Source organism: Lebetimonas sp. JS032 (assembly GCF_000523315.1).
In the GTDB taxonomy this organism is placed as follows: domain Bacteria; phylum Campylobacterota; class Campylobacteria; order Campylobacterales; family Nautiliaceae; genus Lebetimonas.
Map to the genome: position 1 here is coordinate 900428 of NZ_ATHS01000001.1, position 57671 is coordinate 958098.

Here is a 57671-nt window from a genome sequence, read left to right on the forward strand (position 1 = left end):
ATTATAAAATTATAAAAAAAGTCTTCAGAATTGATGAAAATCTGATTTTAATGCAGTTTGACAAAGACAGGTTTTATTTTGATCTGACAAAAGGAAACAGCGATATTTATATAAATATTGATTATCCTCTGGTTAAAAAGTTTAAAGCGCCTTTTGATATAGTATTGGAAAAAAAATTTACAAAAGCCAAAATACTTGGTGTAAAATGTAATGAGAGAATATTAACAGTTACAGCAAAAAATAATAATAATTTTAAAAAAGAGATTGTAAAAATAAGATTTGAATTTACCGGCCGTTATACAAATGCAATAATTTTAAATGAATTTGATGAAGTTATAGAATCACTAAGACATATCAGCGAAAGCCAATCAAGCAGAATTGTAAAACCAGGGGTTAAACTTGAAGAACTGCCACCGAGGGAGATAAAAGAAAAAGAGTTTGAAATTGATGATTTGGAAAATTATACAAAAAAACTTTTTGAAAAAAAATATGAAAAAAAAGTGAATGAAACCAAAAAAGTCATATTAAACAGAATTAATAAAAAGATAAAAGAGATTGAAAAAAAAATAAAAAAACTGCCGGATATTGAAGAACTGGATAAAAAAAGCCAAACCTATAGAAAATATGCGGATGTCGCTATGGCAAATTTACACTTGATTAAACCTTTTGAAAAAGAGCTTAAAACATATGATTTTGAAGGGAATGAAACAACTGTGCCTCTGCCGGAGCTTAAAAATATAAACCAGATAGGAAATTATTATTACAGACTTTCGAAAAAAGCTAAAAAAAAGGCTGAAAATATTGATATAGAAAAAGGTTTTTTAACTTCACAGCTTCAATTTTTGCAAAATTATAAAAAACTTGTGGAAAATGCAAAAGATTTAAGCTCACTGAAAAAATACCAGCCTAACAGAAAAGAAAAAAAAGAGGACGAAAACATAGCAAAATTTATGTTTGACGATTATCTGATAATGGTTGGTAAAAATGAAAAAGGCAATATTAAACTTCTTAAAATTTCAAATGCAAACGATATCTGGATGCATATAAAAAACTATCCGGGCGCCCATGTGATTATTAAAAACAATAAATTAAAAATTGATGAAAAAATATTAAATGAAGGGGCAAAACTTGCCGTAGCTTTTTCTAATAAAGATGAGGGAATTGTCGATTATACTAAAAGAAAATTTGTAAAAATTAAAGACAAGGCAAATGTTGAATATGGAAAATATTCTTCTATAAAGGTGAAATTATGAGTTTAATTGGCCAGATTACATTAATTAACCAAAACCAGCATGTCCCTTCAATCATCGCATCTGATATAATGGCAAGAGAAGTTGTTTCTAAAGAGTTGCAAAAATTGGCCTCTGCGGAAAAAGAGAGAAAAGTAGAAGAGGTGAGACCTGTGGAAGAAATTGAAAAAATAGTGCCTGATGAGGGTGAAAAAGAAGAGGTTAAAAAAGAAGCCACAAGGCATATTGATATAAAAGCATAGGTGAAAATAGTGAAAATGGTGAGTAGCGAGTGGTGAGTTGTGAAAATGGAGAATTAAATTAAAGGTATAAAGTGAAAGAAAGAATTATAACGGCGGTTGGAATTTTAGCGGTTTTGGCAATAGTGGCGGTAATTGATAATTATTATTTAACCGGGTTTTTATTTGCAGTTATTACAATAATAGGATTTTATGAAGCGAGCAGGTTATTTAATGTTGATTTAGACGAAAAAATTTATCTGATACTTGGAATATCGCTTCTTTTTTCTTTTATAAATCCTTTTTTTGCAGGAATTTTCGGTGTTATTATAATAGCTTCTTATGTGGCGTATTTACAAAAAGAAATTAATCTGGTGGCGCCTTTTGTTTATCCGTTTTTGCCTTTAATGTTTTTTTACTCTCTTTATTTCAGATACGGAATGAATACAGTTATATGGCTTATAGTAATTGTGGCACTGACGGACAGTTTTGCATATTTTGTAGGTAAAAATTTTGCAAAAAAATTTTTTAAAAACGGATTTTGCCATACATCACCCAATAAATCCTGGGAGGGAGTAATAGGCGGAGTTATCGGCGGCGCTCTGGCAGGTGGAATAATCGGAGGTTTTTATTATCCTGTTTTAATAGCTTTTGGGGTTTCTTTTGTTGTCAGTATTGTAAGTGTATTTGGAGATTTGTTTGAAAGTTATCTAAAAAGAAGGGCGGGGGTAAAAGACAGCGGAAATATACTGCCGGGTCACGGAGGTGTGCTTGACAGAATAGACAGTTATCTGTTTGCCGCTCCTGTGATGCTTGTAATGTTGGGAATATAATGATAGTTTTGGGTTCAACCGGGAGTATCGGCGTAAATACATTAAAAGTTGCCGAAAGATTTAATATTCCTGTTGAAATGCTGGTTGCGGGAAATAATTATAAACTTTTAAACAAACAGATTAAAAAATTTAAGCCCGAATTTGTAGTGGTAAAAGATAAAGCCACAGCAGAAAAAGTAGATTTTAAAAATATTTTATACGGTGAAAATGCTATTTTGGATATGCTGGAAAAATGTAAAAGTAATTTGGTTGTAAACGCTATTGTTGGTGAATCCGGGCTTAAACCCACTTTAAAAGCGGGGGAGCTAAATAAAAAAATTGCTTTAGCCAATAAAGAATCGCTTGTAATTGCCGGTAAATTTATAGATATAAATAAGATAACCCCTATTGACAGTGAACATTTCGGAATCTGGTATTTATTGAATGGAAACTTAGAAAGTGAAAAATTTAGGAAACTTTATATTACGGCAAGCGGCGGAGCTTTAAGGGATTGGCCGATAGGGAAAATAAAAGAAGCAAAACTTAAAGATGTGTTAAAACATCCAAATTGGTCTATGGGTAAAAAAATTACTATTGATTCTGCCACAATGGTAAATAAACTTTTTGAACTTCTTGAAGCCAAATGGCTTTTTAATACCAGTAATATTGACGCTTTTATAGAAACAAAATCCGTTATTCACGCATTGGTGGAATGGATGGATGGCAGTACAACCGCCCATATTTCAAAAACAGATATGAAGCTTCCTATTTCTTTTGCCATATTAAATGAGGTAAAAGAAGAAATTTTAGAGCATGTAAATTTGTTGGATGTCGGAAATTTGGAATTTAGAAAAATAGATTCCGGTCGTTATCCTGTCTGGGAAATTAAAGAAATTTTGCTGAATAATTCAGATTTGGGAATCGTTATAAATACGGCAAACGAATTTGCAATAGATAAATTTTTAAAAGAAGAGATAGGCTTTTTGGATATCAGTAAAATTATTTTAAAAGCAATTGAAAAATTTGAAAATATAAAAACAAATAATATTGATGAAATATTCGAAATTAAAAAAGAGGTAAGGGAATGGTGTGAGAGTAATTCTTTTTGATTTGGACGGGACGCTTATAAATTCAACAGAGGCTATTTTGGAAGGATTTAAGGTTACTTTTGAAAAATACAATAAGCCTTATCCTGGTGACGAAAATGTAAAAAAACTTATAGGCCTTCCGCTTGAGATTATGTTTTTTAAACTTGGAATAGATGAAAATGTGGATGAATATGTAAATACGTATAAAATGCATTACAGAAAAATTTCTACTAAAAAAACAAAACTTTTACCGTTTACAAAAGAAGCTCTAAACAAGGCAAAAGAATTTGCAAGACTTGGAATTGTAACTACAAAAACGGCAAAATATTCAAAAGAACTGCTGGATTATTTTAATCTTACAAAATTTTTTGAAGTATTAATCGGAAGAGAGGATGTAATTAATCCGAAACCTCATCCTGAGCCAATTTTAAAAGCACTTTATTTAATGAATGCCCATAAAGAAAATGGATGGATGATAGGTGATACCTGTATGGATATTTTAAGTGCCAAAGAAGCCGGAATTAAAGCTGTTGGTGTAAAGTGGGAATATGAAGAAAATTTGAAAAACTGCGCCGAAATTATAGAAGAAAATGTTTTGGAAGCTGTGGAATTTATAGAAAAATTTTAAAATTTTTTCCAAAATTCTCGGCTTAGAAGCATTAAAACAGTAAAAAATTCCAATCTTCCTATAATCATGCCTATTGCCAAAATAAATTTTTGAGGCTGGGTAAAAAAAGCAAAATTATCCGCCGGCCCCACATGTCCGAACCCCGGACCTATATTACCGACACATGCTATTGTGGCGCTTAAAGAAGTCATTGTGTCATATCCGTTTGCAAATAAATATAAAGCAATTACCGCTACCGTAAGAATATATAAAAATATAAATGCACTGACGTTGTTTACAGTGTCGCAGGAGAGTTTGTTATTGTCTATTTTTACGGAGCATACAACATTGGGATGAAGTATTTTTCTTATTTGATGTTTTAAATTTTTAAACATAACAACAAATCGTATTGTTTTAATACCCCCGGCGGTTGAACCTGTATTTCCCCCGATTAGCATTGCAAGAAACACAATTGCTATTGCCGCCTGCCCCCATGTGGAATAATCCAGTGTTGCAAAACCTGTGGTTGTAAGAATAGATGAAATAGTGAAAAACGAGTGTGTGAGAGAGAAGAAAAATGAATCGTGTGATGTGAAATAATGAACCAATGTTAATACTGTCGCCAATACAAAAAATATCAGTGTATACCACATTACCTCTTCGGATTTATAACCTGAAAAATCTTTATTAAGCAGTTTTATATGGGCTAAAAAGTTCATTCCGGAAAGAAACATAAAAAATGTAGTAGTCCACAAAATAAAATAATTGTTGTTCCAATATCCCAAAGATGAACTTTTGGTTGAAAATCCTCCTGTTGAGAGGGTGGCGAATGCGTGGTTTATGGCATCAAAAAAGCTCATTCCCTCTATTTTAAGTAAAATCATATCAATCAGTGTTAAAAGTGCGTAAACGCCCCATAATTTTAGAGCCGTATGTTTTAGCTTTGGGGTTATTTTTTCTGCCGTTATGCCGGTGGATTCGGATTGAAAAAGAGCAAGGGAACCGGTAGGATTTATAAATGAAAGCAGTCCGACGCCCAAAACAATAATACCCATACCGCCTATCCAGTGCATAGTGCTTCTTAGCATTAATATATATTTTGGCAATGCCTCTATATTTGAATATATTGTGGCCCCTGTTGTTGTAAAACCGCTTATTGCCTCAAAAAATCCGTCTATAAAACTGACGTGAGTTCCCATCATTAACGGTATTGCCCCCAGGGTGCCAAGCATCAGCCAAACTAAATTTACACTTAATATTGCTTCTTTGATTTTCATTTTCATTTTATGATTTCTTAAAAAATATAAAATAGCTCCGAAAATTACAAAAGATAAAAATAAAAAAATTAAAAATTTTTTATCATGCTCATGATATATAAAACCTGTAATCATGGGTATTAAAAAAAATACGATGACTATCATTCCTACAAGAGAGAGGAATTTGAGAATATTTTTTAAAGAGTTTCTATCCATTTTTTGTTTCCTGAAAAATTAAATTCCATTACAATATCGCCTGATTTTATTTCAAAACTTTCTTTTAATATATAAATTTTGTCTTCTCTTATTATTAAAATTTTTGCTTTTTCTTTAGGGGGTGTAATAATTTTTTCGTTATAAATCTGTTTAATGAAGATTTTTCCTTTTGCGCCCAGGAAAAATCTTTCATAAACCAGCAGTCTTGAATCTATTTCTTCCAAAATGGCATAAAAAGCCGCTATTTTAGGCCCTCTTATCGTTGAAAGCCTGAGAGAGTGCATTAATGAGTAATAATTTAAATTATTATTTATGGTTATTATTTTTTTAATTCCGAGTTTTCTTGCCTGAAGGGATTTTATAATGTTTGATTCGTCTTTTACGGAAGCCGTTATTGCAATATCGCTGTATTGAACCCCTTCGTTTAAAAGCATTTCCTCATCTTCGTAAGATGAATTTATTATACTGACTTTTTCTCCCAAAATTTCAGAGGCTTTTAGGGCCAGTTCTTCGTCTTTTTCCAAGATTTTTATATTCATTTCAAAATTTGAAAGTATTTTCGCTATTTCTATTCCCAGTTCATTTGCCCCGTATATTAATGTATTTTGAATATTTTCAGGAGAAACAGTGTCAATTAAATTTAAGTATTTTTTAATTTTTTCTTTATTTCCGAAGATATATAACAAATCATTTTCTTTGATTTCATCATTTTCATCCAAAAAAATAAATTCATTATTTCTTTCTGCGCCTATTATTTTAACGTTATCCTCTTCTATTTCACTGATTTTTGTTATTTGAGGGTTTTTTACGCTAAAAGAAATAAGTACGCATTGGCTGAAAGGGAATTCTTTTATATTGTTTGCTTTTGGAAATTCAAGTAATTTTGCAACCGCCGCGGCTGAAAGTTTATAAGGGAAAACCACCCTGTTTATATCAAGTTTTTTTTGAAAATTTGTTGCAATATAAGAAGTGTTTGTAAGTCTTACAATAATGTTTTCTGTTTCTAAGATATCTGTGAGAACTATTGTTGAAATTAAGTTTATTTCATCATTGTTTGTTACGGCTATATAAAAATCTATTTTGTCTTCTATATGTAAAAAAGTGTTTGCTTCTCTCATGTCTCCCTGAATGGTCATAACATCAATAGATTCTTTTATTGAATTGAGAGCTTTTTCGTTTTTATCAACTATAATTATATTATGGTTTGTTGAAAGTATTTTTGCTAAATTGTAGCCGACTTTTCCCGCTCCGGCAATTAAAATATTCATACTTTTCCTTGATATGAGGTTTCTAAAAATTTATTATACAATAAATTATTACAAAAAGTAACATAATTGTAAATTTGCTAAATGTTTAAATTTAATTACGTAAAAAAAGATAGATTTTATGCTATATTAAGAATACTTTAAGAAAAATTGTATAAAATACAAACAAAAAGGATAACAATGCTACAAATCAGATGGCACTCACGTGCGGGACAAGGTGCGGTAACTGGAGCAAAGGCTCTTGCGGATGTAATGGCAAGAACTGGAAAATATGTTCAGGCTTATTCTGTTTACGGTGCGGAAAAAAGAGGGGCACCTATGAGCGCATATGATAAAATTTCAGACATACCTATTTTAGACCATTCAAAAATGATTGTTCCTGATTATGTTTTGGTGATAGATCCGTCTTTGGCCTTTCAAAAAGAAATTGTGGAAAACACAAAAGACGATACTGTTTTTATTGTTACTACCCATATGGACAAAGATGATTTATTAAATATTGCAAAACATCTTCAGGGTAAAAAAGTCTATACAGTGGACGCAATTAAAATTTCACAAGAAGAGATAGGAAGAGCAATTCCAAATACGCCTATGCTCGGTGCTTTTATTAAAATCAGCGGTATTATCGGGTTTGAAGATTTTTTAAGTTCAATGAAAGATATTCTTTCTAAATTCCCTCAAAAAATAATAGACGGTAACTTAAAGGCTATGAAAAGAGCCGCCGAAGAAGTAAAATAAGGAGAAATTATGGCAACACCAAAAGAAATGATGACTACCTGGGACAAAATTCAACCAGGAGCGGTACTTCCAAGTTTTGAAGACCCAGAAAAAAAAATAAGAAGCAAATTCAATTCATACAATTATAAAGTGGCTGACTGGAGGGTTGAAAAACCTGTATTTAACAGAGATTTATGTATAGACTGTGATTTTTGCTGGGTAAGCTGCCCGGACAGCTGCTTTCAGGTAGAAGAGGTAGTTAGCAAAAGAGGGAAAAAACAGGCTAAAATTGTTGGAATTAATTATAATTTATGCAAAGGATGCGGAGTTTGTGTGGAAGTGTGCCCCACTCCTATAAAATCTCTTTTAATGTTTCCTGAATTTACACAAACGCAAGAAGCTCTTCAAGAGTGGCCTAAAAAAGATTAAAGGAATAGTTATGGCAGAAAAATATGAATTAAAAGCTAAGGAAGTTTGGGATGGAAATACGGCCGCAAGCCATGCACTAAGACAGGCTCAGGTCGATGTTGTAGCAGCCTATCCGATTACCCCTTCAACTCCGATTGTTCAAAATTACGGAAGTTTTTTGGCAGACGGATATGTAGACGGTGAATTTGTAATGGTTGAAAGTGAGCATTCGGCAATGAGTGCATGTGTGGGTGCTGCGGCTGCCGGTGGTAGAGTTGCAACAGCAACTTCTAGCCAAGGTTATGCATTAATGGCAGAAGTCTTATATCAAGCAAGTGGTATGAGACTTCCAATTGTTATGACTGTTGTAAATAGAGCATTAGCATCTCCGCTTAATATTCACGGAGACCATGGTGATTTATATTTAGGAAGAGATGCTGGGTGGATTCATCTGATTGCAAATAACCCTCAGGAAGCTTATGATATGACGTTATGTGCTTTTAAAATAGCGGAGGATAAAAGAGTGAGACTTCCTGTTACAACAAACCAGGACGGATTTTTGGTGTCCCATACCGCCCAGGTGGTTGAACCGCTTCAAGACGAAGTTGCTTATAATTTTATAGGTGATTATATTCCCGTAAATCCAATGCTTGATACAAAAAATCCTGTAACACACGGTGCACAGACGGAAGAAGAGTGGCATTTTGAACATAAAGCCACCCAGCATAAGGCTTTGATGGAATCACCGAAAGTTATAGACGAAGTGTTCGAGGCTTTTGAAAAACTGACAGGCAGAAAATACCAAAGGGTTGAAAGTTATAAAATAGAAGATGCGGAAGTGGCTCTTATTGTAATGGGCAGTGCATACGAAACCGCAATGGTTGCTGTGGACATGGCCAGGGAAGAAGGAATTAAAGCCGGTCTTGTTATGCCAAGAACCTTCAGACCTTTCCCTTATAATGAAATTGCCCAAAAACTTAAAAATGTAAAAGCTGTTGCTGCACTTGATAGAAACTGTCCTATGGGAGCGATGGGGGCTTTGTTTAATGAAGTGGCCGGTGCGCTCAATGCAAACGGAGTAAATGCAGTTATGACCAATTATATTTACGGGCTTGGCGGAAGAGACACAACAGCCAGTCATATTTTAGAAGTAATTAGAGAAACTGATAAAAATGCAAAAGCTGGAAAAAGAGTTACAGACTTACAAGGTTTTATTAACCTTAGAGGTCCTGAGCTTAGTTTTAATTAAGGAGTTTTTATGAAAAATATTGGTAATTTAAAAGAGTTTGCTTGTACTCCTGACAGATTTCAAGGCGGGCACAGATTATGTCCCGGATGTGCCCACAGTATGATAGTTAGAGAAGTTGTTAATGCAACTGATGACGATTTGGTTGTTTCAACCGCCACAGGATGTCTTGAAGTATGCAGTGCGATTTATCCGTATACATCATGGGATGTTTCCTGGCTTCATATCGGTTTTGAAAATGCGGCTGCCGGAATAAGCGGGGCAGAAGCTATGTATAAAGCTCTCAGCAAAAAAAACAGATCATATAATCCTGACAGAAACGTAAAATTTGTTGCATTCGGAGGAGACGGCGGGACATATGATATAGGCTTTCAGTCATTAAGCGGTGCTACTGAGAGAGGCCATGATTTCCTTTATGTATGTTTGGATAATGAAAATTATGCAAACACAGGTGGACAGAGAAGTTCATCCACTCCGCTCGGGGCGCATACTTCAACAACCCCTAAAGGGATTTAACAATGATAATGGCCGCACACGGCTGTCCTTATGTTGCAACTGCTGTTCCCGGAAGCAAACACTGGAAAGATTTGGCTAACAAAGCCGCCAAAGCTCTTGCCACTGTGGGACCTACATTTATAAATGCGCTTAGCCCATGTACGACTGAATGGAAATTTAAACCGGAAGACACGGTGGAAATTGCAGATTTGGCTGTTGAAACCTGTGCTTTCCCTTTGTATGAAATTGAAGACGGATACAGGTTAAAAATTACTTACAGACCAAAACAAAAACTTCCTGTTGAAGAATATTTGGGCAAACAGGGAAGATTCGCCCATCTATTCAAACCTGAAAACAGGTGGGTTATTGAAGAAATTCAAAAAAACGTGGATCAGTATTGGGATTATTTACAAAGAAGAGAAGAATCCGGAGTTTAAGTTAAAAACAAAATTCTTTTCTTTTTTCTTCTCTTTTTTTATAAAAAGTGACAGGCACAATGTATATATAAAAATGTTTTATTTAATATTTAATTTTTATTAAAATCAAATCCATTTTTTTCTTTTAAGCCAGATATAAATCCCGACAGCAATGCTTATATTTATAATCCATGTGGCAAAATATCCGTATTTCCAGTTAAGTTCCGGCATATATTTAAAATTCATTCCGTAATTTCCAACAATAAAAGTTAACGGTAAAAATATAAGTGATATGGCGGCGAGGCGCTGCATGGCTTTGTTCATACGGGTTGAGAGAATACCCATATGAAGGTTAAGGAGATAGCCGGTTCTCTCAAGCAGGGTTTTTGATTCGTTGATTAAATATTTTAAATGTTCCGTTAGGTCTATAAATTCATATTTAAGCATATGCTTATGAGTCTCATCGAGTTTATTGTGAATTTTATTTATAATGTCTCTTTCGTGAATGGAAACTTTTGTAATTCTGTTTAGAGTTCTTCTTGCATAATAAACATCTTTTTGAAGTTCGTCTTCTTCAACTTCTTCGTGAAAAATAGAATCTTCCAAATCTTCCAGGGTTTCGTCTATTACGTCAACCAATAAAATTGTGTTGTCTATCAAAATATCTATAGTGATATAAATTAAATATTCAAAAGAATTAGATTTTTTATATTTTTTTTCAAATTTTTTTGCAAGTTCCGTAACTATTTCTTTTTCCTCTGCTAAAATGAAAAGCTTGTTTTTTGTTTTTATTATTACCACATTGGAATCATCATAAAGTAAATTTTCTTCTTCATCGAATCTGATATATTTCATAATTATAAGTTTAAATTTTTCTGTCTCTTCATAGGTTATTGACTGGTCTTCGTTTTGCATATCTTCAATAAAACTGTTGGGAAAATGGTTTTCTAAAAGCCAGTTTAATATTTTTTCATTATCGATGGTGGAAAAAATAATTTGTACATCGTTTGTTATGACAATATCATCCATTTTAAGGAGTTTTTCTGTGTAAATATACATGGCCTCTCCTTTGGGAGGCTGCAGATGGAATATAAATATAAACAGCGGAAAATGTAATGATTATATTCCATCTATAGCCTTAATTTCATTTTGAAATGAACGGTTACATTTTCCTTCTTTAACTGGTATTATACCAATATTTTTTTAAATGGAGTTAAATTCTATTGTAATTTTTACTCCTTTGTTTATATCAGATTCAACATTTATTTTTGCACTGTGCAGGTTTAATATTGATTTTACAATGGCAAGACCAAGTCCGAATCCTTTGATTTTTTTGTTTCTGCTTTCATCCACCCTGTAAAATTCATCAAAAATAAACGGTATCTTTTCTTTTGGTATACCTATTCCGTCGTCTTCTATAATGAGTTTTATTTTGTTTTTTATTTTCTTTAATTTTAAATTTATATGTTTTGCATGATATTTTATGGAATTTTCAATTAAATTGGAAATTGCCATTTTAAGAAGTGTTTTATCCCCGTTTATAAGAAAATCGTCTTCGCTTATTTCTAAATTTATAGAAATTCTTTTTGAATATTTTTCATATAGTTCCAATATAATATCTTCCAAATCTGTTTGTTTGAAATCTTTTTTTGTGAAATCTTTTTTGGTTAAAAACAGCAGTTTTTCTGTAATATCATTTATATAATTAATTTCATTTAATATAGATTTTAAAAGTTTTTCGCTGCATTCTTCCTTTTTTAAAGCAAGTTCAATTTCCCCTTTCATAATAGTCAGAGGTGTTTTTAGCTCATGTGAGACGTTTGAATTGAAAAATTTTAATCTTTTGATTGTGTTTTCAATATTTTTTGCAATGGCATCTATAAATTTATATCCTATGAGCAAAACTATAAGATAAATAAAAAATGATATTGCAAGAGATATCGTTCTTACTATTTCTATTTTGTCGCTGTTTCCTGAAATAATTGTTTTAACGCTTATTATTTTATTGTTTTTAACATAATTAAAAATAAGCATTTTTTCTATTCCGCTCGGTGTTTTTATTGTTTTTACTTCAAAACCCTCATATTTTTTTAAATTTTCGGCGGATTTGGAAAGTGTCGTTATTTTTACAAACAGAGGATAAATTTTGTATTTGTGTTGAAGTTCTATTAAATTATTTATATTATATTTTTTAGAATTTGCAATTTCACTGGCTATTATAACAAGCCTGTCTTTTAAATGCATATTAAAAGATTTGGTAAGTGCAAAAATTAAAGCCCCCTCAAAAAGGGCTATTATTATTAAAACAACTGCTGCAAATTTTATAAACAGATCGTTTCTAAGATTATTCATCACTTAATTTAAAACCCATTCCCCTGAATGTTTTTATAAGTTTTTTTTCATAGTCTTTGTCTATTTTTTTTCTTAAATGCGAAATATAGACATTAATAACATTTGAATTAATCTCTTCATCCATTTCCCACAAATTATTGGCAATCATTTCAGGAGTTACAATTTTTCCCTTGTTTATCATTAAATATTTTAAAAGCTCAAACTGTTTTGCGGTAAGTTCTATGTTTTTCCCCCCTCTTCTTACTTCTTTTGTGTCGGGGTTCAGTTCCAGATCACCCACTTTTAAAATATTTTCTTTTATATTTTTGCTTCTCCTGAAAAGCGCTTTAATTCTTGCAACAAGTTCTTCAAAATCAAAAGGTTTTGTCAAATAATCATCTGCCACACTGAGACCTTCGAGTTTATCCTCCAAATCGCTTTTTGCCGTAAGAATTAGCGCCGGCGTTAAAATGTCTTTTTCCCTCAGTTTTTTTATAAGCTCAATCCCACTCATTTTAGGCAGCATCCAGTCAACAATTAAAACATCGTATTTATTGTTTTGTGCAAGGTAATAACCTTCTTCTCCGTCTTTTGCCCAGTCTACCCTGAAATTTTCTTTTTTTAAATATTCTTTTATGTTTTCCCCAATTTTTTCATCGTCTTCAATTAACAGTATCTTCATTTTTTACCTCCTTATTTGATATGATACAATTATACATTATTTTGTTTAAAAAATCTTTAAGTTTTTTAATATTTGAAGGAAAAAAATATGATTTTAGCAATTGAAAGCAGCTGTGACGACAGCAGCATAGCTGTTGTTGAAATAGAAAGTAAAAAACTTCTGTTTCATAAAAAAATATCACAGGAACTTGAGCATTCTGTTTACGGCGGCGTTGTACCCGAACTTGCAAGCAGACTTCATGCCGAGGCCCTTCCTAAAATTTTAAATGAATGTAAAAAATTTTTTCCAAAACTTAAAGCCGTGGCGGTAACAAATGCGCCGGGGCTCAGTGTCACGCTTCAAGAAGGGGTAATGATGGCTAAAGCCCTCTCAATTGCTCTTGATTTGCCGATAATTCCCGTTAATCATTTAACAGGTCATATATATTCTGTATTTATTGAAAAAGAAGAAGTTAAGCCCATGATGGTTTTACTGGTAAGCGGCGGTCACACAAAAATAATTAATTTCAACGGGATTGATGATATTTGTGAAATAGGCACAACTTTGGACGACAGTTTTGGGGAAAGTTTTGATAAATGTGCAAAAATGTTAGGACTACCTTATCCGGGAGGGCCTGAAATAGAAAAAATTGCAAAAAAAGGAAAGATTTGCATAGATTTACCGCTCCCTCTTAAAAATTCTTCAAAAATAGAATTCAGTTATTCCGGTCTTAAAAATGCCGTCCGTTTGGTTATTGAATCAAATAAATATAAAAAAGAAGATATTGCCGCCTCTTTTCAGGCAAAAGCAATAGAGCATCTGGTTTTTATGGCAAAAAGAGCAATTAAAAAACAGAGGCCTAAAAATTTTGCAATTGTGGGAGGGGCTAGTGCCAATCAGTCTTTAAGGAAAGAATTTGAAAAACTCTCACTTATATATAATTTCAAACTTTTTTATCCGGATATGAAATATACTTCTGATAATGCGGCAATGATTGCAAGGGCTGCAGTTGAATTATATAAAAATAATAAATTCAGTGATTATAAAGATATTAAAATTTTGCCAAGGATAGGGTTTAAGAAATGCTAAATGCCGGATGTAAGAGATATAAAAAATGAATCAAGATTATAATCTTGATTCGTAACGTCTGAGCATCCAAAGTTTTCTAAGAATTTTTTTACGGGTCGCAATTTTTTCTTTTTTGCGAGCTTCACTAGGAGGTTCGTAAAATCTTCTTTTTCTGAGTTCCACAACAATCAAGTTACGATCAACTTGTCTTTTGAATTTTCTGTAAGCAGATTCGAAATCTTCTCCCGGATGAACTACGATTCCTGGCACTGCTCTCACCACCTTTCGTTTGTTTTTAGGACGCAATTATATCAAAATAATAAATATTTATAAAGAGGCAGTAAAATAAAGGCGAGTAAAATTCCGAGTCCCACGGCAGAAATTGCCAAATCTTCCCTGAGTTTTGCCTCTATTGCCAAAACGGAAGCCATAACCATAGGAGGCATTGCACTTTCTGTAAAGGCTACCTGAAATGCGGGATTTTTGATATCAAAAAAGAAATAAATAATAAAATAGATACTAAGAGGAACTAAAAACATTTTTATAAAAAGAACCAATGAGGCCAGTTTTATATTTTTTTTAACATCCGAAAAGCTGAATCTCATTCCTATTGCCAATATTACTAAAAAGATTAAAGAATTCCCGACGGGTTTTAAAAATTCCAGATTTAAATGAAAGTTTCTTAAGAACAGAGCTGATAAAAGGGCCAAAAAAGGAGGGAATTTAAATGTGTCTGTTACCATGTTTTTTATATCTATTTTTTTTTCGCTTCCATATGCCACAAACAGACTTCCAAAAACAATTAAACCGAAAAACATTATCTGATCAAAAAAAATAGCCCAGATTAGATTTTTTTCCCCAAACAGGCTTACCACCATTGGAAAGCCCAAAAAAGATGTGTTTCCGAGAGTCGTGGTTAAAAGGACGGCGGCAGATGTTTTTTGGTCAAATTTCATTATTTTTGAAATTATAAATCCGAATGTCATGCCAAGTAAAAGACTGATAAACGAAATTAAAAAAATTTCTAAAATTTCATTCGAATATTTTAAATAATAAATTTTATAAATAACAAGTGCCGGAAAAGAGATAAAAATAACAATATCTATCAAAGGTTTGGAATAGTCGTTTTTAAATATTTTAAAAAGATATCCCGCAATAAATATAATTAATACCGAAATTATCAAACTCAGCCTTTTTCTACAAAGATAAAAATATTACAGCTCAGAGCTTCATTTTACTAAAGCATCACTCAAATTTTGCTAAAAATTGCAAACAGCTACGCAGCCCTTACGGGTTAGATGCAATTTTTTAACGCAAAATTTTTGTTAAATTCCGCAACGCTGTAATATTTTTACTTTTTCGTTATTTAGTCAGTATTTTAATGGAATTATAGCTTATTTAAAAATGATATAATTTCATAAAAAAGGGGCTTTATGGCTAAATTTATTTTTGTAACCGGAGGAGTGCTCAGTTCTCTCGGAAAAGGTATTACATCAGCTTCCATTGCGACGCTTCTTCAACACAGCGGATTGAAAGTCACTATGGTAAAAATAGACCCTTATATTAATGTTGACCCGGGAACAATGAGCCCGTTTGAGCACGGAGAGGTTTTTGTAACCGAAGACGGAGCCGAAACGGATTTGGATGTGGGAAATTATGAAAGATTTTTAAATATAAATTTAGGTAAAAAAAATAATTTTACAACAGGGCAGGTTTATTTAAGCGTAATAAAAAAGGAAAGAAGAGGGGATTATTTAGGGAAAACGGTTCAGATTATTCCACATATTACGGATGAAATAAAAAAAAGAATAAAAGACGTCAGTAACGATGCCGACATTGTTGTGGTAGAACTCGGAGGAACCGTGGGAGATATAGAAGGGCTTCCTTTTTTAGAGGCGGTAAGGCAACTTAAACAGGAAGTCGGTAAAAATAATGCTATGTTTGTGCATGTTACTCTGATTCCCTATATGAAGGCTGCGGGCGAGCTTAAAACAAAACCGACCCAGCACAGTGTGCAGGAACTAAGACGTATAGGTATTACGCCTCATATGATAGTCTGCAGGACAGAAAAGCCTCTTCCTAAAAGTCTTAAAGACAAACTTGCCACTTCCACCGACATAGACAGGGAAGCCGTTATTGAAGCGGTGGATGCCCCTACCATTTATCAGGTCCCTCTGAATTTTTTTAATCAGGATATTTTAAAGCCGATTTCAGAACAGCTTGATCTTGGTGAACTGCATCCGGATATGAGTGAATGGAATTATCTTGTTAAAAAAATTATTTCTCCCCAAAAGTCGGTAAAAATAGCTTTTGTCGGAAAATACCTTAAATTAAAAGAGAGCTATAAATCGTTAATAGAAGCCTTAATTCACAGCGGCGCCCATCTTGATATGAGAGTGGAAATTGAATGGATAGACAGTGAAAATCTTGAAAAAATCAGTGATGAAGAACTTGGAAATATTTTTGCGGAAGTAAGTGGAATTTTAGTCCCGGGAGGTTTTGGTGAAAGAGGGGTTGAAGGTAAACTGATAGCCATAAAATACGCCAGGGTTAATAAAATTCCTTATCTCGGGATATGTTTAGGGATGCAGCTTGCTGTAATAGAATTTGCAAGAAATGTTTTAGGTTTAAAATACGCCAATTCTCAGGAATTCGAACCGGATACAAGCGAGCCGGTTGTGTATCTTATAGATGAATTTATAGATGCAAACGGACAAAAACAGATAAGAACACACAAATCCCCTTTGGGCGGCACTATGAGACTTGGAGGGTATGAATGTATTATAAAAAAAGATACAAAGCTTTATGAAGCCTACAAAGTGGATAAAGTGATTGAAAGACACCGTCACAGATATGAAGTAAACAATGCGTATGAAAAAGCATTGGAAGAAAATGGAATGATTGTAAGCGGTAAAAGTAAAGAAGGGCTTATCGAAGCGGTTGAGCTTAAAAATCACCCCTGGTTTGTAGGAGTTCAGTTTCATCCGGAATTTACAAATAAATTAAAATCTCCGAATAAAGTAATTATGAGCTTTGTTGAGAATGCATATAAATGCAGAATATAAATGAAAAATTAAAAGTGAAAAATGAGTTTAGCTCATCTGGCTGCTTGAAAAGCGGCCATGATGAAAAATTATATAAAGAGTTAATAAAAGAAATTCTCTCAAGTAGAATTGAAGAGATAGAATCAATCAACATTCCCCATTTTTCCCTTTTATCAGATATCTATAAAGCAGCTGATAGAATAGTAAAAGCAATTCAAACACAAGAAAAAATTGTAGTTGTAGGTGATTACGATGTTGACGGGACAAGCAGTTCGGCAATAATGAAACTTTTTTTTGAAAAAATCGGGGTTGATGTAGAAATAATTATTCCAAACAGGTTTGTTCACGGATACGGACTGAGCCCAAAAATTCTAAAAGAAATAAAAGCCGATTTGATAATTACAGTGGATAACGGGATAACCTCGTTTGAAGCAGCCAAAATCTGTAAAGAGGTTGGAACTGATTTAATAATTACGGACCACCACACGCCAATAATTAATGGTGAAAGAGGTGAAAATGGTGAAAATGGTGAGTTTAAGCTGCCGGAGGCTTATGCCGTAATTAATCCGAAAATTTCACCTGATTTTCCTTTTAAAGAAATATGCGGGGCTGAGGTTGCATGGTATCTGTGCGCCTCTATAAAACAGAGAATGAATTTAAAAATAGATTTAAGGGAGTTTCTGGATATTCTCTCTATTGCAATAATTGCCGATGTAATGCCTTTAACACATATGAACAGAACACTTGTGAATATGGGCTTAAAAAGGCTAAATATGGCATTAAGGCCGTTTAGCAGAATTTTGGTGCGTGAATTTAAAGAGATAAACTCTGAAACTATTTCCTTTCAGATAGCCCCGAGAATTAATGCGGCCGGCAGGATGGAGAGTGCATATGCGGCATATAATTTTTTGGTGAGTAAAAGCGAAGAGGAGGCATTCAAATATTATTTAGAACTTGACAGGCTTAACAATTTAAGAAAAGAAACAGAAAAAGAAATTATTGAATCTATTGAAGTGGAAGATGAAGATTTTATTCTTTTCTACGGTGATTTTCATGAAGGTGTTGTGGGGATTATTGCAAGCAGGCTTGTTCAAAAGTATAAAAAACCTGCAATTGTTTTTTCAAAAAAGGGTAAATTTCTTAAAGGCAGCGGAAGAAGTCTCGGAAATATCGATATTTTTGAATTGGTTAATGAATGTTCTGAAATTTTAGATGGCTTCGGGGGGCATAAAATGGCCTGTGGGCTTACAATAAGAAAAGAAAATTTTGAAAAGTTAAAAAAAGCCTTAAATGAAAAAATAAAAAAATACAGTGAGGATGATTTTTTTATAGAAGACTTTGTTTTGGGCGAACTTCCTTTTTGTGAAATAGATTTGGAACTGCTGGATATTATAAAAGGTTATGAGCCTTTCGGAGAAGCCAATCCGAAACCTAAATTTATCTCTCATGCCAAAATTGAGCATATTCAAAATTTAAAAGATAATCATTATAAACTGATTTTAAGTCAAAACGATATTTATCTGCCTGCAATTATTTTTAGATTTGACGGAGAATTTGATGACAATATAACATTTAAATTCAATTTAAGTGAAAATAATTATTACGGCAGGGAAGTCCAGCTGATAATTGAGGAGATATTATGAAAAACCATCCGATATTTAAAACGCTGAATAATGAAGAATATGAAGAGATAAAAGATTTTTTTAAGGAAAAAAGATATAAAAAGGATGAAATCCTTGTAAAAGAGGGCGAATATTCAGGTAAAGCCTTTATTCTAAAAGAGGGCGAAGTCAGTGTAATAAAAGAGACAATATATAAAAATGATTATATTATAACTGATATAAAGGCAGGAGGGGAAGAATTTTTTGGAGAGGTCAATTTAATAGACAGGGGATTTGTGAGCTCAACTATAAAAGCAAAAACCGATATTTTGGTTTTTGAAATAGAGCATAACGATTTTATAGAAATAATTGACACATATCCTACAATTGGGGTAAAAATGCTTTGGATAATTTCATATAACCTGGCAAAACATTTAAGAAAGGCGGACAGGGATATTGTAACTTTATATAATGCTTTTGTGGAAGTGGTGGAAAATGACTAAAAAAGCTCTGGGGTTTAAAGAACTTTTAGCAATCGGAATAGGCGGGATGATAGGGGGCGGAATTTTTACCATTCTTGGAATTTCCGTTTCAATTGCAGGATTTTTAGCTCCTTTTTCAATAGCTCTTGGAGGTGTTTTGGCTTTTTTTGCCGGATATGCATATGTAAAACTTGGAGTTTATTATAAGGATGAAGGTGCAACATACGCTTTTTTTAAAAGAACATTTGCAAATTCGCATTTTGCGGCGGCAATAATAGGCTGGTATACGGTTTTTGGATATATTTCAACCATTGCTTTATATGCTTATACATTTTCATCTTATTCGATAAGTCTAATGAGTTTCGGAGAAAATGAAATAATCAGAAAAATAATTGCTATTTTAATAGTATGGACTTTTGCCGCAATTAATCTCTGGAGTGTCAGGGGAATGGGGGAGGTTGAAGATGTTATTGTGTATTTAAAGCTGTTTATTTTATTTATTATTTCATTTATTCTTTTTTATTTTTCAAAATATGATTTCCATTCGTTTATAAGAGTTTTAAGCAGTGATTTTAAAAACACCCCGTTTTTGAATATATTAATGGTCTCATCCGTTACATTTGTGGCATATGAAGGTTTTCAGCTTATAATCAACGGTGTAAAAGATATGGAAGAGCCGGATAAAAATATTCCAAGGGCGATATATTCGGCAATTTTTATAGTAAGTATGATTTATTTTATTATTGCTTTAGCCAGTGTTTTATCAATTGATAAGAATGAATTAATAAGAAATAAAGAAGCGGCTCTGGCTGTGGGAATGAAATCGATTGTAGGTGAATGGGGAGGGGCTCTGGTTATTTTTAGCGCAATTTTGGCTACAACAAGTGCCATTAATTCCACTCTTTTCGGCTCTTCCCGTCAGCTTGCAAGAATTGCGGACGATGGATATATGCCAAAGATTTTAAGTTTCAGGAAAGGTACAATTCCAAGTTATTCTATTGTTACTATGGCATTTGTTGCGAGTTTACTCATTATTATAGGAAATTTAAGATTAATATTGGAATTTGGAAGTATTACATTTTTATTAGTCTCTTTTTTAATGTCTCTGGCTAATTTTAAAATAAAGGATAAGACAAATTCATCGCTCATTGTTACGTTAATTTCGATGGCCGGTTTATTTATAGGCGGTGTTTTTATATTTTATTATGAATATAAAATAAATAAAATAGAGCTTGTTTTTGTATTTTCTTTATATGTAATTATAGGAATTTTGGCATTTTTTTATGCAAGGAAAAAGGTTGAAAAAGATAAAAACAGTTGACGGCAGTTTTACATTAAAAAACGATAAATTTAACGAATGCTATCATTCAAGCGAGGGGGCTGTTAAAGAAAGCCTTTATAAACACATATATCCGGCTTTCAATGTTATTCAAAAAAAAGAAATTAATATATTAGATATCTGTTTTGGACTTGGATATAACACATTTTTAAGTGTTTTAAACAGACCCCAACATTCAAAATTAAATATTTTCTCCCCAGAAATGGATGAAGATTTAATTAAGAATTTAAAAGATTTTCCATATCCTAAAGAGTTTGACAGCATAAGACACATTATAAATAAAATAAGCGATAATTTTTATTATGAAGACGAATTTGTAAAAATTGAAGTGTTTATAGGAGATGCAAGGGAATATATTAAAAAATTAAGTAGTATTGATATTGTTTTTCAGGATGCCTTTTCTCCAAAAGTAAATAAAGAGCTGTGGAGTATAGAATATTTTACACAGATTAAGAATATATTAAATAAATTTGGTATAATAACTTCGTATAGCGTTGCAACACCCGTGAGGTGTGCACTGTATAAACTCGGATTTAAATTATATACACATAATACAGATGAAATAAGAAAAGGCACAATTGCGGCTTTAGTTGATCTGCCTTTTGAAAGAGTGGATTTTGAAGAGAAATTAAAAAGAGTAAATTGTTATTATTATACTGATTAAAAAAGCCTTGATTTTACGGGGGGGGGTGATATAATTGTATAAAAAACTCTTAAAGAGGATAAATGAGAAAAATTTTAATATTTTTTGTAATTGTTTTTGTTAATGCCCAGCTTCTAAAACCGATACCTGAACATATTGAATATAATAAACAAAAAGCCCTGCTTGGCAAAAAACTTTTTTTTGACCCCCGTCTTTCAATAGACAATACCATTTCTTGCGCAAGCTGTCATAATGTTTTTAAAGGAGGGGATGACAACAGACAGTTTAGTATAGGTGTACATCATCAAATAGATAAACCAATGAATTCCCCTACTGTTTTTAATGCAGTGTTTAATATAGCGTTTTTTTGGAACGGAAGGGCACCAACCTTAAAGGCTCAGGCCGAAGAGGCTAATCAAAATCCAAAAGAAATGGGAATGAACAGGGAACTTTTAGAGAAAAAGTTAAATAAAATTAGTGAATATAAAAAATTATTTAAAAAAGTATACGGGGTAGATTATATAAACTATGATTTAGTTTTTGATGCCATAGCGGAATTTGAAAAAGCACTGATTACTCCTAACTCTAAATTTGATTTATATTTAAAAGGAAAAGTAAAACTAAATAAAAAAGAAAAAGAAGGGTTTATGCTTTTTAAACGATACGGATGTATAACATGTCATAACGGAATTAATTTTGGAGGAAATTCTTATCAAAAAATAGGGGTGGTTGTGAAAGTTTATAAAATACCGAGAGATTTAGATAGATTTTATGTAACCCATAATCCAGATGATAAATATGTTTATAAAGTCCCTACTCTTAGAAATATAGCCCTTACATATCCGTATTTTCACGACGGAAGCGTTAAAACCCTAAAAAAGGCGGTTAAATTGATGGCTTATTATAATTTGGGTATTGAACTTAATAATAATGAAACAGATAAAATTGTTGCTTTTTTAAAAACTCTAACGGGTAAAAAACCGAAAATACTGGATGAGAAATGAATTTTAAAAGATTTAAATTCACATCAGCGCAAGTATATGTGGGAATAATCGGTTTAGCTGTAATCTTAATAATATATGCTTTTAATAATTACGCAAAAAATTATTTGTTAAAAATAAATAAAATAAACAATATTTTGTTGAATATTGAAAAAGAAGAGTATAGATTAAATTATTATATACTTAAAAATTCTTTGTTTTTATATTCAAGTTTTGATGAAAATGTTTATTCTATAAAAGAAATAAAAAACAAAATAAATGTTTTAAAAGATAATTTATTAAAAATGAATGAATCTTTTATATTAAAATATCTGTTTGAATATAAAAAAGCATTTAACAAAAAGGTATATTATGTATATGAATTTCAAAAAGTTAACGCCCCTATCAAAAATTCAACTATTTTTTTGGATACACTTCTTTCAACACTTCCCGAATTAAATGTTCCTGTAAATTATAGAAAAAAAGTGGTTTATGCTGTTTCATCTGTATATTTGGCTAAGTTTACAAATGATATGTCTTTAATAAAAAATATTAATATAAATTATTTTAAAAAAATAAAATTTAACAATAAAAAAGCTAATCTTTTTAACCAATCTTTAATCTTACATATAAATGTAATTTTAAATAATTTGAGTAAATATAATATCTATTTAAATAAAATTCTGAATTCAGACAGTATTGAAAAACTGCATAAGTTAAAACAAAAGTTTTTAATAATTTTAAATATACAAATCAACAGTTTCACAATTATAGGATATTTTGGAATTTTTATATTGTTTGCCTTATTTGTGGCATTGATAATTTTAATAGGAATGGTAGAAAAAGATAAAGACCTTTTATATGAACTTGCATATATTGATAATGTTACAAATATTTATAACAGAAACAAATATTTGGAAGACCAGAATAAATTTAATGCGATTCTTCTTTTAAATATAGACGGCTTTAAAAATATAAATGATTTATACGGAAGGGAGAGAGGTGATAAAATATTAATGGAAGTTGCGGATTTTTTAAAAAAATTGGATAAAAATGTTTATAGAATAGTTGCAGATAATTTTGCAATTCTCTCAAAAGATAAAAATTTAGTTGAAACCTATGTTAAAACTATAATGAATACATTTGAGTATGTAAATTATTCTGTGGATGAAAAACTTGATTTTCAAATTTCACTCAGCGCTGCAATAAGTGAAAAAAAACCGCTTTTAAAAACAGCTGAAATTGCCCTTCATTATATTAAACAAAACAAAAGGTTAAAATTTATTGAATATAATGATAATTTAGATAATTCTGAAAAAATTAAAAGAAATATAAAAAAATCCACCATTTTGTCCAATGCCATTAACAATAACAGGATTATTCCGTATTTTCAGCCAATCGTGGATGTTAAAACAGATAAAATTATAAAATATGAAGTTTTAGCCAGAATTGATAATAACGGAAAAATAGAATCAATTTTTCCTTATCTTGAAATAGCAAAAGAAAACAGAATGTACAGGGAAATAACCAAAATTATAATTTCCAAAGCCTTTGAAATGCTTTATAATAAAAATATATATTTTTCTGTCAATTTATCCATTGAGGATATTTTAGACGCCGAAATTATCTGGTTTTTAAGAAAAAAATTCAGAGAATTTAAAGGAATTGAAAAGTATCTGACTTTTGAAATTCTTGAAAGTGAGGCAGTCAAAGATTATAAACAGGTTGAGAAATTTATTAAATTAATGAAAATGAAAAACATCTCTTTTGCAATAGACGATTTTGGAAGCGGATATTCAAACTTTGCACATATTATTAATTTAGATATAGACTTTATAAAAATAGACGGGAGTCTGATTAAAAATATCGATAAAGACAGTGTTTCCAAAACTGTGGTGGAATTGGTGGGTCTTTTTGCAAAGAGGGAAAACATAAAAACGATTGCGGAATTTGTTCATAATAAAGAAGTTTTTGAAATTGTCAAAAATTTGGGTATTGACTGTGTCCAGGGATTTTATTTGTATGAGCCGCTTTCAAAACCGACAGAAATTTGACATAAATTTTACAAATTTGACATAAATTTTACATATTTAACATTTTTTTAATCTTTTTTAATTATAATTTTAATCCCCCCTTTTTCATCCTTTCTCCTTTTTTAATTAAAAGGTTGCTCCCTTTTGGGAGCTTAAAATGTAATGTTTTCTATAAATTCAATATCGTTTTTTATAATAATTGCATCTATGCAAAAAGCGGAGTTTATATTGTGCTTTTTCAAATATACATATGCAGATTTTATAATTCTTTGAAGTTTGGCGTGCGTTATATTGTAAACAGGCTCAAAATTTTTACCGCTCTTTACTTCTATAAAATGAAAAACACTGTTTTTAAAAGCGATGATATCTATTTCTCCGAATTTTGTGTAAAAGTTTCTCTCAATTATTTTAAAATTGTTGTTTTTTAAAAATTGGGCGGCTTTTTGTTCGGCGATATTTCCTTTAGTTTTTGTATTCATACAGTATTTCCAGATGGTTTTGCGGAATGCGTGAGGGTTTTGAATTTTTAATATATGCGAGTGTAACGGACAGTTTAAAAATTTTTTTATTTTCTTTAAATATTGAATGCATAACTTTTAGTTTTACCTTTCCTATTTCTAAAATTTCAGTTTTAATTTCTATTATGTCTCCGAGTTTGGCGCTTGAGAGAAAAACGGCGTTTATATCCTTTACCACATAACCTTCTTCTTTTTCAAAGAAAATGCCTTTTTGGAAGAAAATTTCACTTCTTGCCTCTTCACAGAACGTTATATAATTTGTATGATATACAATTCCGCCTGCATCGGTATGGGAATAATAAATTCTTTTTTTATATTTCATTTTTGTTTTTTGATTTTATATTGCTCTATTTTAAAAGTAAGTGCAATACTTTCTTCTTTTTTTTCAAAATTTACAGGAAAATATGCCCTTATCACATATTTATAATCTTTCAGGGCGTCTAAAAAGTCATAAAAATTTTTGGGGTTTTTTATAACGGCGTCAACCATGTAAGATGTTTTCAAAAAAATGTTTTGGTAAGCGGAGGAGTTGATTTCTTTAATATTTAATATATTCATATATTTTGAAGCAAATGATTTAAAATTTTTTTTATTAAAATCTCTTTTCAGGGCTAAAATTACTTTTTTGTTTTCTTTTTGCAGTTTTTTAAGTGTCAATGATTTTTCTAAATAACGGTTTTTTAAATGTTCAAATTCGGTTTTTGTTTTATAATATTCGTTTTGGTTTTTTTTGAAAATTCTAATAGACGGGGCTATAATTAAGCCGATACTAAATAATGTTAAAACAATAAATGATGTAAAAAAAAGAAAATTTTTTATAACATCTATTCCGTATATTTTTATTTTCGGTATTTTAAAAGAGTTGATTTTTGGTAATTTCATTGTTTACTCTTTAAATAATTTTCGGATTTGAATCTGTACCAGCCGTTTGGCATCTGGTAAAAGTAGGTTTTTGTTTCATTAAAAATAGATTCAAGAGGCGGAAGCATTAAAATATTATATATGTCCTTACTCGGGGTTATTCCGTAAAGTACAAGCCTGTTTTTGTCAAATTCGCATGAACTAAGGGTAATCGGGTCGGGTATTAAATCAAGCAGGTTCTTAATGCTTTGTTTTAAAAGTGAGTTTTTAACCATAATGTCTTCATACAGTGTTTTTTCTTTTAAAATAAATGTTTTTTGTTTTTGAATATTTGTTAATTTAGCGTTTAAATTTATAATTTCTTTTTGAAATGTATCGGTGTCTTTTTTAAAAATATATGCTTTCAGGCTTAAAAACACTCCAAACAATATATAAAGACTCAGGGAAATAAAAATAAAAACAAGCCATAATTTTGTATCTTCTAACAAGAGCGGTTTTTGTTTCGGTTTTGTAAAACTATACATTTTTCCTGCTTATTTCGTTTATTGTTTTTAATATGTCGAAATTTTCTTTTTTAGCTTCAATTAAAAGCATATCTTTTATTATTTGTGTAACATCATCGTTTAAAATACCGCTGTCTAATATAACAATGTTTTCAATAAAATCTTCAGAATAATTGTTATAATATTCTTCAAGCGATGATTTTATAAAATTGACAACATCCATTTCAATTCCTGTTTTAATTTCTTTTTCTTCAACTTCAGGAATGTCTTCTATTTTATCTAAATCTTCTACCATACCATCATCATCGTCTATTTCTTCTATTATTTCGTCGTCTGTATTTTCATTGTTTTCTTCGAACATCTCTTCTATTTTTTCGTAAATATCGGAATAAACAGGAATATTTTTATGATAAATCAATACATAAAATTTTTCTTTTGTAATAATTACATATAAAGTGTTTGTTTTTTTTGCGGCTTTATAATCAATAAGTGAAAAAATTGAATAAATAAAATCGAGATTGAATCTTTTTAGTTCCATTAAATCAAAAATAGAAGCATATACGGCAAATTTATTGTTTATACAGATATATTTAATGTTTTCGGTTTCTATGCCGAATTTGGAAAATTCTTTTTTTTCGCATGTGGGAATAACGCCCTGGTTTATAGTCTGTATCACGGAAGAGAGATATGTTTGGGGAATATCCTGGGATAATTCTTTCATTTTATTTATTAAATCTTTTTTATTTTCGAATTCAAATCTGTTTTCTTCCAATAATTTATTGTTTTTATATATTTCATTTAACATTTTATAATTTTCATCAAAATAAAAAGAAATATACTGTTTTTTTATAAATCTTTTTAAGAACATAACGGATGCGCTTTTATGTAATTTTTTAATTTCAAATTTGAACTTAATTTTGTATAAATCTGGGTGGTTGAAATAAATTCATGCCCCAGCAGTTCGCTTACATCGTTTATTCTGGCACCTTTATTTAGTAAATAAGTGGCAAACGAATGTCTTAGCTGATGAGGCGTTACATGAATGCCTGTTTTTTTAAAAGCTTTTTGAATAATATATCGTAATTTGCTTTCCCCTAAGGGAACGGAATTTTTTTCAAAAAGATATTCTTTTTTCGGATTTATTTTTAAGAATTTATTGATAAAATCTTTAAGTTTTGGATGAAGCGGAAGTATTCTTGTTTTATTCCCCTTGCCTTTTATTTCTATCCATTCACCTTTTATATCGTTTAATTTTATATTCGCAGCTTCGCTTATCCTGAGCCCCAGGGAGAAAATTACGATAATTGCTAAATATTCTTCCATATCGGCTATTTTTAAAACCTCTTTTATTTTTTCGATGCTAACGGGTTTTGGAAGGGTTTTAGGTACTTTTATATGCTCATCCCCTATAAGTTTGTATTTAAACCCTTCACTTTGTAAAAATTCAAAAAAACTTCTGATGGCGGATATTTTTTTTGCTATGGTTTTTTTATTTAAAGAGGCAATATGCAATCTGTAAGGCGTTATATCGATTTCATTGTTAATTATTTCAATAAAATTAATTGCCTCTTTGAGTGTGCTTTCATAGGTTCTTAAAGTCTCTTTTGATTTTGTTTTTTCAATATATTTCAAATATTTACGGGATTCTTTTTGCAAAAACGTTTTCATACAGTTTTTTCCCCTTCCTATACATCTTTTGTGCCTTTTCTTTTAAACTTTCCGGTAAAAGAAGCGAGGGCGTCAATGTTTTATATTCGTCTATTATAATTTCAAGCATTATTTTTACTTTTTCCCTGTCCTGTTTTGTAATATTTTTTTTGTTTGCAATAATTTCAATTTTTTTAAAATATTTTTCTGCGTCATTTATATAATTTTGCCATTCGTTTGCAATTTTGGACTGTGTGTAAACTGTAAACGCCATTCTGTTATATGGCTCTAAAATATATGCTTTTTTTGCCAAAAGCTCGGCTTTTTTATAATCGCCTATTTCAAAAAAATATTTAGCTTCAAATGAAAGCCTGTATGAATCGTTTAACATATAATAAATAAAAACTCCTAAAATAATTATACCAAGAAAAACAAGAATTTTTTTTATATTACTTCTCCTATCAGATTATGATTAATTATTTCTTTTATTTTTACGTTTACAATTTTTCCCAGATTTTTGTTATCAGGGGCAATCTTAACGGTGAAATTATTATTGCTTCTGGCAAGTGTCTCTTCTTCAATCAAAGCTTTGTAAATTTTGCCGAGTTTATTTTGATATATTTCATCCTGGATGGCTTTGTGCATATTTTGAAGTTTATGCAGTCTTTTTTTTGCCGTCTGTTTGTCTATTTGATTGGCCATATTTGCCGCTTCTGTTAGAGGTCTTGGAGAATATACAAAACTGAACATCTGCTCGAATCTTACTTTTTCTACCACATCAAGCGTTTCATTAAAATCCTCTTCGCTCTCTCCCGGAAAACCGACGATTATATCGGTGGTTATTGAAACCTCCGGGATTTGACGCAAAATTTCGCATCTGTTTAGAAACCATTCTTTAGAATATCCTCTTTTCATGGCTTTAAGTATTTTAGTGCTTCCGCTTTGAAGGGGAAAATGAATATGTTTTGCAATTTTAGGATTGTTTGCAAATTCATCCAAAAATTTGTCGTCTGCATGAAGAGGGTGGGGGGAAGTGAATCTTATGATTTCAATTCCGTTAATTTTACTGACTTCTCTTAAAAGGTCTGTAAAATCTACTTTGGGATGGGCAACACTGAATCTTTTTCCGTAATTATTGACATTTTGGCCAAGAAGCGTTATTTCTTTTACGCCTTCATCTGCTAATTTTTCAACTTCTTTTAAAATTAAATCCATAGGAATGGATATTTCTTTTCCACGTGTTTTCGGCACTATGCAAAAAGCGCATTTTTTGTCGCATCCGACCATTATATTTACAAAATCTTTATATGGATTTTTTCTTGTGTTTTTAAACATATATGTTGTGTCATCATAATTTATATCGGTAAAAATATATTTTTCTTTGTTTACTGTCTCATTTATTTTACTTACATTTCTGGCTCCAAGCACAAAGCTGACAAAAGGAGCTTTTTTTATAATTTCCTCTCCCATATGGCTTGCAGTGCATCCGCAAACACCGAATTTTGCATTTGGATTTATTTTTTTCAGTTTTCCAAGCTCGGAGAAGAGTTTGTTAACCGGTTTTTCTCTTACTGAGCAGGTGTTGAGGATAATTAAATCCGCTTCATCCGGATTTTGTGTGGTTTGATATTCATTTGAAAGCTCTGCGACAATATGCTCGCTGTCTTTTACATTCATCTGACAGCCGAAAGTTTCAATATAGAGTTTTTTCATTTCACAACTCACCACTCACAACTCACCATTCACTATAAAATATGCATTTCATACATATACGCCCCCTCGTCAAGCCCGTATTTTACTTCTCTGAAATATACCGAAAATCCCATTTCGCTTAATTTGTCTATCAAATCTTTAAGATTTTTATAACTTGTGTCTTTGTGAAAATAATAAAATGAGTTGGATTTAACACTTTTAAGAAAATCTTCCATATTTACTTCTTTTGTTTTATGTTCATTTTCTATTAATTTTAATGTCATTTTTGTCCTTTTTACTATTATTTTATCAAAATTTTTTGTAAAATTATACCCAAGAAAACTCCCCGTTTCTTCTTAAATAAAAAAAATCATTGAAAAAAGGGTTATAAGTGGAAAAAATAGAAGATTTATTATCATTGGTGGCGCATGAAAAAGGACTTGATAAAGAAGAAGTAAAAGAAGCTTTTAAACGCTCAATTATTAAAACTGCCAAAAAATATATAGGTGACATTGATGTTGAAATTGATTTAGAAAATAAAATGGGAATTTATCAGATTTTTGAAGTTGTAAATGACGACAGAGCACTTGAAAACAGCGAAAAATATTTATACCTCGACGAAGCGAGGGATTTTGAGCCTGATATTCAGTTAGGGGATAAGTTAAAAGTGGAACTTGATTTGTCAAAACTCGGAAGAAGCGGCGCTAACAGCTTGCAAAGAGAATTTGAAAAGGAAGTTACAAGACTGCTTGAAAATGAAATTTACAGAAAACTTATTTCAAAATTAAACACTATTGTGACAGGTGAAGTTGTAAAAGTTGACAGTGAAGAAAACACATGGGTTGATTTAAACGGCGTAAAAGGCGTTCTTCCTATGAGAAACAGAATAAAAGGTGAAAAATTTGAAGTTGGGGATGTGTTAAAAGCCCTTTTGAAGTTTGTCCATTTTGACGATAAAAGAGGAATTGTTATAGAACTTAGCCGAACAAGCCCGAAATTTTTGGAGAAATTAATTGAAAAAGCGGTTCCCGAGGTAAGAGACGGAATTATCAAAATTCATGCAAGTGCAAGAATACCGGGTATTAGAAGCAAGGTTGCCGTAAGCAGTATAAATCCGAGAATTGAGCCTATAGGAACAATAATAGGTAAAAACGGAGTCAGGATAAATGCCGTAAGCAATGAATTAAACGGTGAAAATATTGATGTAATAGAATATTCCAATAAACCTGAAATTTACATAGCAAGGGCTCTTTCACCCGCAATTATAAAAAGCGTAAAAATAAATGAAAAAGACGGAGTTGCGATTGTGGAGGTGGACCCTGAGCAAAAAGCCAAAGCAATAGGAAAAAACGGAGTAAATATAACACTGGCCAGTATGCTTACAAAATATAAAATTGTGTTAGAAGATGCCAAAGAGAAAACAAAAGACACCTCAAAGCTTGAAAATCTGTTTAAGATATAGTGAAAATGGTGAAAGTAGTGAGTAGTGAAAATGGTGAGTAGTGAAAATGAATTGTGAGAAGGAATAAATTGTGAAATATTTTTATTTTTCCTTTATTATTGCTGTTGCCGGTTTGGGGCTTGCTTTTTTTGTCGGGAGATTTGAAGCTGTTTATTTAACGGCAATTTTGGCTGTTTTGGAAATTTCCCTCTCCTTTGACAATGCAGTGGTAAATGCAAAAATTTTAAAAACAATGGATAAAATCTGGCAAAGAAGATTTTTAACCTGGGGACTTATAATAGCGGTTTTCGGAATGAGACTTATAATCCCTATTTTAATAGTGGCTGTTGCCGCAGATATTGGAATAATGGAAACTGTTAATATTGCTTTGTTTGAGCCTGATAAATATGAAAGTATTTTATCAAACACCGAAAATCTCATATATGCGTTTGGCGGTGCTTTTTTATGGATGGTTTTTAGCGATTTTATGTTTGAAAAAAAAGAAATAAAATGGATAAAACCAATAGAAAAAACAGCCGAAAAATTTGGAAGGGTTAATAATATTTCTTTAATGATTGCAATTTTAATCGGAATTATAATAGTTTATGACGCCAAAAGTCATACAGTGGCAATAGCTTATTTTTTAGGTATTTTATCTTATTCCCTTTTAAAAGCGCTGGATGAATATTTTTCCACCGAAAATGTAAAAAACGGACTTATGGGACTTATATATCTTGAAATTTTAGATGCCTCTTTTTCATTTGACGGAGTAATCGGGGCTTTTGCAATTACCTCAAATATTATTTTAATAATGCTTGGGCTTGGAATCGGCGCAATGTTTGTCAGAAGTCTTACCATCTGGATGGTTGAGAAGGAATTACTTGATGAATACAAATATCTTGAACACGGTGCACATTACGCAATAGGGATTTTGGCTTTTATTATGTTTTTAAAAATTTTTATAGAAATTCCGGAAGCCGTTACAGGGACGCTTGGGCTTATTTTACTGATAGCGGCGTTTGTTCATTCAAAAATGGAACTTAAAAAAGTGAAAAATTAAATGATTTTTATTTCTTCAATTAGTTTTATTCCAAAATTTTCATAAACCCTTTTTTTTGTGAGGTTTATTAAATAAATCATATCTTCAAATTTACCTTCTCCTAAATTTACAAAAAAATTGGCATGAACTTTTGAAATTTGAATATCCCCCCTTTTTTCTCCTTTAAGCCCCGTTTTTTCAATCAGTCTTCCTGCGAAATCACCTTTTGGGTTTTTAAACACACTTCCGAGGCTTGGTTTTTTTGGCTGGTTTTTTCGAAGATTTTTTAAATATTTATCTAAAAAAGGGTCATAATTTCTTTTTATTTCAAAAAGGGCTTCAAAAACCGGAGCATTTATGTTTGAATACCTGTAATTAAATAAAATATCTTTTTTTTCTATCCAGCCGTTAAGCGTTTTTACGGCAATTAAATTATTTGAAATTTCTTCATTTTTTACACCGGCATTCATTTTAATGCTTCCCCCTATTGTGCCCGGCAGGTGGGAGAGAAATTCAAACCCTCCGATATTTTTTCTTTTGCAAAAATTATAAAGAACCCTGTTTTTAACTTTGCCTCCAACTTTCAGGTAACCGTTTTTATATTCGATAAATTTGTATTTATCAGATAGAATTCCCAAATTTTTAGCATTTGGAGAAATAAGTGTATTGGCGGCTCTTCCAATTAAAAATTCATTATTGTAATTTTCTTCATCTATTATTTTCACTTTAATTTTAGGTCCGATTTTTATGGAAGAAAACTTTGAAAAATCTATAATTTTAAATTTTTCACTACTCACAACTAACTACTCACTATCTCAAAAACGTTGGTATCAGTTTAAAAACATAAGTGGTAAAATCTATCATTTCATTCATCATCCACGGCATTGTAAGAATTAAAATCACCGCAATAGCTATAATTTTCGGAACAAAACTCAGCGTCATTTCATTAATTTGTGTGGTAGCCTGAAAAATGGAAATTATAAGCCCCACCACCATACCTACTAACAGTGCCGGAAGTGAGAGTAAAAGAGCGAGTTTGAGTGTTTGTACCGCTAAAGCGATAACCTCAGACTGATTCATTTTTCATTCCTGTGGCTTTTTTTACTACAATGTCAACTTTTTTCATTTCTTCATCGCTTAATTTTGTAACAATTCCTTTTGAAAATATTATTTTTCCTGTTGAAATTATTCCTATTGCGTTTGCAACTATTTCACTGTCCTTACTCATTAAATCTCTTTTTTTTATAAATATTCTGTAATCTCCCCCGAGAATCTGTCCGGAAAGGGGTAAGACTATTACCGTATGGTAAAGCCCCTTGAAGCAGGCTTCGTTTAAAAAATTATTTTGATAAATTAAAAATGGTCTAACTTTTGCAGAATCGGTCAGTTTTGCAAAATATATTTCACCTCTTTTAAAATTAACAGGGGGTTCACCTTTAAATTCCCCTTCCAAAAACTCTATAAAACTTGCCCTTTGAGTTCTCGGTTTACATTTTAGCGCTAATTCATTTCTTTCATACCACTTTTGAAATTCATTTTCACTACTCACCACCCCGCCTTTTGCAAGCGGCCGGGCAGGTTTTCACCGCTTTCACATCTTAAGTTTTTATATTCTTTTGGAATTAAATAATTTCTTACATCTTCCATATGCGGGATTAAATTGTTTTTATATCCAAGCTCAAAGAGTTTATTGAGTGCGTTTAACTGTTCTTCGTCCATTTCAACCGATTTATTATTGGCGTAAAGGTCTAAATATTTATCCAGTGTTTTATTATCAACCCTTACCAAATTTCTTTCAAGAAGCATTTTTGAGAGTATGTTTTTATGCCTGTTTGCAATATCAACGGCTTTTGTCAATATATTTTCTATATTTATGGCATCAAGCAGTGGAATTGAACGCCTCAAAGCCATTCCCCCGAGAGGCAGCGGAATATCTCCGGCAAGTTCTTTCCATATATCCCACAGTTCTTTTTCCACTTCGAGTTTTTCATTAAAATTTAAAATACTTTCATGTATTAAAACCCCGGCATCAACCTCACCGCTTAAAACAGCATCTTCAATTTCAAGGAAATTTTTATATACAATTCTTGCTTTTGGATAGTAAATTTTAAAAAGCAGGGCATTAGTTGTATATTTTCCGCTTAAAGCCACTTTGAAATTCGGTTTTAACTTTTTGCCTTTTAATTTAACAAGTTTTGGCCCGTATCCGTATCCGAAACTAACCGCACATCTCAAAAGGGCGTATTCATTTTTTAAAAAAGGATAAGCACCGAAACTTATGGCACTTATGTCATAAATATTTTGAAGGGTTTTTTGATTGAGAGTCTCAATATCTTCCGCTTCGCTGTCAAAAATATAACCGTTGTTTCCATTTCCCGTTTTCCATTTAGTAGAGATCCATCCAAATTTAATGGCGTAATACATAAAAATATCGTCTGCATCCGGAGAATGCGCCAAATTATATGTTTTCAAGATAGTCCTTTAAAAATTAAATTTTTAATAACCTTTTTTGTTATAATTGTAACAAAAAAAGGTCTTTAATGAATGATAAAAAACAAAAAGCTTTGGATCTTGCAATTAAACAGATTGACAAGCAGTTTGGAAAAGGAGCTTTGGTAAAGCTGAGCGATCGGGATATAGAACCTATTGAGGCGATTCCCACTGGAAGTTTCGGCCTTGATATGGCCCTTGGAATTGGCGGTATTCCAAAAGGAAGAATTACCGAAATATACGGACCTGAAAGCAGCGGTAAAACAACGTTAGCGCTTTCAATTATAGCCGAGGCTCAAAAACAGGGCGGTGTGGCCGCATTTATAGACGCGGAGCATGCCCTTGATGTAATTTATGCGAAACATATAGGCGTGGATGTGGATAATTTATTGGTGTCACAGCCCGATTACGGGGAGCAGGCTCTTGAAATAGTTGAAACACTCGCCAGAAGCGGTGCGGTTGACATTATTGTAATTGATTCAGTGGCCGCCCTCACCCCAAAAGCGGAGATAGAAGGAAATATGGGGGATGCACAGGTGGGTGTGCAGGCAAGACTTATGTCTCAGGCCCTTAGAAAGCTGACCGCCGCAATTCACAAGATGAATACAACAGTTGTATTTATCAACCAAATCAGAATGAAAATCGGAATGATGGGATACGGTAACCCTGAAACAACAACCGGCGGTAACGCTTTAAAATTTTATTCTTCCGTAAGGCTTGATGTCAGAAGAATAGCAACACTGAAACAGGCGGATAAAGAAGTAGGTAACAGAACAAAAGTAAAAGTAGTAAAAAACAAAGTGGCACCGCCTTTTAGGATAGCGGAATTTGACATAATGTTTGGAAAAGGAATAAGCAGGGAAGGCGAAATTCTCGATTACGGTGTAAAACTGGATATTGTTGATAAAAGCGGAGCGTGGTTTAGTTACGGTGCCACAAGGTTGGGTCAGGGCAAGGAAAATGCGAAAGAATATTTAAAAACGCATCCTGAAGTTGCAGAGGAGATTGAACAGAAAATTAAAGAGGCCATGGGAGTGGAACTTTCAAATATGATTGAGGCATTAGAAAAAGAAACTGAAGAAAAAGGAGAATAAAATGGTTTTTATTGAAAATATATTTGCAGATGAAATTTTAGATTCCAGAGGTAATCCGACTGTCAGAGTAACGGTTGAATTAAGCGACGGTGTTGTAGCAAGTGCGAATGTTCCAAGCGGTGCGAGCACAGGTGAAAGGGAAGCGCTTGAGCTTAGAGACGGAGATGAAAACAGATACGGCGGAAAAGGCGTGTTAAAAGCGTGTGAAAATATAAATTCAATCATTGCAAATGAATTAATCGGTATGAGTCCGTTTGATCAGGCTGAAATTGATAACACAATGATAGAACTTGACGGAACAGAAAATAAAAGCAGATTAGGTGCTAATGCAATTCTCGGTGTAAGTATGGCTGTGGCAAGGGCTGCTGCTTCATCTTTGTCTCTTCCGCTTTACAGATATTTGGGGGGAAGCAATGCACTTGTAATGCCTGCGCCTATGTTAAATGTTATCAACGGCGGTGTTCATGCTGACAATGATGTCGATTTTCAGGAATATATGATTATGCCAGTCGGTTTTAATTCTTTTGAAAGGGCGTTAAGGGCGGCAGCAGAAACATATCATACTCTTAAAAATCTTCTTAAAAAAGACGGACATCCTACTGCTCTTGGTGATGAAGGGGGATTTGCGCCTAATTTTAAAAATAATGAAGAGCCTTTAGAATATTTGGTAAAAGCGATAAAAGAAGCTGGTTATAAACCAGGAGAAGAAATTGCACTCGCAATGGACCCTGCAAGCAGTGAATTTTATAAAAACGGAAAATATGTTTTAGCCGGTGAAGGAAAAGAATTAAGTGCCGAAGAAATGGTAAATTATTATGCGGCTTTGGTTGAAAAATACCCTATTGTTTCCATAGAAGACGGTATGGCTGAAAACGATTATGAAGGATGGAAGCTGTTAACCCAAAAACTTGGAAATAAAATTCAGTTGGTGGGTGACGATGTTTTCGTAACAAACAAAAAACTGTTAAAAAAAGGAATTGAAGAAGGTATTGCAAATTCAATCCTTATTAAATTAAATCAAATAGGAACAGTTACAGAAACAATGCAGACTATGAGACTTGCATACAGAAACAATTATACCTGTGTGGTAAGTCACAGAAGCGGTGAAACCGAAGATGCGTTTATTGCGGATTTTGCTGTGGCGATGAACTGTGGCCAAATTAAAACAGGAGCGCCTGCAAGAGGTGAAAGAACCGCTAAATACAACAGACTTCTTGAAATTGAAAGAAGTGTGGAGGGAACTGAATTTATAGGGGCTGAAATTTTTAAATGATAGAATTTGACGACATAAGAGCTAAAAGAAAAGTGGATTTAAAAATAATTTTAGTTATTTTGCTTTCTTTTCTTTTTGGCATTTATATTTTTAATTTGCTTTTTGGTGAAAAATCTTTCAGCAGAATGTTGGATTTACAAAAAGAATATAAAATTTTAAATAAAAAGGTAAATGATTTGAAAAAAGAAAATACAACGCTTCAAAAAGAGTATTTTGAACTTAAAGAGCTTGAAGGAAAATAATCTAATGAAAAATGTAAAATGTAAAATGGAAAATTAATGAGAATATTAATACTGATTATAATGAATGTTTTGTTATTTGCAAGGATAAATCCGTTTGAACCTGTAATTAACCCTCAAAATAAAATAATTATTAAACCCGAATTTTTTAAAGAAAAAAAAGTTTATTTTCCAAATGACGCAAGAATTTTAAAAAAAATTATTTTTGTTTATCAAAATTCCAGCGGAGATATTAAAAATAAAGAAATTTTAATAAACAAAAATATTGATTTTCACTCTCCCGTAGTTATTATCCATAAACCTAAAACTTTCGGAATTAAAGAATATAAATTTGATTCTCTTTTTACTCTTTTTATCAAAAATAAAAAACTTTTTATAAAAACAAAAGATAAACTGATAAGAAATATGTTTTTAATCAGACCGTTCAGGCTTGTTCTGGATTTTCAAAAAAACGCAGATTTTTTAACGATGAAAAGAATTATAAAACAATATTTTGTAAAAAAAATTGTTGTTGGAAACCACAAAGGTTTTTATCGGATTGTTATATATTTTGATACGAATTATTCATATAAACTCACAAAAACTGAAGAGGGGATTAAAATTGAGCTCAAATAACCTGCTTTTAACAGGTTTTATGGGCAGCGGGAAGTCTACAATAGGCAGAATTTTAGCTAAAGAGATGAAAACTTTTTTTCTTGACACGGATTTACTGATTGAAAATTTTGAAAATAAAACTATCAGTGAAATTTTTAAAACCCATGGAGAAAAAATATTTCGCCAAAAGGAGAAATACTGCTTCGAATGGATTAAAAAAAATGTTTTTAATACTGTTATTTCAGTAGGGGGAGGGTTTCCGGTATTTATTCCTGAGATTAAAGAAGCAGGGATTGTGGTTTATCTAAAAGTGGATTTCGAAGATATCTTAAAAAGAATGGATAAAAAAGAAATTGAAAAAAGGCCTCTTTTTAAAGAGAGATCAAAAGCTGAGGAACTTTATTATTCAAGGACTAAAATATATGAAAAACTGGCCGATTTAACTGTTGAAAACCAAGATTTACAAAACAGCGTGAATATAATAAAGGAATATTATGAAAATTTCAAATCAAAACATTAATGCCATTTTGCGAATTGATGCTCAGAAAAAAGCACAGGATGTTGTAAAAAATGTTTTGGGAAATTTGCTTGAGAAAACTTTTGAAAATACAAAGGCCATAGAAGAAGCTGCAAAAGCCACCGGAAAAGGAAATAACTTAAATATTAAAGTGTGAAAAAGTGAGATGTGAGTTGTGAGTTGCAAAAAAGAATTAATTGATTTTTATCAAAAAAGAAAAAAATATATTCAAAAATATTTAAATGAAAATATTGATTTTACAGAGGTAACTGACCCTTGTATTGATAAAAAAAGGGATAATCCCATAATGATTATAGGTGAGGCTCCTGGTAAAAAAGAGGTTGAAATGCATTCGCCTTTTGTAGGAAAGGCAGGGGAAAATCTGAATTATCTTATAAATTTAAGCGGACTTGATAGGTGCGGGGATTTTTTAATAACCAACGCCTTTCCGTTTAGAACATTTGAAGATAATAAAAACAGAACTCCAAAAGCAAATGAACTTAAAATTGGTGCTGATCTACTTGAAAAAGAAATAAATATTGTAAAACCTTCTATTATTTTGCTTCTTGGAAATTCTGCAATTAAAGCATTTTCTTATATAAATAAATTTAAAAAAGTTAAAAATTTAAAAAAATGCGGTGTTTATGAAATAAACGGATTTAAAATCGGGGTTTGTTTTCATCCTTCGCCTCTTGCATTTAACAGAATTGATATAAGAAACGATTTAGAAAAATTTTTTAAAAATTTAAAAAATTATTTATAATTTTAAAATATGTTTTAAAGATTTTTCAATTGTAGGATATTTGAATTTAAATCCATTTTCTAATAATCTTTTTGGATAGACTTCTTTAGAACTTGTTAAAACGCCGGCCCCTTCACCGTATTGTAAATGAAGAATAAATTTTGGAATTCTAAAAATTGTAGGTCTATGTAAAACTTTTCCAAAAATCCTCGATATCAATCCAGGACATTTTCATTTCGCCATTTCCAATAATTCCTCCAAGACCTATTTTAAACGGTAAAAGCATTTCTTTAAGAGCACCGCCTTTTCCTAAAACAACACTGAGTCTTATTGTAGTTGTAGGTTTGTTGCATTTATTTGCTTCGTTTTCCCATTCTTTTGCCAAATTTCCCAAAAAATCATCTGCAGTAATGTTACAGTATTCATCACACGGAGTATTTTCCGGATAGATTCCGATTGCAGAAGTTGAAATAAAGTGTTTTATATTGCTTTTATTAATAGACTTCACCAGTTTTTTTGTAGTTTCAATTCTGCTTGAATAAAGTATTTTTGTAATTTTCAGACCATCTTTTTAATATACTAGCCCCCGCTAAATTAAAAGCTATATCAACATCTTTTAATTTTTCAACAATTTCTTTTTCGTTGTCATTTCTATTTATTTCAATGAAATCAGGAAAATAATTTTTTAGATTTGAGCCAATAAATCCACCGGCTCCTGTAATTGCTATTTTCATATTTCTCCTTAAAATAATGAAGGAATAAATTATACTTTATTTTTTAAGAATTTTTTAACCCTAATTTAGAAATTTGTATATAATTTGATTAATAAAACCAATATGTTAAATATATAAATAAGTATAGTGACAGACACTTATAATTGTTATAAAAAAAGAAAAAAGAGGAATTACATCATTCCTCCCATTCCTCCCATATCCGGCATTGCCGGAGCTGCTTTTTCTTCTTTTGGTTCTTCAGTTACAGCAGCTTCAGTTGTTAATAAAAGTCCTCCAACACTTGTTGCGTTTTGAAGAGCTATTCTCTCAACTTTGGCCGGGTCGATAATTCCGGTTTCAAACATATTTACATATTCTCCACTGCTTGCATTAAATCCAGTTTCATCATCTGCCTCTTCAACTGTCAGAGCAACTACACCAGCTTCAAATCCGGCATTTAAAGCGATTTGTTTAATTGGAGCTTTTACCGCTTTTTTAATTATGTCTATTCCTATTTGTTCATCAGGGTCTACACTTTCAACTTCGGCTTTTTTGGCTGCTTTAAGTATGGCAGCGCCGCCACCGATTACCGTTCCTTCTTCTACAGCAGCTTTTGTTGCGCTTAATGCATCATCAACTCTGTCTTTTTTCTCTTTCATTTCAGTTTCAGTTGCGGCACCGACTTTAATTACTGCAACTCCGCCGCTGAGTTTTGCAAGTCTTTCTTGTAATTTTTCTCTGTCATAATCACTTGTTGTTTCTTCAATTTCTTTTTTAATTTGGTTAATTCTTGCTTCGATTGAAGCTTTATCGCCTTTTCCATCCACAATTGTGGTATTTTCTTTATCTACTACCACTCTTCCAGCCTGTCCTAAGTCTTGAAGGGTTGCACCTTCAAGTGTTCTACCAAGCTCTTCGCTGATTACCTGTCCGCCTGTTAGAATTGCAATATCTTGAAGCATAGCTTTTCTTCTGTCACCAAATCCAGGAGCTTTGACAGCAACTACGTTTAACACTCCTCTTAATTTGTTAACAACGAGTGTTGCCAATGCTTCACCTTCAATATCTTCGGCAATAATTAATAATGGTTTATTTCCAGTTTGAACCATTTTTTCAAGTAATGGCAATAAATCTTTCATATTGGAAATTTTTTTGTCATATAATAAAATATACGCATCTTCATATTCAGCCACCATTTTATCGGCATTTGTTACAAAATAAGGGCTTAAATAACCTCTGTCAAACTGCATACCTTCAACCACTTCAAGTTCATCTTGAAGCGATTTTCCTTCTTCAACAGTGATAACACCGTCTTTTCCGACTTTATCCATTGCTTCTGCAATAAGCTCACCTATTTTTTTATCATTGTTTGCTGAAATTGTTGCGACTTGAGCGATTTGTTCTTTATTTTCTACAGGTTTGCTCATTTTTTTAAGTTCGGCGATAATCGCTTCTACCGCTTTGTCCATTCCTCTTTTAACTGCTATTGGGTTAGCGCCGGCAGTTATGTATTTTAAACCTTCTTTAAAGATTGCATGTGCCAAAACTGTTGCTGTTGTTGTTCCATCACCCGCTTCATCGGCAGTTTTGCTTGCAACTTCTTTTACAAGCTGAGCTCCCATGTTTTCCACTGGATCTTTTAGTTCTACTTCTTTAGCTACACTTACACCGTCTTTTGTGATATGAGGTGCTCCGAAACTTCTTTGAAGCAAAACATTTCTTCCTTTTGGACCCATTGTAACTCTAACTGCATCTGCAAGTTTTTCAACACCTTTTAATAATTCGTTTCTTGCTGCATCTGAATATATTATATTTTTTGCCATGCTCCCCTCCTTATTCTATTTTTCCAAGAATATCGTCGGTATTTAATACCAAATATTCTTTTGAGTCAATTGTAATTTCTGTACCTGCATATTTTGCAAACACTACTGTATCACCTACGTTTATTGGCAGGTTTTCATCTTCTTCCACTTCTTTGGAAATAGCAACCACTTTTCCTTCAAGCGGTTTTTCTTTTGCATTGTCCGGAATAATAATTCCGCTTGCTGTTTTTGATTCTTCTTCAACTCTTTCAATTAGAACTCTTAAGCCTATAGGTCTAAACATTTCCGCCTCCTTTTAGCAGTTATTTTGTTTAACTGACGAAATTATATAAAAAAAGAAAGAAAAAGTCAAGAAAATTATTTAAATTTTTAAGAAATGTTTAGTTAATTAGACTAAGGTATTTTATGAAGAAATCATTAAATTAGGTAAAAACAGTGAAATTTGAGGAATATATGTAATTAATATCAGTCCAATTAATATAACTATAAACCAAGGAATTACAGATTTAACCACTTCTTTTATCGGAAGGGAAGTAATTCCGCTTGCTACAAACAGATTAAGCCCTACAGGAGGTGTCAGCATTCCGAGTTCCATATTTATTGTAATTATTACACCAAAATGAATAGGGTTTATTCCAAGCAGTTTTGCAACCGGTAAAAGCAGGGGAACCATTATCATAATAATAGAACTCGGTTCCATGAAATTACCCGCTATAAGCAATAATATATTTACGGCAATTAAAAATCCTATTTTTCCAAGATGCATACTTACTACCCAGTTGCTTAACATTTGCGGAATATTCTCGAGAGTCAGAAAATATGCAAATACGGAAGCATTTGCAATAATAAACATTATCATAGCACTTGTTGCGGCGCTGTCTAAAAACACTGTTTTTAATTCTTTAATATTAATGTCTTTATAAATAAAAATCGCTATAAAAAGTGCCCAGACAGCCGAAACGGCAGCGGCTTCTGTAGGAGTAAATATTCCGCCGTAAATCCCTCCTATAATAATGACAATAGTCATTAAAGCCCAAAAAGCTTCTTTAAATTTTTCCCATCTCTCACGCCAGCTTGCAGGGGCGGTTTTTTTAAACCCAAGCCTTTTTGCTCCGAAATATGTAACGGCTATTAACATAAAACCTATTAAAAGACCCGGAATTATTCCGGCAATAAAGAGTTTTCCAATGCTTTGTTCCGCAGTTACCCCGTAAATAATCATAACGATACTCGGCGGTATTAAAATTCCAAGGGACCCGCTTGCCGTAATTGTCCCCACGGCGTAAGATTTGGGATAACCGGCGGCTGTTATCGCACCGAACATTATAGAACCGATTGCTGCGACAGTGGCAGGGGATGAGCCTGAAACAGCTGCGAAAATAATGCTTGAAAAAATTGCTGCAATAGGAAGTCCGCCCGGAAGATGGCCTACAAAAGCTTTTGCAAAATCCACTATTCTTTTTGCGCTCCCACCTTTACTTAATATATTTCCGGCCAAAATAAACATGGGAATAGCCATAAGTGCATATTTATCCAGCTTTGAAAACAGTGCACTGGCAAGGTCTATTAAAGATTCTTTTCCTTCGAAAATATATGAAGTTATAAAAGTTGAGGCTCCGAGTGCCACTGCGACAGGGGTGCTTAAAATAAGGAATATAAAAAATATCCCAAAAAGAGTCAACGCCACGCTCATATATTTTCTCCAAGATTTAATTTTGTTTCTTCAATAATCATTTCATGCTCGCTAACCTGTTTAATATCATCAGAAGGGGTTTTAATAAGTTCAATTATTTTTTGTGAAACTCTTATTGATGCGCTTAAAAAAGCAAGAGGCAGGGCAATATAAGGTATCCACATAGGGATATTTAAATCAATGCTGATTTCGCCGCTGGCCTTTAATCCTAAGTCCGGGTCAAAAATAAACAAATAGCCAAAATAAGCCACAGCCAGTAAATAAATAAGAGTAATTAATTTTGCCAAAATAATTGTATATTTTGCTAAGATGGAAGGCAGAACATCTACCAATAATGTAACTTTAATATGAATTTCTTTTCTAAAACCGTATGCCGCCCCAAAAAGGGCAGACCATATAAAAAGATAGTTGGTCAGTTCAAACGCCCAGTCTATTCCCTGATGAAACATAAACCTTGCAATTACGTTTATAAAAGCTAAAAAAACACCTGCCGAAATTCCAAACGAAGCAATAAATTCATTTGTTAATCCTACACTAATATCAATCCATTTTAAGAATTTCATTCACCCGCTTTAATCGCTTTTTCAATTAAATCTTTTCCGATAGTGCCGTAAAATTTTGGATAAATGGCTCTTAATTTTTCCTCCCAGAGTTTTCTCTGCCCAGGCGTTAATGTATCGATTTCAAGTTTTCCTGTTTTTTTTGCATATTCTTGAATCTTTGCAAGCTGTGAATCATTAAGCTGTTTTGCCCAGATTCTTTCTTTTGCAGTGGCTTCTTTGAAGGCTTCTTTTACAACAGCTTTTAAATTATCAGGCAGTTTTTTCCAGAATGCTTTGCTCATTACTACCATATATCCCAAATATCCGTGATTAGATAAAGTCATATATCTTTGAACCTCATAAAATTTTTTTGTATATATATTTGAAATTGTATTTTCCTGTCCGTCAACCACTCCTTGTTGAAGAGCTGAATATACTTCACTGAAAGGAAGTACTACTGGAATCGCTCCAAGAGCCTTAAATTGTTCAATTAACACTTTTGAACTCATGACCCTGAATTTTAACCCTTTGCAGTCTTCAGGTTTTATTAAAGGCCTTTTTGAATCACTTATCTGTTTGAATCCGTTATCCCAGTAACCAAGGGCTACATATCCTTTTTTTGTAACCATATTTAAAAGTTTTTGTCCTACTTCTCCGTCAAGAACTTTATGTAAATGATTGTCATTTTTAAACAGAAACGGTAAATCAAATAAAGCAAGCTGGGGAACAAGCCCTGTAAATTTTGAAAAACTAGGGGCCGCCATTTGTACGGCATTAAATTTCATTTTTCTAAGAACAACTTTATCCCCGCACAACTGAGCATTGGGATAAACTTCAACTTTTATTTTTCCATGACTTAACGCTTCAACCCTTTTTGCAAAATAATTGGCCGCTTTTCCTTTAGGTGTATCAGGTGATACAACGTGTGAAAATTTAATAACATAATCTGCCGCAAATGAAAAACTTGCAATTAACGCTGCACTTAATAATCCTTTTAGCAATTTCATTTTTTCTCCTTTTTTTAGTATTATATCATTTATAGGTTTATCAAATGTTTTTATTAAAATAAAATTAATGTATTGTTACTATGTGTAACAAAATTTATTTTTATATTGACAAACTTTATTTATTTTTTTATAATTTCACTCCTGCAGAAGGTGAGGTAGCTCAGCTGGTCAGAGCGCCGGTCTCATAAGCCGGAGGTCGAGAGTTCAAGTCTCTCCCTCACTACCAATGAAATCCCCGAAAAATACGATGTTTGATAAAAAATATAAAAAATTAATTGACATATGTTAAATTTAGTATTATAATTATTAAAAAAAGAGGTGTTGTGTTTAATATCAAAAAAATGCCTTTTATTAATAAAATAAAAAATAAAGAAACAAATTATACCCTGAAATTATTGGACAGGTATGATTATCCGGATGATATAAAAGAACTGGTTTATGATTTTATTAAAACTTCATCTCATTCCGAACTTCAAAGGTTTGTAAATTCCCAAAACATATTTAAATTCTCCCCCAATATCGATATAACTGAAGATTTTGATAAATTAAAAGAAAAATTAGCCTACGAATTAAACGAACAACTCATTAAACTCGCTTTTTGATATAATTTTAAAAAAAGGCGATTTGTGGTTTTAGCTTTAAAATACAGGCCCAAAAGATTTGAAGAAGTGGTGGGTCAGGATGCCATAATAAAAACTCTTGTAAATTCTCTCGATAAAAAAAGATTAGCCCACGCATATCTGTTTTCAGGACTCAGAGGGACGGGAAAAACATCGACCGCTAGGATTTTTGCAAAAGCGCTTGAATGCGATAAAGGTCCTACGTCTAACCCTTGCGAAATATGCGAAAACTGTGTAATGGCCAATGAAAACAGACATATCGACATTATTGAAATGGATGCGGCAAGCAACAGAAAAATAGAAGATATCAGGGAACTCATTGAACATACAAAATATAAACCGACTTACGGAAAATATAAAATTTTTATAATTGATGAAATTCATATGCTTACAAACGAAGCTTTTAACGCACTTCTTAAAACCCTTGAGGAACCGCCTGAATATGTAAAATTTATTATGGCGACCACAGACCCTTTAAAACTTCCCGCTACAATTTTAAGCAGGGTTCAGCATTTCAGATTTAATAAAATAAACGAAAAACTTATAGAAAATTATTTGATTAAAATTTTGAGCATTGAAAATGTAGAATTTGAAAATGAAGCTTTGAGGCTACTTATAAAATCCGCAAAAGGTTCCATCAGGGATTCACTGACTCTGCTTGATCAGGCCATTGCATATTCAAAAGGTAAAATAGATACCCAAAGCGTTGTGGAAATGCTTGGGGTTATAAATCCGGAAATTATTTCAAAAATATTTGAAAGCATATTAAAAGAAGATAAAAAAGAGGTAAAAAATTTAGTAGAGAAAATAAAAGATTATGATATCGAATCCATTTTGGATGAGGTTATTTTATATGTAAAAGATGCGGTGTTTAATTCAACTCTTCCTCTTGTAACGGCAGGCAGATTTTTAAATATTATTTCCGATGCGAGGGAACTTATAAAATACAATACCGATAACGAATTTGTATTGCTTTTAATGTTTTTTAGAATGATTGAAGCTATAAAGCCTCATAAAATAGATGATTTAATACAAAATTTAGAACAAAAAATAGATGTCAGAGCATATGAGCCGAAAATCGAACAAAAAGAAGATTTATTTAAAACTTTAATTAAAAAAATAAAAGAAAGAGACATTGATTTGGGGGTCTGTTTTGAAACAAGCGTGAAATTTATCTCTTTTGAAAACGGTGTAATTACATGGGAGAGCTGTCCGGATGAAAACTGTAAAAATATGTTTAAAAGATTTTTTTCACCTGTAATCAGGCCTTTGATTAACGAAATTTTCGGTATCGGGGTAAAAATAGAGCCAATTAGATGCGAAAAAAAAAATGAAAAAAAAAATGAAATAAATAATGTAAAAAAGCCAAAAGAAGTTAAAAATATTTTTTCAAAAACAGATGATGTTATAAATAAAGTCAGGGAAATATTCGGAAGCGATGTTGAAATAACGAAAATCAATCATCAATAAGTTTTAATTTACCTTCTTTTAATTCAAATTCATTAAAATCGTTTGCCACAAAAGCAATTCCGTTGTAATATTTTTTAAGTTCATTTAAAATAGGTTCATTTGTCTGATATCGTGGAGATATATGCGTAGCTATGAGGTTTTTTACATTATATTTTTGGGCAGTTTCCGCCAGATTTTTTGCGGTTGTGTGCATATATTGTGTTTGCATATTATCAAAAACTGCCTGTGTATATGTGCTTTCATGAATCAGTAAATCAAGATTTTCAAGATAAGGGCATAAAATCTCCGGCTGGGCATTGTCTCCGGCTATAATGATTTTTTGTCCTAAAACAGGTTTAAGCAGATAATCTTCAGCCCTAAATATTTTACCTTCAAATTCTACATCTTTTCCTTTTTTAATCTCTCCATATAATGCACACGGTTTTAATCCATCATTTATAAGTTTTTCCTGGTTTATTTTATTTGATTTATCATTTTCTTTTATGTAATAGGCAAAACATTCAACAGAATGCATTAAAGGTAAAACCTTTAGCTTAAATTTATCAAAAGCCATTTCAGCCCCGGCGTATATTTCATTAATATTAAGCTCATATCCTAAATGTTCATAACTTATATCTACCACAGATGAAATTAACTTTTTTAATCCTTTAGGTCCGTAAATTGTAAGAGGTTTAGTGATTTTATCAAGCATTCTCGAAGTTATAAGACCAAATAGCCCATATACATGATCACCATGAAGATGTGTTATAAAAATTGTATCAAGCTTTGCACTGCTGAGTCTTGATTTTAATATCTGATGCTGCGTGGCTTCTCCACAGTCAAACAGATACCATTTATTATCATTTTCAAATTCCATTGCAAGCCCTGAGACATTTCTTTGTTTTGTAGGCCTTCCAGCACTTGTACCAAAAAATAAAAATTTCAAGCTATGGCGGAGAGTGTGGGATTCGAACCCACGGTGGGCGTTAACCCACACACGCGTTCCAGGCGTGCGCCTTCAACCACTCGGCCAACTCTCCAAGGAATAAAATTATATCAAATATATCAATAATCTTTTTTAATTTATTTAAAATGCTTTCCAAAATAATTTCATCATCTTTTGAAGGCGCTTTAATGATTTCTTTTTTTTCGTTATTATAAATAATTGATATATTTTCATTATAGTTAGAAATAGATTTTATGTTTTTTTCGCTGGCCATTATTTTTATTTTAATTTTTTCTAAAAAGTTTTGTGTTGGTTTGTCTGTTTTTCCGAATCTGTCGATTATTTCTTTTTCTATTTCATACACTTTTTTTGTTGTTTTTGCAAGAGAAAGTCTTCTGTATAATTCAAGTCTTAGTCTGTCTTCTTTAATAATTTCCGGGCTTAGATACGCATTGATACTCAGTTTTATTTCTGTTTCATTTTGTTCTTTTGTTTCCCCGCTTAATTCTTTTAAAGTATTTTCCAGCATTTTAATATACATAGCATATCCGATGCCTTTTATCTGTCCGGACTGTTCAGCTCCTAAAATATTTCCTCCTCCTCTTATTTCTAAGTCTCTCAAAGCTAAAATACTTCCGCTTCCGAGAAATGAATTCTCTTCAAGGGCAATGAGTCTTTTTTTGGCATCTTCACTTAATTCCTCTTTGTTTTTTACAAGAAAATATGCGTATCCTTCATGCTTTCCTCTGCCGACCCTTCCTCTTATCTGGTGCAAATCCGCTATTCCGAATCTGTCTGCATTTTCTACAATTACTGTATTTACATTGGGAATGTGAATTCCACTTTCTACTATTGTAGTAGTTAAGGCTAAATCATATTTTTTGTTTATAAAATCAATGAGTCCTTTTTCTATCTGGTTTGGGGTCAGTTTGGCATGTAGTGTTAAAATTCTTAAATTTGGCAGAATATTTTGAATTTCTTCTTTTTTGTGTTCAATATAGGCAATGTTATTATATATATAAAAAATCTGCCCTCCACGTCTTATTTCTCTTAGAATCGCTTCTTTTATAACATTTTCATCCCACTCTTTTACAAATGTTTTTGTGTTTTGTTTTCCCTTTGGGGCGGTTTCTAATGTGCTTAAATCTTTTACTTTACTCAGTGCCATATTAAGGCTTCTGGGAATTGGGGTTGCTGACATATAAAGCGTATGAATATTTTCGGCAAAAGTTTTTAATTTTTCTTTTTGTTTTACGCCGAATTTATGTTCTTCGTCAATAATTACAAGGCCCAGGTTTTTATATTCCACATTTAACCCTGCATGGGTTGAAATTAAAATATTAATTTTGCCTTTTTTGACACTCTCTAAAATTTCTTTTTTTTCTTTTGCTGAAGTAAATCTGTCGAGTTTTGCTATTTTTATTTCCGGATAGTCAACAAATCTTTCTTTAAAGCTTTGATAATGCTGGTTTGTAAGAATTGTGGTAGGGGATATTACAGCAACCTGATAATTATTTTTTGCAATAATAAAACTTGCAACCATTGCGACTTCCGTTTTACCAAATCCCACATCGCCGCTTAATAATCTATCCATTATTTTTGTTTTAAAATCATTAATAATTTCTTCAATAGCTTTTTTCTGGTCAGGTGTATGGATAAAAGGCGCTTTTTTTATAAATTCATAAACTCCTTTGAAATCAAGCGGCATAGGGCTTAAGAGATGCCTTTTGGCAGAAATTTTAATAATATCGGCAGCCATTGAAAATATTTTTTCTTTAATTTTCTCTCTTTTTTTAGAAAAAGAGCTTTTTCCAAGTTTATCGAGCTGAGGCATCACCCCTCCAGGGGCGATATATTTTTCTAATAAATTCAAGTTTTCCACAGGCAAAAGCAGTTTATCATCATTTGCATAAAGAATTTCGGCAAATTCACTGACTTTTCCTAAAACTTCCATTTTTCTAAGTCCCATAAATTTGCCGATACCGTGGTTTTCGTGAACGACAAAATCGCCTTTTTTAAGTTCATCCAAAGCAAGGGTGATTCTTTTTTTCTTTTCAAATTCGGGCGAGTTTAAAGAGATTATGGTTTTATCAGGGCATTTTATATTGATTAGGCAATCGCTTTTTATCCATCTTACAACAGGCGCTTTTAATTTTACGAAATCATATAAATTGTATTCTTTTAAGAAAACTTCATTTTTAGCAATTATTTCCAATGGAGTTTTTTCATTATATAACTGTCAATTATTCAATTTTTCACTTTTAATTTTTCATTTATATCAATGCATTTTCCGTTTGGGATAATTTTTGCATTAAAGAAAGCCTGGTTAAATTCTTTGTAAAACTCTTTATATTCTTCAATCTCCTGGGTCAAATCTTTTATTAAAACAAAATCATTTAAATAATCTCTTTCAAGATACCAAAATCCGAGGGAGGAAAAATCTTTATAAAATGTTGAAAACTCGCTATTTTGACACTTTTGCAAAATTTCATTATATTCTTTTTCATCAAGTGCGGCGATTGCTGGGATAATTGAAAACTTTTCAATCTCTTCAATGCTTTTTTGGGTAATTTCATCAAATGTTCGTATACTTTCTATTTGGGTGTCAAAAAGGGAAATTCTTATCGGCTTTTCACTGTTTATCGGCCAAATGTCAAAAATATCACCCCTAAAACTGGCTTCACCTTTTTCGCTTACTATATCTACTCTCTCATATCCCCAATAAATGATTTTTTCTTTTAATTTTTCAAATTCTATTTCATCCCCAAATTCAAGGGTTATTGATTTATAATATTTTTTAAGAGGGAGTTTTTTTAAAATAGTGGAATAGGGTGAGATAAAATAGGCATTTTCATTATAATATTTAAACAATGCATTATTAAGTTCAAATATTTCATTTCTGAAACTTCTTAAATCGTCCCCAAAACCGGCTCTGAAATCCGGAAAAACAGAATAGAGGATATTCAAATATTTAAAAACTTCACCTGTTAAGAGCGCTTCTTTTAAATTTCCTGTGATTATATTTTTTTTGTTTTTTTGTAAAAATTCATAAACTTTTGCCTGCAAATTTTCTCCTTAAAAACTCTTCCACTACCGAAAAACTCCCGAATACCAGCATGGGTTTTTGTATCTGTTTAAAATCTTCTATTTCAATGCCCAGATTATTTGCAACTTTTTTTATTTTCTCTTTATACTCAATTCTTTCGTTTTTTACATCAATTAAATAAAGTTTATTTATTTTGGGTTTTAAAATTGTTAAAATCTTTTTATAATCTTTATCTTTATAGGTGTTATAAACCAAATTTACTTTTTTAGTCAAAGTATTTACAATAGCCTTTGCAGCAAGAGGATTGTGACCTACATCAATAAAAAGGTTTTTTTCAATTTCCTGCATTCTGCCAGGAAGTATTAAATCATTTATATCATTGATGCTAAAAGGTATGTTTTCTTTTTTTAAAAAACTCATAGCAAGCAGATAATTATCAAAAAGAAATTCAGCAAATTTAAAATCTTTTTTCATTTTTTCTGTTTCATTTTTTTCGAAAAACTCCAAATAATCATATATTTTGGCATTTGGTTTTAACTCCATTTTCCATTATCCAGTTTCAATTTTATTAATCTGTTTCCCGATTATCGCCTCTTTTTCAATAGCGTTTAATTTTGTGGTTGCTATTTCTTTAATTGAATTTCCCAAAAAATTTTGATGGTCATAATCAATTGGAGTAATTAATGTTATTTTTTTATCAAAAACTGCTGTTGCGTCAAATTCTCCCCCAAGGCCTGCTTCCATTATTACAAAATCAAGTCCTTCAAAGGCTATGGCCGCTAAAAGAGTGGTATACTCAAAATAACTTAGAGATTCGCTGACTTTCTCAGGCAATAGTTTTTGAAGGCGTGAGTGGGCGATTTCGAGATCTTCATCATCAATATCTTTTCCATTTATCCAAATTCTCTCATTAAATTTTAAAATATGAGGAGATGTATAATGCCCTACGCTGTAACCTTTTTTTAAAAGGGTATGGGCCAAAAATCTGCCGGTTGAGCCTTTTCCGTTTGTCCCTATTATATGAATTACAGGTTTTAAATTGATATTATTTTTTATTAAATTAAAAGCTTTTGGCATTCTTTTTAGATCTATTTCTTTGTAAAAAAGAGGTTTTTTTTCTAAAAATTTATTTAATTTACTACTCACCACTCACCACTTACTATTATTTGCATTTATCCTCTGCACAGATTCTGTTTCTTCCGCTGTTTTTTGCCAAGTAAAGTCTTTCATCTGCTTTTTTTAACACTTCTTCTTTTGAATTAACCTCTTTTCTCTCAGTGACTCCTCCTGATATTGTTATAGGAATTCTTGTGTTTTTATACATAAATTTTGTTTTTTGTACAATTTCTCTTAACTTTTTGGCAAATTTATAAGCACCGTTTTTATCTGTATTTGGCAAAATTGCAACAAATTCTTCCCCTCCAAATCTTCCTATCATATCTATATCTCTCGCATATCTTTTAAACAGCAGTCCGAGCGATTTTAAAATAACATCTCCGGCATCATGTCCGTATGTATCGTTTACATTTTTAAAATGGTCTATATCAAAAAAAACAACAGAATAATTGGTGTTATATCTGTTATAGGCCGATTCATTTTTTTTAAGCTCGTCTTCTATGGCTTTTTTGTTGGCGATGTTTGTCAGATAATCGGTTTTTATTTCGGTGGCGAGTTTTTTAAGTTTTCCTTCAAGAAAGTGAATTTTTTCTTTTAATTTTTTAATTTCTTCATCCTCTTTTTTAATTTCACAGTGAAAATTATTAAGTTCACCGTCAATGGATTTTGCTATATTTATCAGCTTTTGTTTAATGCTCTCAAAATTTTCCGCATCATGTCTCCAGTTTTGAATTTCCACTGTAATATTTTTTATTTCATTTGAAGAATCATCTGTTTTTTTAAGTATTTTTAATATTTTAATGGAAAGTCTTTCAGCAATTTTATCCAAATCTTTAATTTTTCTTTTTAACTCTTCTTTGTCAAGTTTTATTCTTTTATTCGTAAGAATTTTTAAATCTTCGGCAAACGCTTTTGTATAAATAAAAGACGGATCGTTTTTTAACTGTCTTTTAATCATTGCAATTTCATCATTCATGAAAGGGGCATAACTTGGTGAGAGTGTATAAATTATGGAATCAACCAAAAAATCGAGTTTTGGCATTTCCTCAAACTTTTCTAACAGAGCTTCTGTAATTTCTATACAGTCTTCATTTTCAACGCCTGTTATATGTTTGGCTTTTTGAATAACCCTGTTATCAAATTTATCCAAAAAATCAATCCATTCTTCCCGTAGATTTGAAAACTCTTTTTTTGTTAAATTAGGATTTAAAAAATCGAGATGTTTTATGGCAATATGTCTGCTTTTGGCAAAAGGTAAAACAACAATAACATCAAGAACCCTTTTGGTATATAAAAAAAGCTCTTCAAGGCTCTGTTTTTCTTTTTGGGGATTTATTCTGTTGAGATAATTTATTAAAAATAAAATAAGTTCATCCAAATTTCTGATATTGTAATTTTTGGCTATAATCTGATATTTTTTATCCAGTTTTGCTATATATTTTGAAATTTTATTACACTCTTCAATAATAACCTTGTGTTTTTTGGCCGCTTTGCAGAATTCTTCTTCATATTCGCCTGGGGTAAAAACATAACCTTTTGATTTAAATTTTAAAAGGGCTTCTTTTGCTATTTCGTTAATGTTCATTGATTCCGTCCTTTGTTATCAGGGCAATTAGTTTATTTAATGCATTAATAGAGGCTTTTTTAAAAGCGTTTAATTTAATCTGGTCGTTTATAACGCTGTTGGGCGATGTGGCAAAGTCATAAGTCCCGTTTACGCTGTAAGTTCTTTTTTTATTGTTTTTGTCGGTTATATCTGCCTGAAGTGTTACCGAACTTCTGTAAAGAATCGGATAACCGTTTTTGTCATAATCCAGAGGGTCAAGAGAACACGAAACAATTGAAAGAGTAATTGTCGTATTTGAATTTTGATTGGATATGTTTGAACCAAAAAGTGTATAAACGGCTTCATTCAGGGCGTCTTTTAAAAAAACGTTTTCCTGCGGCTGCTTAACGTCAATATCAACAACAACATCAATGTTTTTTCCTATTATTTTTTTTTGATAAACGCTGCTCGGTTTGTATCCGCAGCCTATTAAAAAAATGAAAAATGTAAAATAAAAAATGTAAAATAAATATTTTTTGATTGCTTATCCTTTTATTACAAAATTTATCATTCTTTTTGGCACAAAAATTTCTTTAATAATTTCTTTTCCTTCAATATATTTTTTAACCGCATTTTTGGCTGTGTTTAGAATTTCTTCTTTGTTTGCATCTGTGTTTACGGTAATTTCGGCTCTTTTCTTACCGTTTACACTTACCGGATAATGTATTTCATCTTTAATTAAAGCATTTTCGTCAATTTTAATTTCTTTAAAATTGTTTCTGTTGAATAAATTTTGGCTGATTTCACTGGCTATGTGAGGGACAATAGGTTCCAATACATTCATTAATATCCAGTAACCTTCCGTATAAACATCAATGTTCTCTATTTTATTTAATGCGTTTTAAAACTTTCCTATTGACAGCTTGTCGATTAATGTATTAAAAGCGAATGTTTTTTTGTATGTTTCTTTTGCTTTTTTTAATGTTTCATATACTTTTCTTCTTGCTTCTTTTTCCTCTTTTGTCAGTTTATTTGTGTCAATTTTAGGGATTGTGTCGGTTTTTTTGCATTTTTGAGAATTTATATATAACCTGTTTAAAAATCTGTATGCGCCCTCAACCCCGCTGTCGCTCCATTCCAGCTCCTGCTCAGGCGGAGCGGCAAAAAGAATAAAAAGCCTTGCAGTGTCGGCTCCGTATTTTTTAATAATATCATCAGGGTCTACCACATTGCCTTTTGATTTAGACATTTTAGAACCGTCTTTTAATACCATTCCCTGAGTTAACAGTCTTGCAAAACACTTACGTATCCTAAATCCCTGAGAGCTTTTGTAAAAAACCTTGCATAAAGTAAGTGTAAAATGGCATGTTCTATTCCCCCTATATACTGGTCTACCGGCATCCAGTAGTTTTCGTCTTCTTTCCTGAAAGGAACATCTTTGAATTTTCTAAAATCACTTACATATCTAAACTGATACCAGCTGCTCTCAACAAATGTATCCATTGTGTCTGTTTCACGTATTGCCTCGCCTCCGCATTTAGGACACTTTGTATATTTCCAGGTAGGATGTGTTTCAAGAGGATTGCCGCTTCCTGTGATTTCCACATCCTCAGGAAGTGTAATCGGAAGGTTTTCTATTTTTTCAGGAACTATCCCGCATTTTGGACATTTTACAAACGGAAGAGGGGCACCCCAGTATCTTTGACGGCTTATTCCCCAGTCTCTAAGACGGTAATTTGTAACTTTTTTACCGATTCCAAGCTCTTCGAATTTTTTAATAATAGCTTCTTTTGCCTTGGTGTTTAACACTCCGCTAAATTCGCCGCTGTTTATTAAAATTCCCTCACCTGTATAGGCTTTGCTTTTATCAAGTTCCCCGTTTAGAGGTTTAATAACCCATTTAATCGGAAGATTAAATTTTGTGGCAAATTCAAAATCCCTTTCATCATGGGCAGGAACCGCCATTACAGCACCGCTTCCGTATTCAACCAAAACAAAATTCGCCACCCATACCGGTATTTTTTCGCCGGTTAGCGGATGAAGCACGTCAATTCCGAGATAACATCCGTCTTTTTGCATAGACTGTCTCTCTTTAGGTAAAATGCTTCTTATTTCCCTTACCTTTTTTTCTGTTTTTTCATCCAACAATCCGTTTTCGAGCATATAATCAATTATAGGATGTTCAGGGGCTAGGGCAGAGTAGGTTATTCCGTAAATTGTATCGGGTCTTGTTGTAAAAACTTCGTATCCGTCAAATTTATTGTTAAGTTTTTCTTTGCTGTTTTGCGTCAGGTTAAATTTAAATTCAAGCCCTGTGGATTTTCCAATCCAGTTTTTCTGCATGGTGAGAACTCTTTCAGGCCAGCCGTCTTTTATTTTTTCCATATCGTTTAGCAGTTCTTCGGCATATTTTGTAATTTTGATATACCATCCCGGAAGTTCTTTTATTTCTATTGGGTTGTCGCATCTCCAGCAGCATCCGTCAATCACCTGCTCATTTGCCAATACTGTATGGCACGTTTCGCACCAGTTTACCTTTTGTGTACGTCTTTCAAGCAGGCCGTTTTCATAAAATTTAATAATAAATTCCTGCTCCCACCTTGTATATTCCGGGTCACTTGTGGCAAATTCCCTTGTTTTTGAAAAAGAAAGACCTAAAGAAGCTAATTCTTTTCTCATATAATCAATATTTTCATATGTCCATTTTTTAGGATGGACTTTATGTTTAATGGCCGCATTTTCAGCCGGCATTCCAAAACTGTCCCATCCTATCGGATGAAGTACGTTAAATCCGGATTTTCTGTAGTATCTGGCCAGTGCGTCGCCTATGGTGTAGTTTCTTACATGTCCCATATGTATTCTTCCGCTCGGGTACGGGAACATACTTAAAATATATTTTTTTGGCAGATTTTTATTTTCTTTCGGCTCGAATGCTTTTTCATCATCCCAGATTTTTTGCCATTTTTTTTCTATAACAGCTGGATTATATTGCATCAATTCTCCTTTTAATACTTTTTTACTATTCACAATTTACCACTCACTATCCACCACTCACAACTCACTAATTCATAACTCATAACTCATAACTCACCATCCAATCTATTATGTTTTGGCTATTTCTATAAAACTTAGAATTATCGTTACAATATTGGCTATTAATGCACCTATCGCCATTGCGTAAGCGGCATCCAAATCATTTTTTATTTCAAGATAAATAAAAGCCGGAATCAAATGTAAATCCGCTACTAAACTTGCCGCAAACAGTTCTGCTGCAACTATGTTTTTTACACCTATTTTCAAAATAGTCGATATCAGGTTTAAACTCAGAGCTATAAAAAGGGCCACTTTATTATGGTCATATAAAAAACCGGCAACACTTGTAAGACTCATTAATTGAAAAAACACATATATTACTTTTCCCCAGTCCATTATTGCCCTTTATATTAATTATCAATTATCAATCATGGCCGTTTTTTAAACAGCCAGATGAGTAAGCTCATTTTATATTTCTCACTACTCACCATTCACCACTCACTTTTTTTATACAACTCCGCCCTGATACATCTGGCGCATTTTTTCTTTTTCTCTTTTTCTTTTTTCAATTTCGGCAAGTCTTTTTCTGTAATCGTCAATTTTAAATCCGAGCCAGATAAGAAGCGGAGAGGCTATAAAAATAGAACTGTATGTACCTACTATAATTCCCACTAAAAGAGTGAAACTAAAAGGTCTTATAATTTCTCCTCCGAATAAGAAGAGTGTAAGTACAACAAAGAAAGTTGTTAGTGAAGTTAAAACAGTTCTTGAGAGCGTTTTAGATACCGCTTCATTAATAAGCGCCGCCAAATCATTTACTTTTGAATCTCTGACCTGCTCTCTGATTCTGTCGAATACCACTATCGTATCGTTAAGAGAATATCCCATAAGCGTTAAAATGGCCGCCAATACGTCAAGATTTGTTTCTATATGAAAAAAACTTACAGCCCCGAGTGAAATTATTGTGTCATGAAAAAGTGCCAATACACTGGCCAGGGCAAAACGCCATTCAAACCTGAACGCTACATATATTAATATTCCTATTATGGAAAAAATAAATGCACTTATTCCCTTTTCTTTTAATTCATTTCCGACCTTGGCACCTACTATATCCACTCTTCTTATATCAACATTGCCAAGAGGTTTTTAAAAGAGTTTTTTATCTCTTTTCCCAGGGATTTTCGAACATCCCCCGAAACATCGTTAACACTGAGTCTTATTAAAATTTCTTTATTGCTTCCAAATGTTGTAATGCTAGGAGAAGGGAATTTTTTAGAGACTATTTTTCTAATTTCTCCTAAATCGGCAGGT

Annotated in this window: 61 protein-coding genes, 2 tRNA genes and 4 pseudogenes (2 of these 67 running past the window's edge); 29 read left to right on the forward strand and 38 right to left on the reverse strand. The window is 32.0% G+C overall.

Features of this window, described 5'->3' with window-relative positions:
• From DZ65_RS0105035 to DZ65_RS0105055, 5 genes are all read left to right on the forward strand, one after another.
• Window positions 1-1253: the 3' portion of an NFACT RNA binding domain-containing protein gene (locus DZ65_RS0105035; RefSeq protein ID WP_024790865.1), read on the forward strand. The gene continues 43 nt to the left of window position 1, outside the view; only the last 1253 of its 1296 coding nucleotides appear in the window; its start codon lies beyond the left edge, outside the window; its stop codon occupies window positions 1251-1253.
• A complete protein-coding gene (locus DZ65_RS0105040; RefSeq protein ID WP_024787579.1) occupies window positions 1250-1492 on the forward strand; it encodes a hypothetical protein in 243 nt (80 codons plus the stop codon). The genes DZ65_RS0105035 and DZ65_RS0105040 overlap by 4 nt, the downstream gene beginning before the upstream one ends.
• A 71-nt stretch (window positions 1493-1563) precedes the next feature.
• Window positions 1564-2301 carry a phosphatidate cytidylyltransferase gene (locus DZ65_RS0105045; protein ID WP_024790866.1) on the forward strand — a complete coding sequence of 246 codons (738 nt, stop codon included), beginning with the start codon at window positions 1564-1566 and terminating at the stop codon, window positions 2299-2301.
• Entirely contained in the window at window positions 2301-3389 is a 1089-nt protein-coding gene (gene dxr / locus DZ65_RS0105050; protein WP_024790867.1) for a 1-deoxy-D-xylulose-5-phosphate reductoisomerase, read from the forward strand. Before DZ65_RS0105045 ends, dxr begins: the two co-directional genes overlap by 1 nt.
• Window positions 3370-3996, forward strand: coding sequence for an HAD family hydrolase (locus tag DZ65_RS0105055; RefSeq protein WP_024790868.1), 627 nt, complete (start codon window positions 3370-3372; stop codon window positions 3994-3996). Before dxr ends, DZ65_RS0105055 begins: the two co-directional genes overlap by 20 nt.
• On the opposite strand, the gene DZ65_RS0105060 is transcribed toward DZ65_RS0105055, so the two are convergent.
• Together DZ65_RS0105060 and DZ65_RS0105065 are read right to left on the reverse strand one after the other, a co-directional pair.
• Complete coding sequence (locus tag DZ65_RS0105060) at window positions 3993-5447, reverse strand: TrkH family potassium uptake protein (RefSeq protein WP_024787583.1); 1455 nt, start codon at window positions 5445-5447, stop codon at window positions 3993-3995. The two genes, DZ65_RS0105055 and DZ65_RS0105060, sit on opposite strands and share 4 nt — an antisense overlap.
• Window positions 5429-6715, reverse strand: coding sequence for an NAD-binding protein (locus DZ65_RS0105065; protein ID WP_024787584.1), 1287 nt, complete (start codon window positions 6713-6715; stop codon window positions 5429-5431). The genes DZ65_RS0105060 and DZ65_RS0105065 overlap by 19 nt, the downstream gene beginning before the upstream one ends.
• 177 nt (window positions 6716-6892) lie before the next feature.
• On the opposite strand from DZ65_RS0105065, the gene DZ65_RS0105070 reads away from it, so the two are divergent.
• The 4 genes and pseudogenes from DZ65_RS0105070 (at window position 6893) to DZ65_RS11495 (ending at window position 10015) form a co-directional block, all read left to right on the forward strand.
• Window positions 6893-7450 (forward strand): pyruvate flavodoxin oxidoreductase subunit gamma, encoded by a 558-nt coding sequence (locus DZ65_RS0105070; RefSeq protein ID WP_024787585.1) that lies wholly within the window; start codon window positions 6893-6895, stop codon window positions 7448-7450.
• A 9-nt stretch (window positions 7451-7459) separates the two neighbouring features.
• Complete coding sequence (locus DZ65_RS0105075; RefSeq protein WP_024787586.1) at window positions 7460-7858, forward strand: 4Fe-4S dicluster-binding protein; 399 nt, start codon at window positions 7460-7462, stop codon at window positions 7856-7858.
• Between the two features lie 10 nt (window positions 7859-7868).
• Window positions 7869-9086: a 2-oxoacid:ferredoxin oxidoreductase subunit alpha gene (locus DZ65_RS0105080; RefSeq protein WP_024787587.1), complete on the forward strand. Its 1218-nt coding sequence runs from the start codon at window positions 7869-7871 to the stop codon at window positions 9084-9086.
• Window positions 9087-9095: 9 nt separating this feature from the next.
• A pseudogene (locus tag DZ65_RS11495) lies at window positions 9096-10015 on the forward strand (thiamine pyrophosphate-dependent enzyme).
• Between the two features lie 105 nt (window positions 10016-10120).
• On the opposite strand, the gene DZ65_RS0105090 reads toward DZ65_RS11495, so the two are convergent.
• The 3 genes from DZ65_RS0105090 to DZ65_RS0105105 form a co-directional block, all read right to left on the reverse strand.
• Window positions 10121-11053, reverse strand: a complete 933-nt coding sequence (locus tag DZ65_RS0105090; RefSeq protein WP_024791298.1) for a magnesium transporter CorA family protein — start codon at window positions 11051-11053, stop codon at window positions 10121-10123.
• A 144-nt stretch (window positions 11054-11197) separates the two neighbouring features.
• On the reverse strand, window positions 11198-12346 hold the full coding sequence (locus tag DZ65_RS0105100; protein ID WP_024791299.1) for a cell wall metabolism sensor histidine kinase WalK: 1149 nt from the start codon (window positions 12344-12346) through the stop codon (window positions 11198-11200).
• Window positions 12339-13007, reverse strand: a complete 669-nt coding sequence (locus tag DZ65_RS0105105; protein WP_024791300.1) for a response regulator transcription factor — start codon at window positions 13005-13007, stop codon at window positions 12339-12341. The genes DZ65_RS0105100 and DZ65_RS0105105 overlap by 8 nt, the downstream gene beginning before the upstream one ends.
• An 87-nt stretch (window positions 13008-13094) precedes the next feature.
• Here DZ65_RS0105105 and tsaD point away from each other — a divergent pair, with 87 nt between their 5' ends.
• On the forward strand, window positions 13095-14075 hold the full coding sequence (tsaD, locus tag DZ65_RS0105110; RefSeq protein WP_024791301.1) for a tRNA (adenosine(37)-N6)-threonylcarbamoyltransferase complex transferase subunit TsaD: 981 nt from the start codon (window positions 13095-13097) through the stop codon (window positions 14073-14075).
• A 36-nt stretch (window positions 14076-14111) separates the two neighbouring features.
• Here tsaD and rpsU read toward each other — a convergent pair whose 3' ends face one another.
• A complete protein-coding gene (gene rpsU, locus DZ65_RS0105115) occupies window positions 14112-14324 on the reverse strand; it encodes a 30S ribosomal protein S21 (RefSeq protein WP_024787592.1) in 213 nt (70 codons plus the stop codon).
• 41 nt (window positions 14325-14365) lie between these two features.
• Entirely contained in the window at window positions 14366-15238 is an 873-nt protein-coding gene (locus DZ65_RS0105120) for an AEC family transporter (RefSeq protein WP_024791302.1), read from the reverse strand.
• 249 nt (window positions 15239-15487) lie between these two features.
• On the opposite strand from DZ65_RS0105120, the gene DZ65_RS0105125 reads away from it, so the two are divergent.
• The 7 genes from DZ65_RS0105125 to DZ65_RS10360 all read left to right on the forward strand — a co-directional run bounded on the left by DZ65_RS0105125 (window position 15488) and on the right by DZ65_RS10360 (window position 24197).
• Window positions 15488-17119, forward strand: a complete 1632-nt coding sequence (locus DZ65_RS0105125; RefSeq protein WP_024791303.1) for a CTP synthase — start codon at window positions 15488-15490, stop codon at window positions 17117-17119.
• The gene (recJ, locus tag DZ65_RS0105130; RefSeq protein WP_024791304.1) at window positions 17107-18741 is read left to right on the forward strand and encodes a single-stranded-DNA-specific exonuclease RecJ; all 1635 of its coding nucleotides are present in this window, start codon (window positions 17107-17109) and stop codon (window positions 18739-18741) included. Before DZ65_RS0105125 ends, recJ begins: the two co-directional genes overlap by 13 nt.
• Window positions 18738-19202 (forward strand): Crp/Fnr family transcriptional regulator, encoded by a 465-nt coding sequence (locus DZ65_RS0105135; RefSeq protein WP_024790870.1) that lies wholly within the window; start codon window positions 18738-18740, stop codon window positions 19200-19202. Before recJ ends, DZ65_RS0105135 begins: the two co-directional genes overlap by 4 nt.
• Window positions 19195-20502 (forward strand): APC family permease, encoded by a 1308-nt coding sequence (locus DZ65_RS0105140; RefSeq protein WP_024791305.1) that lies wholly within the window; start codon window positions 19195-19197, stop codon window positions 20500-20502. Before DZ65_RS0105135 ends, DZ65_RS0105140 begins: the two co-directional genes overlap by 8 nt.
• Window positions 20480-21184 (forward strand): tRNA (5-methylaminomethyl-2-thiouridine)(34)-methyltransferase MnmD, encoded by a 705-nt coding sequence (locus tag DZ65_RS0105145; protein ID WP_236617359.1) that lies wholly within the window; start codon window positions 20480-20482, stop codon window positions 21182-21184. Before DZ65_RS0105140 ends, DZ65_RS0105145 begins: the two co-directional genes overlap by 23 nt.
• A 62-nt stretch (window positions 21185-21246) precedes the next feature.
• Window positions 21247-22167: a cytochrome-c peroxidase gene (locus DZ65_RS0105150; protein ID WP_024791307.1), complete on the forward strand. Its 921-nt coding sequence runs from the start codon at window positions 21247-21249 to the stop codon at window positions 22165-22167.
• Window positions 22164-24197 (forward strand): EAL domain-containing protein, encoded by a 2034-nt coding sequence (locus tag DZ65_RS10360; protein WP_024791308.1) that lies wholly within the window; start codon window positions 22164-22166, stop codon window positions 24195-24197. Before DZ65_RS0105150 ends, DZ65_RS10360 begins: the two co-directional genes overlap by 4 nt.
• Window positions 24198-24328: 131 nt before the next feature.
• Here the strand turns inward: DZ65_RS10360 and DZ65_RS0105160 are convergent, their stop codons facing one another.
• From DZ65_RS0105160 to DZ65_RS0105200, 9 genes are read right to left on the reverse strand one after another with little or no spacing between them, the layout of a single operon-like run.
• Window positions 24329-24655, reverse strand: coding sequence for a YraN family protein (locus tag DZ65_RS0105160; RefSeq protein ID WP_035908167.1), 327 nt, complete (start codon window positions 24653-24655; stop codon window positions 24329-24331).
• Complete coding sequence (locus tag DZ65_RS0105165) at window positions 24639-25016, reverse strand: thioesterase family protein (RefSeq protein WP_024791310.1); 378 nt, start codon at window positions 25014-25016, stop codon at window positions 24639-24641. The genes DZ65_RS0105160 and DZ65_RS0105165 overlap by 17 nt, the downstream gene beginning before the upstream one ends.
• Complete coding sequence (locus tag DZ65_RS0105170) at window positions 25013-25576, reverse strand: hypothetical protein (protein ID WP_024791311.1); 564 nt, start codon at window positions 25574-25576, stop codon at window positions 25013-25015. The genes DZ65_RS0105165 and DZ65_RS0105170 overlap by 4 nt, the downstream gene beginning before the upstream one ends.
• Window positions 25573-26079: a hypothetical protein gene (locus DZ65_RS0105175; RefSeq protein WP_024790872.1), complete on the reverse strand. Its 507-nt coding sequence runs from the start codon at window positions 26077-26079 to the stop codon at window positions 25573-25575. Before DZ65_RS0105175 ends, DZ65_RS0105170 begins: the two co-directional genes overlap by 4 nt.
• Entirely contained in the window at window positions 26072-26926 is an 855-nt protein-coding gene (locus DZ65_RS0105180; protein WP_024790873.1) for a hypothetical protein, read from the reverse strand. The genes DZ65_RS0105175 and DZ65_RS0105180 overlap by 8 nt, the downstream gene beginning before the upstream one ends.
• The gene (locus DZ65_RS09935) at window positions 26917-27726 is read right to left on the reverse strand and encodes a tyrosine-type recombinase/integrase (protein WP_035908168.1); all 810 of its coding nucleotides are present in this window, start codon (window positions 27724-27726) and stop codon (window positions 26917-26919) included. The genes DZ65_RS0105180 and DZ65_RS09935 overlap by 10 nt, the downstream gene beginning before the upstream one ends.
• Window positions 27695-28096, reverse strand: coding sequence for a hypothetical protein (locus tag DZ65_RS0105190; protein ID WP_024791312.1), 402 nt, complete (start codon window positions 28094-28096; stop codon window positions 27695-27697). The genes DZ65_RS09935 and DZ65_RS0105190 overlap by 32 nt, the downstream gene beginning before the upstream one ends.
• Window positions 28097-28149: 53 nt before the next feature.
• The gene (gene miaB, locus DZ65_RS0105195; RefSeq protein ID WP_024791313.1) at window positions 28150-29418 is read right to left on the reverse strand and encodes a tRNA (N6-isopentenyl adenosine(37)-C2)-methylthiotransferase MiaB; all 1269 of its coding nucleotides are present in this window, start codon (window positions 29416-29418) and stop codon (window positions 28150-28152) included.
• Between the two features lie 32 nt (window positions 29419-29450).
• Window positions 29451-29681 (reverse strand): HP0268 family nuclease, encoded by a 231-nt coding sequence (locus DZ65_RS0105200; RefSeq protein ID WP_024789759.1) that lies wholly within the window; start codon window positions 29679-29681, stop codon window positions 29451-29453.
• 107 nt (window positions 29682-29788) lie between these two features.
• On the opposite strand from DZ65_RS0105200, the gene nusA reads away from it, so the two are divergent.
• A complete protein-coding gene (nusA, locus tag DZ65_RS0105205) occupies window positions 29789-30859 on the forward strand; it encodes a transcription termination factor NusA (protein WP_024791314.1) in 1071 nt (356 codons plus the stop codon).
• A 70-nt stretch (window positions 30860-30929) separates the two neighbouring features.
• A complete protein-coding gene (locus tag DZ65_RS0105210) occupies window positions 30930-31898 on the forward strand; it encodes a DUF475 domain-containing protein (protein ID WP_024791315.1) in 969 nt (322 codons plus the stop codon).
• Here DZ65_RS0105210 and DZ65_RS0105215 read toward each other — a convergent pair.
• Genes DZ65_RS0105215 through DZ65_RS0105230 form a run of 4 tightly spaced genes read right to left on the reverse strand, consistent with a single transcriptional unit; the run spans window position 31895 to window position 34352 of the window.
• Window positions 31895-32674, reverse strand: a complete 780-nt coding sequence (locus tag DZ65_RS0105215; protein ID WP_051433539.1) for a UDP-N-acetylmuramate dehydrogenase — start codon at window positions 32672-32674, stop codon at window positions 31895-31897. The two genes, DZ65_RS0105210 and DZ65_RS0105215, sit on opposite strands and share 4 nt — an antisense overlap.
• A 13-nt stretch (window positions 32675-32687) precedes the next feature.
• Window positions 32688-32957 carry a flagellar biosynthesis protein FliQ gene (gene fliQ, locus DZ65_RS0105220; RefSeq protein ID WP_024787613.1) on the reverse strand — a complete coding sequence of 90 codons (270 nt, stop codon included), beginning with the start codon at window positions 32955-32957 and terminating at the stop codon, window positions 32688-32690.
• Complete coding sequence (locus DZ65_RS0105225) at window positions 32944-33426, reverse strand: type II toxin-antitoxin system PemK/MazF family toxin (protein ID WP_024791317.1); 483 nt, start codon at window positions 33424-33426, stop codon at window positions 32944-32946. Before DZ65_RS0105225 ends, fliQ begins: the two co-directional genes overlap by 14 nt.
• A complete protein-coding gene (locus DZ65_RS0105230) occupies window positions 33423-34352 on the reverse strand; it encodes an MqnA/MqnD/SBP family protein (protein ID WP_051428186.1) in 930 nt (309 codons plus the stop codon). The genes DZ65_RS0105225 and DZ65_RS0105230 overlap by 4 nt, the downstream gene beginning before the upstream one ends.
• 65 nt (window positions 34353-34417) lie before the next feature.
• Here DZ65_RS0105230 and recA point away from each other — a divergent pair, with 65 nt between their 5' ends.
• From recA to DZ65_RS0105265, 7 genes are read left to right on the forward strand one after another with little or no spacing between them, the layout of a single operon-like run.
• Complete coding sequence (gene recA / locus DZ65_RS0105235; protein ID WP_024787616.1) at window positions 34418-35461, forward strand: recombinase RecA; 1044 nt, start codon at window positions 34418-34420, stop codon at window positions 35459-35461.
• Between the two features lies 1 nt (window position 35462).
• Window positions 35463-36734 (forward strand): phosphopyruvate hydratase, encoded by a 1272-nt coding sequence (eno, locus tag DZ65_RS0105240; protein ID WP_024791318.1) that lies wholly within the window; start codon window positions 35463-35465, stop codon window positions 36732-36734.
• On the forward strand, window positions 36731-36976 hold the full coding sequence (locus tag DZ65_RS0105245) for a septum formation initiator family protein (RefSeq protein ID WP_024791319.1): 246 nt from the start codon (window positions 36731-36733) through the stop codon (window positions 36974-36976). The genes eno and DZ65_RS0105245 overlap by 4 nt, the downstream gene beginning before the upstream one ends.
• 36 nt (window positions 36977-37012) lie before the next feature.
• Window positions 37013-37588, forward strand: coding sequence for an AMIN domain-containing protein (locus DZ65_RS0105250; RefSeq protein ID WP_024791320.1), 576 nt, complete (start codon window positions 37013-37015; stop codon window positions 37586-37588).
• The gene (locus tag DZ65_RS0105255) at window positions 37575-38087 is read left to right on the forward strand and encodes a shikimate kinase (RefSeq protein WP_024787620.1); all 513 of its coding nucleotides are present in this window, start codon (window positions 37575-37577) and stop codon (window positions 38085-38087) included. Before DZ65_RS0105250 ends, DZ65_RS0105255 begins: the two co-directional genes overlap by 14 nt.
• Complete coding sequence (locus DZ65_RS0105260; RefSeq protein WP_024787621.1) at window positions 38062-38241, forward strand: hypothetical protein; 180 nt, start codon at window positions 38062-38064, stop codon at window positions 38239-38241. Before DZ65_RS0105255 ends, DZ65_RS0105260 begins: the two co-directional genes overlap by 26 nt.
• Window positions 38242-38259: 18 nt before the next feature.
• Window positions 38260-38847: a uracil-DNA glycosylase family protein gene (locus DZ65_RS0105265; protein WP_024791321.1), complete on the forward strand. Its 588-nt coding sequence runs from the start codon at window positions 38260-38262 to the stop codon at window positions 38845-38847.
• On the opposite strand, the gene DZ65_RS10860 is transcribed toward DZ65_RS0105265, so the two are convergent.
• The 8 genes from DZ65_RS10860 to DZ65_RS0105295 form a co-directional block, all read right to left on the reverse strand.
• Window positions 38842-39045 carry a DUF1731 domain-containing protein gene (locus DZ65_RS10860; protein ID WP_201767419.1) on the reverse strand — a complete coding sequence of 68 codons (204 nt, stop codon included), beginning with the start codon at window positions 39043-39045 and terminating at the stop codon, window positions 38842-38844. The genes DZ65_RS0105265 and DZ65_RS10860 overlap by 6 nt on opposite strands.
• The gene (locus DZ65_RS10865) at window positions 39011-39334 is read right to left on the reverse strand and encodes a hypothetical protein (protein ID WP_201767420.1); all 324 of its coding nucleotides are present in this window, start codon (window positions 39332-39334) and stop codon (window positions 39011-39013) included. The genes DZ65_RS10860 and DZ65_RS10865 overlap by 35 nt, the downstream gene beginning before the upstream one ends.
• Window positions 39335-39350: 16 nt before the next feature.
• The gene (locus DZ65_RS10870) at window positions 39351-39560 is read right to left on the reverse strand and encodes a hypothetical protein (protein WP_201767421.1); all 210 of its coding nucleotides are present in this window, start codon (window positions 39558-39560) and stop codon (window positions 39351-39353) included.
• Between the two features lie 170 nt (window positions 39561-39730).
• A complete protein-coding gene (gene groL, locus DZ65_RS0105275) occupies window positions 39731-41362 on the reverse strand; it encodes a chaperonin GroEL (RefSeq protein WP_024787623.1) in 1632 nt (543 codons plus the stop codon).
• Window positions 41363-41372: 10 nt separating this feature from the next.
• Window positions 41373-41645 (reverse strand): co-chaperone GroES, encoded by a 273-nt coding sequence (gene groES, locus DZ65_RS0105280; RefSeq protein ID WP_024787624.1) that lies wholly within the window; start codon window positions 41643-41645, stop codon window positions 41373-41375.
• A 120-nt stretch (window positions 41646-41765) separates the two neighbouring features.
• Window positions 41766-43055, reverse strand: a complete 1290-nt coding sequence (locus DZ65_RS0105285) for a TRAP transporter large permease (protein WP_024791322.1) — start codon at window positions 43053-43055, stop codon at window positions 41766-41768.
• Entirely contained in the window at window positions 43052-43618 is a 567-nt protein-coding gene (locus DZ65_RS0105290) for a TRAP transporter small permease (protein WP_024791323.1), read from the reverse strand. Before DZ65_RS0105290 ends, DZ65_RS0105285 begins: the two co-directional genes overlap by 4 nt.
• Window positions 43615-44604: a TRAP transporter substrate-binding protein gene (locus DZ65_RS0105295; RefSeq protein ID WP_024791324.1), complete on the reverse strand. Its 990-nt coding sequence runs from the start codon at window positions 44602-44604 to the stop codon at window positions 43615-43617. The genes DZ65_RS0105290 and DZ65_RS0105295 overlap by 4 nt, the downstream gene beginning before the upstream one ends.
• A 149-nt stretch (window positions 44605-44753) precedes the next feature.
• Here DZ65_RS0105295 and DZ65_RS0105300 point away from each other — a divergent pair.
• From DZ65_RS0105300 to DZ65_RS0105310, 3 genes are all read left to right on the forward strand, one after another.
• Window positions 44754-44830: transfer RNA gene (locus DZ65_RS0105300), tRNA-Met, on the forward strand.
• 97 nt (window positions 44831-44927) lie between these two features.
• Window positions 44928-45206, forward strand: coding sequence for a hypothetical protein (locus DZ65_RS0105305; RefSeq protein WP_024791325.1), 279 nt, complete (start codon window positions 44928-44930; stop codon window positions 45204-45206).
• Window positions 45207-45230: 24 nt separating this feature from the next.
• Window positions 45231-46694, forward strand: a complete 1464-nt coding sequence (locus DZ65_RS0105310) for a DNA polymerase III subunit gamma/tau (protein ID WP_024791326.1) — start codon at window positions 45231-45233, stop codon at window positions 46692-46694.
• Here the strand turns inward: DZ65_RS0105310 and rnz are convergent.
• The 10 genes and pseudogenes from rnz to secF all read right to left on the reverse strand — a co-directional run.
• Window positions 46681-47619, reverse strand: coding sequence for a ribonuclease Z (gene rnz, locus DZ65_RS0105315; protein WP_024791327.1), 939 nt, complete (start codon window positions 47617-47619; stop codon window positions 46681-46683). The genes DZ65_RS0105310 and rnz overlap by 14 nt on opposite strands.
• Window positions 47620-47623: 4 nt before the next feature.
• Window positions 47624-47713 (reverse strand) — tRNA-Ser (locus tag DZ65_RS0105320).
• A gap of 159 nt (window positions 47714-47872) precedes the next feature.
• A pseudogene (locus DZ65_RS11040) lies at window positions 47873-49588 on the reverse strand (DEAD/DEAH box helicase); the annotation flags it as partial.
• A 278-nt stretch (window positions 49589-49866) separates the two neighbouring features.
• Window positions 49867-50685, reverse strand: coding sequence for a hypothetical protein (locus tag DZ65_RS11045; RefSeq protein ID WP_024791329.1), 819 nt, complete (start codon window positions 50683-50685; stop codon window positions 49867-49869).
• A complete protein-coding gene (locus tag DZ65_RS11050) occupies window positions 50666-51208 on the reverse strand; it encodes a hypothetical protein (RefSeq protein WP_236617360.1) in 543 nt (180 codons plus the stop codon). The genes DZ65_RS11045 and DZ65_RS11050 overlap by 20 nt, the downstream gene beginning before the upstream one ends.
• A 6-nt stretch (window positions 51209-51214) precedes the next feature.
• Window positions 51215-51811, reverse strand: a complete 597-nt coding sequence (locus DZ65_RS11055) for a Mur ligase family protein (protein ID WP_236617361.1) — start codon at window positions 51809-51811, stop codon at window positions 51215-51217.
• Between the two features lie 16 nt (window positions 51812-51827).
• Window positions 51828-53366: a GGDEF domain-containing protein gene (locus DZ65_RS0105345; RefSeq protein WP_024791330.1), complete on the reverse strand. Its 1539-nt coding sequence runs from the start codon at window positions 53364-53366 to the stop codon at window positions 51828-51830.
• Between the two features lie 505 nt (window positions 53367-53871).
• Window positions 53872-56321, reverse strand: a pseudogene (leuS, locus tag DZ65_RS09955) (leucine--tRNA ligase).
• Between the two features lie 108 nt (window positions 56322-56429).
• The gene (locus DZ65_RS0105355) at window positions 56430-56756 is read right to left on the reverse strand and encodes a DUF6394 family protein (RefSeq protein ID WP_024791331.1); all 327 of its coding nucleotides are present in this window, start codon (window positions 56754-56756) and stop codon (window positions 56430-56432) included.
• Between the two features lie 111 nt (window positions 56757-56867).
• Window positions 56868-57671, reverse strand: a pseudogene (gene secF / locus DZ65_RS11500) (protein translocase subunit SecF); it runs 170 nt beyond the window's last position.

What these genes read in the sequence shown, in the direction of transcription:
- DZ65_RS0105100 (WP_024791299.1), bottom strand. Translation starts at nt 12,346, where the DNA reads ATGAATAATCTTAGAAACGATCTGTTTATAAAATTTGCAGCAGTTGTT.
- eno (WP_024791318.1), top strand. Translation starts at nt 35,463, where the DNA reads ATGGTTTTTATTGAAAATATATTTGCAGATGAAATTTTAGATTCCAGA.
- DZ65_RS0105355 (WP_024791331.1), bottom strand. Translation starts at nt 56,756, where the DNA reads ATGGACTGGGGAAAAGTAATATATGTGTTTTTTCAATTAATGAGTCTT.
- DZ65_RS0105245 (WP_024791319.1), top strand. Translation starts at nt 36,731, where the DNA reads ATGATAGAATTTGACGACATAAGAGCTAAAAGAAAAGTGGATTTAAAA.
- DZ65_RS10870 (WP_201767421.1), bottom strand. Translation starts at nt 39,560, where the DNA reads ATGAAAATAGCAATTACAGGAGCCGGTGGATTTATTGGCTCAAATCTA.
- DZ65_RS0105285 (WP_024791322.1), bottom strand. Translation starts at nt 43,055, where the DNA reads ATGAGCGTGGCGTTGACTCTTTTTGGGATATTTTTTATATTCCTTATT.
- DZ65_RS0105250 (WP_024791320.1), top strand. Translation starts at nt 37,013, where the DNA reads ATGAGAATATTAATACTGATTATAATGAATGTTTTGTTATTTGCAAGG.
- DZ65_RS0105290 (WP_024791323.1), bottom strand. Translation starts at nt 43,618, where the DNA reads ATGAAATTCTTAAAATGGATTGATATTAGTGTAGGATTAACAAATGAA.
- DZ65_RS0105075 (WP_024787586.1), top strand. Translation starts at nt 7,460, where the DNA reads ATGGCAACACCAAAAGAAATGATGACTACCTGGGACAAAATTCAACCA.
- groL (WP_024787623.1), bottom strand. Translation starts at nt 41,362, where the DNA reads ATGGCAAAAAATATAATATATTCAGATGCAGCAAGAAACGAATTATTA.
- DZ65_RS0105190 (WP_024791312.1), bottom strand. Translation starts at nt 28,096, where the DNA reads ATGTTAAACGATTCATACAGGCTTTCATTTGAAGCTAAATATTTTTTT.
- DZ65_RS09935 (WP_035908168.1), bottom strand. Translation starts at nt 27,726, where the DNA reads ATGAAAACGTTTTTGCAAAAAGAATCCCGTAAATATTTGAAATATATT.
- DZ65_RS0105180 (WP_024790873.1), bottom strand. Translation starts at nt 26,926, where the DNA reads ATGTTCTTAAAAAGATTTATAAAAAAACAGTATATTTCTTTTTATTTT.
- DZ65_RS0105345 (WP_024791330.1), bottom strand. Translation starts at nt 53,366, where the DNA reads ATGAACATTAACGAAATAGCAAAAGAAGCCCTTTTAAAATTTAAATCA.
- DZ65_RS0105125 (WP_024791303.1), top strand. Translation starts at nt 15,488, where the DNA reads ATGGCTAAATTTATTTTTGTAACCGGAGGAGTGCTCAGTTCTCTCGGA.
- DZ65_RS0105090 (WP_024791298.1), bottom strand. Translation starts at nt 11,053, where the DNA reads ATGTATATTTACACAGAAAAACTCCTTAAAATGGATGATATTGTCATA.
- DZ65_RS0105070 (WP_024787585.1), top strand. Translation starts at nt 6,893, where the DNA reads ATGCTACAAATCAGATGGCACTCACGTGCGGGACAAGGTGCGGTAACT.
- dxr (WP_024790867.1), top strand. Translation starts at nt 2,301, where the DNA reads ATGATAGTTTTGGGTTCAACCGGGAGTATCGGCGTAAATACATTAAAA.
- DZ65_RS0105170 (WP_024791311.1), bottom strand. Translation starts at nt 25,576, where the DNA reads ATGAAATTACCAAAAATCAACTCTTTTAAAATACCGAAAATAAAAATA.
- recJ (WP_024791304.1), top strand. Translation starts at nt 17,107, where the DNA reads ATGCAGAATATAAATGAAAAATTAAAAGTGAAAAATGAGTTTAGCTCA.
- tsaD (WP_024791301.1), top strand. Translation starts at nt 13,095, where the DNA reads ATGATTTTAGCAATTGAAAGCAGCTGTGACGACAGCAGCATAGCTGTT.
- recA (WP_024787616.1), top strand. Translation starts at nt 34,418, where the DNA reads ATGAATGATAAAAAACAAAAAGCTTTGGATCTTGCAATTAAACAGATT.
- DZ65_RS0105040 (WP_024787579.1), top strand. Translation starts at nt 1,250, where the DNA reads ATGAGTTTAATTGGCCAGATTACATTAATTAACCAAAACCAGCATGTC.
- DZ65_RS0105200 (WP_024789759.1), bottom strand. Translation starts at nt 29,681, where the DNA reads ATGACATTAAAATTAATAGAAAATGAACATAAAACAAAAGAAGTAAAT.
- DZ65_RS10360 (WP_024791308.1), top strand. Translation starts at nt 22,164, where the DNA reads ATGAATTTTAAAAGATTTAAATTCACATCAGCGCAAGTATATGTGGGA.
- DZ65_RS0105060 (WP_024787583.1), bottom strand. Translation starts at nt 5,447, where the DNA reads ATGGATAGAAACTCTTTAAAAAATATTCTCAAATTCCTCTCTCTTGTA.
- DZ65_RS0105080 (WP_024787587.1), top strand. Translation starts at nt 7,869, where the DNA reads ATGGCAGAAAAATATGAATTAAAAGCTAAGGAAGTTTGGGATGGAAAT.
- DZ65_RS0105105 (WP_024791300.1), bottom strand. Translation starts at nt 13,007, where the DNA reads ATGAAGATACTGTTAATTGAAGACGATGAAAAAATTGGGGAAAACATA.
- DZ65_RS0105160 (WP_035908167.1), bottom strand. Translation starts at nt 24,655, where the DNA reads ATGAATACAAAAACTAAAGGAAATATCGCCGAACAAAAAGCCGCCCAA.
- DZ65_RS0105260 (WP_024787621.1), top strand. Translation starts at nt 38,062, where the DNA reads ATGAAAATTTCAAATCAAAACATTAATGCCATTTTGCGAATTGATGCT.
- groES (WP_024787624.1), bottom strand. Translation starts at nt 41,645, where the DNA reads ATGTTTAGACCTATAGGCTTAAGAGTTCTAATTGAAAGAGTTGAAGAA.
- DZ65_RS0105140 (WP_024791305.1), top strand. Translation starts at nt 19,195, where the DNA reads ATGACTAAAAAAGCTCTGGGGTTTAAAGAACTTTTAGCAATCGGAATA.
- DZ65_RS0105135 (WP_024790870.1), top strand. Translation starts at nt 18,738, where the DNA reads ATGAAAAACCATCCGATATTTAAAACGCTGAATAATGAAGAATATGAA.
- DZ65_RS0105065 (WP_024787584.1), bottom strand. Translation starts at nt 6,715, where the DNA reads ATGAATATTTTAATTGCCGGAGCGGGAAAAGTCGGCTACAATTTAGCA.
- DZ65_RS0105150 (WP_024791307.1), top strand. Translation starts at nt 21,247, where the DNA reads ATGAGAAAAATTTTAATATTTTTTGTAATTGTTTTTGTTAATGCCCAG.
- DZ65_RS0105165 (WP_024791310.1), bottom strand. Translation starts at nt 25,016, where the DNA reads ATGAAATATAAAAAAAGAATTTATTATTCCCATACCGATGCAGGCGGA.
- fliQ (WP_024787613.1), bottom strand. Translation starts at nt 32,957, where the DNA reads ATGAATCAGTCTGAGGTTATCGCTTTAGCGGTACAAACACTCAAACTC.
- miaB (WP_024791313.1), bottom strand. Translation starts at nt 29,418, where the DNA reads ATGAAAAAACTCTATATTGAAACTTTCGGCTGTCAGATGAATGTAAAA.
- DZ65_RS0105295 (WP_024791324.1), bottom strand. Translation starts at nt 44,604, where the DNA reads ATGAAATTGCTAAAAGGATTATTAAGTGCAGCGTTAATTGCAAGTTTT.
- DZ65_RS0105175 (WP_024790872.1), bottom strand. Translation starts at nt 26,079, where the DNA reads ATGTATAGTTTTACAAAACCGAAACAAAAACCGCTCTTGTTAGAAGAT.
- DZ65_RS11050 (WP_236617360.1), bottom strand. Translation starts at nt 51,208, where the DNA reads ATGGAGTTAAAACCAAATGCCAAAATATATGATTATTTGGAGTTTTTC.